Source organism: Psychrobacter sp. UBA3480 (assembly GCF_002377945.1).
Classification (GTDB): Bacteria; Pseudomonadota; Gammaproteobacteria; order Pseudomonadales; family Moraxellaceae; genus Psychrobacter.
This window is the reverse complement of record NZ_DFQV01000021.1, coordinates 96047-144792: the sequence shown is the minus strand read 5'-3', so window position 1 is coordinate 144792 and position 48746 is coordinate 96047. Positions and strand designations below refer to the sequence as shown.

At 42.5% G+C, this 48746-nt stretch carries 36 protein-coding genes and 1 other RNA gene (1 of these 37 cut by a window edge); 20 read left to right on the top strand and 17 right to left on the bottom strand.

Going from position 1 to position 48746, the window contains the following annotated elements; translation table 11 throughout:
- From B2863_RS10230 to B2863_RS10190, 9 genes are all read right to left on the bottom strand, one after another.
- The coding region (locus B2863_RS10230) for a BLUF domain-containing protein (protein ID WP_296210075.1) at positions 1-441 on the bottom strand (441 nt) is incomplete at its 3' end.
- A gap of 148 nt (positions 442-589) precedes the next feature.
- Complete coding sequence (locus B2863_RS10225) at positions 590-949, bottom strand: hypothetical protein (RefSeq protein WP_201607260.1); 360 nt, start codon at positions 947-949, stop codon at positions 590-592.
- Between the two features lie 1090 nt (positions 950-2039).
- Positions 2040-3824 carry an acyl-CoA dehydrogenase C-terminal domain-containing protein gene (locus B2863_RS10220; RefSeq protein ID WP_296210037.1) on the bottom strand — a complete coding sequence of 595 codons (1785 nt, stop codon included), beginning with the start codon at positions 3822-3824 and terminating at the stop codon, positions 2040-2042.
- Positions 3825-4172: 348 nt separating this feature from the next.
- The gene (locus tag B2863_RS10215) at positions 4173-5966 is read right to left on the bottom strand and encodes an acyl-CoA dehydrogenase C-terminal domain-containing protein (protein ID WP_201571754.1); all 1794 of its coding nucleotides are present in this window, start codon (positions 5964-5966) and stop codon (positions 4173-4175) included.
- Between the two features lie 590 nt (positions 5967-6556).
- Positions 6557-8269 (bottom strand): putative bifunctional diguanylate cyclase/phosphodiesterase, encoded by a 1713-nt coding sequence (locus tag B2863_RS10210; protein ID WP_296210033.1) that lies wholly within the window; start codon positions 8267-8269, stop codon positions 6557-6559.
- A gap of 162 nt (positions 8270-8431) precedes the next feature.
- On the bottom strand, positions 8432-9337 hold the full coding sequence (locus B2863_RS10205) for a 16S rRNA (uracil(1498)-N(3))-methyltransferase (protein WP_296210030.1): 906 nt from the start codon (positions 9335-9337) through the stop codon (positions 8432-8434).
- 300 nt (positions 9338-9637) lie between these two features.
- Positions 9638-10516: a methylenetetrahydrofolate reductase [NAD(P)H] gene (metF, locus tag B2863_RS10200; RefSeq protein WP_166739256.1), complete on the bottom strand. Its 879-nt coding sequence runs from the start codon at positions 10514-10516 to the stop codon at positions 9638-9640.
- Positions 10500-11924 (bottom strand): adenosylhomocysteinase, encoded by a 1425-nt coding sequence (gene ahcY / locus B2863_RS10195; RefSeq protein WP_191113667.1) that lies wholly within the window; start codon positions 11922-11924, stop codon positions 10500-10502. Before ahcY ends, metF begins: the two co-directional genes overlap by 17 nt.
- A gap of 354 nt (positions 11925-12278) precedes the next feature.
- A complete protein-coding gene (locus B2863_RS10190; protein ID WP_296210025.1) occupies positions 12279-14198 on the bottom strand; it encodes a TonB-dependent receptor plug domain-containing protein in 1920 nt (639 codons plus the stop codon).
- A 505-nt stretch (positions 14199-14703) separates the two neighbouring features.
- On the opposite strand from B2863_RS10190, the gene B2863_RS10185 reads away from it, so the two are divergent.
- Positions 14704-16629, top strand: a complete 1926-nt coding sequence (locus B2863_RS10185) for a mechanosensitive ion channel family protein (RefSeq protein WP_414706935.1) — start codon at positions 14704-14706, stop codon at positions 16627-16629.
- A gap of 60 nt (positions 16630-16689) precedes the next feature.
- Here B2863_RS10185 and B2863_RS10180 read toward each other — a convergent pair whose 3' ends face one another.
- The 5 genes from B2863_RS10180 to B2863_RS10160 form a co-directional block, all read right to left on the bottom strand.
- Positions 16690-17322, bottom strand: a complete 633-nt coding sequence (locus tag B2863_RS10180; protein ID WP_296210019.1) for a DNA-3-methyladenine glycosylase family protein — start codon at positions 17320-17322, stop codon at positions 16690-16692.
- A gap of 207 nt (positions 17323-17529) precedes the next feature.
- Entirely contained in the window at positions 17530-18261 is a 732-nt protein-coding gene (locus tag B2863_RS10175; protein ID WP_296210016.1) for a Smr/MutS family protein, read from the bottom strand.
- A gap of 107 nt (positions 18262-18368) precedes the next feature.
- On the bottom strand, positions 18369-19238 hold the full coding sequence (gene trpC, locus B2863_RS10170) for an indole-3-glycerol phosphate synthase TrpC (protein ID WP_296210013.1): 870 nt from the start codon (positions 19236-19238) through the stop codon (positions 18369-18371).
- Between the two features lie 170 nt (positions 19239-19408).
- Positions 19409-20530, bottom strand: a complete 1122-nt coding sequence (trpD, locus tag B2863_RS10165) for an anthranilate phosphoribosyltransferase (protein WP_296210009.1) — start codon at positions 20528-20530, stop codon at positions 19409-19411.
- Between the two features lie 98 nt (positions 20531-20628).
- Entirely contained in the window at positions 20629-21252 is a 624-nt protein-coding gene (locus tag B2863_RS10160; protein ID WP_296210006.1) for an anthranilate synthase component II, read from the bottom strand.
- 828 nt (positions 21253-22080) lie between these two features.
- Between B2863_RS10160 and glnA the strand changes: the two genes are divergently transcribed.
- Entirely contained in the window at positions 22081-23490 is a 1410-nt protein-coding gene (gene glnA / locus B2863_RS10155) for a type I glutamate--ammonia ligase (protein ID WP_057760355.1), read from the top strand.
- Between the two features lie 201 nt (positions 23491-23691).
- The gene (locus B2863_RS10150; protein ID WP_296210004.1) at positions 23692-24435 is read left to right on the top strand and encodes a DUF4124 domain-containing protein; all 744 of its coding nucleotides are present in this window, start codon (positions 23692-23694) and stop codon (positions 24433-24435) included.
- A 122-nt stretch (positions 24436-24557) separates the two neighbouring features.
- Here the strand turns inward: B2863_RS10150 and B2863_RS10145 are convergent, their stop codons facing one another.
- The gene (locus B2863_RS10145) at positions 24558-25274 is read right to left on the bottom strand and encodes an SIMPL domain-containing protein (RefSeq protein ID WP_296210002.1); all 717 of its coding nucleotides are present in this window, start codon (positions 25272-25274) and stop codon (positions 24558-24560) included.
- Between the two features lie 308 nt (positions 25275-25582).
- On the opposite strand from B2863_RS10145, the gene ffs reads away from it, so the two are divergent.
- From ffs to msrB, 12 genes are all read left to right on the top strand, one after another.
- Positions 25583-25679: signal recognition particle sRNA small type (gene ffs, locus B2863_RS10140), an RNA gene on the top strand.
- Between the two features lie 268 nt (positions 25680-25947).
- Positions 25948-26544: a LemA family protein gene (locus tag B2863_RS10135; protein WP_238068067.1), complete on the top strand. Its 597-nt coding sequence runs from the start codon at positions 25948-25950 to the stop codon at positions 26542-26544.
- 13 nt (positions 26545-26557) lie between these two features.
- Positions 26558-29506, top strand: coding sequence for a M48 family metalloprotease (locus B2863_RS10130; protein WP_296209998.1), 2949 nt, complete (start codon positions 26558-26560; stop codon positions 29504-29506).
- 114 nt (positions 29507-29620) lie between these two features.
- Positions 29621-30520, top strand: a complete 900-nt coding sequence (locus B2863_RS10125) for a DNA polymerase III subunit psi (protein WP_296209995.1) — start codon at positions 29621-29623, stop codon at positions 30518-30520.
- Between the two features lie 92 nt (positions 30521-30612).
- Positions 30613-31740 (top strand): 3-phosphoserine/phosphohydroxythreonine transaminase, encoded by a 1128-nt coding sequence (gene serC, locus B2863_RS10120; protein ID WP_296209992.1) that lies wholly within the window; start codon positions 30613-30615, stop codon positions 31738-31740.
- Positions 31741-32047: 307 nt separating this feature from the next.
- A complete protein-coding gene (locus B2863_RS10115; RefSeq protein WP_296210085.1) occupies positions 32048-33880 on the top strand; it encodes an extracellular solute-binding protein in 1833 nt (610 codons plus the stop codon).
- Positions 33881-34203: 323 nt separating this feature from the next.
- On the top strand, positions 34204-34983 hold the full coding sequence (gene gloB / locus B2863_RS10110; protein WP_057760343.1) for a hydroxyacylglutathione hydrolase: 780 nt from the start codon (positions 34204-34206) through the stop codon (positions 34981-34983).
- 103 nt (positions 34984-35086) lie between these two features.
- Positions 35087-36157 (top strand): microcin C ABC transporter permease YejB, encoded by a 1071-nt coding sequence (gene yejB / locus B2863_RS10105; RefSeq protein WP_296209990.1) that lies wholly within the window; start codon positions 35087-35089, stop codon positions 36155-36157.
- 62 nt (positions 36158-36219) lie between these two features.
- Positions 36220-37269 (top strand): ABC transporter permease, encoded by a 1050-nt coding sequence (locus B2863_RS10100; protein ID WP_414706934.1) that lies wholly within the window; start codon positions 36220-36222, stop codon positions 37267-37269.
- A 1-nt stretch (position 37270) separates the two neighbouring features.
- Positions 37271-38950, top strand: a complete 1680-nt coding sequence (locus B2863_RS10095; protein WP_296209987.1) for an ABC transporter ATP-binding protein — start codon at positions 37271-37273, stop codon at positions 38948-38950.
- Between the two features lie 283 nt (positions 38951-39233).
- Positions 39234-40538 (top strand): iron-containing alcohol dehydrogenase, encoded by a 1305-nt coding sequence (locus B2863_RS10090; protein ID WP_296209985.1) that lies wholly within the window; start codon positions 39234-39236, stop codon positions 40536-40538.
- Between the two features lie 225 nt (positions 40539-40763).
- On the top strand, positions 40764-41978 hold the full coding sequence (gene msrB / locus B2863_RS10085; RefSeq protein WP_296209982.1) for a peptide-methionine (R)-S-oxide reductase MsrB: 1215 nt from the start codon (positions 40764-40766) through the stop codon (positions 41976-41978).
- A 98-nt stretch (positions 41979-42076) separates the two neighbouring features.
- Here msrB and folE read toward each other — a convergent pair whose 3' ends face one another.
- Positions 42077-42673: a GTP cyclohydrolase I FolE gene (folE, locus tag B2863_RS10080; protein ID WP_185156591.1), complete on the bottom strand. Its 597-nt coding sequence runs from the start codon at positions 42671-42673 to the stop codon at positions 42077-42079.
- A 542-nt stretch (positions 42674-43215) separates the two neighbouring features.
- On the opposite strand from folE, the gene B2863_RS10075 reads away from it, so the two are divergent.
- Both B2863_RS10075 and B2863_RS10070 read left to right on the top strand, forming a co-directional pair.
- On the top strand, positions 43216-44025 hold the full coding sequence (locus B2863_RS10075) for an enoyl-ACP reductase FabI (protein WP_114700054.1): 810 nt from the start codon (positions 43216-43218) through the stop codon (positions 44023-44025).
- 134 nt (positions 44026-44159) lie between these two features.
- Positions 44160-44855: a YoaK family protein gene (locus B2863_RS10070; RefSeq protein WP_057760330.1), complete on the top strand. Its 696-nt coding sequence runs from the start codon at positions 44160-44162 to the stop codon at positions 44853-44855.
- Positions 44856-44949: 94 nt separating this feature from the next.
- Here the strand turns inward: B2863_RS10070 and B2863_RS10065 are convergent, their stop codons facing one another.
- Positions 44950-45102, bottom strand: a complete 153-nt coding sequence (locus B2863_RS10065; protein WP_166739249.1) for a hypothetical protein — start codon at positions 45100-45102, stop codon at positions 44950-44952.
- A 408-nt stretch (positions 45103-45510) separates the two neighbouring features.
- On the opposite strand from B2863_RS10065, the gene B2863_RS10060 reads away from it, so the two are divergent.
- The 3 genes from B2863_RS10060 to B2863_RS10050 form a co-directional block, all read left to right on the top strand.
- Positions 45511-46932: an SLC13 family permease gene (locus B2863_RS10060; protein ID WP_201607218.1), complete on the top strand. Its 1422-nt coding sequence runs from the start codon at positions 45511-45513 to the stop codon at positions 46930-46932.
- Between the two features lie 158 nt (positions 46933-47090).
- Entirely contained in the window at positions 47091-48089 is a 999-nt protein-coding gene (locus B2863_RS10055) for an alpha/beta fold hydrolase (protein WP_296209975.1), read from the top strand.
- Positions 48082-48746: the 5' portion of a metallophosphoesterase family protein gene (locus B2863_RS10050; RefSeq protein WP_296209973.1), read on the top strand. The gene runs 130 nt beyond the window's last position; the window shows 665 of its 795 coding nt (coding positions 1-665); its start codon is at positions 48082-48084; its stop codon lies beyond the right edge, outside the window. Before B2863_RS10055 ends, B2863_RS10050 begins: the two co-directional genes overlap by 8 nt.

The window sequence follows — 48746 nt, the reverse complement described above, 5'->3', positions numbered from 1 at the left end:
ATCGTAATAATGAGTCGCTATGGCATTGTTATTGCCTAAATTGATAAAATCTTGCAGACGTGCTTTTTGCTCAAACGTAAAAGCATCTAATGTCTGTTGATGGTCTTCAATAAATGTCTTAAAAATAGGGCCTTGATCGATAAAATCAAAGATACTGACCCTCCACTTATCGAAGCTACGCTTCGTCACTTTTTCGTCGACAAACACCCATATATCGTTATGCCTAGGATCAGCCAATACCTTTTTCATCAAGTCATCGATCTCGATAGCCGGCCCTTCTAGCACTTGCACGTACTGGCCTCGGCGATAGGATAGAACACCTGTGATTTGCGCGGCTGTATTGCGTTTGCGAGATATCTGTACGATGTTTGACAAACCGGCAGGCAGATTGATACCGCGCTCATTGGCTGTGGTTCTACTGACATACGCAATACATTTCATGTTGCCCTCACTTAAATAAGGCATATAAAGTAGCTTGTTCAATGATGACGATAGCTACTGATAATTAAGGGGTGAGTATTGAGTCATCGCTCTTTAAAGTGGCAGCAATAGCAATGACTCAATAATAAGAAGCGTGATTTTAGCTTATTTATACTTCAAGCTTAGCTTCGATGCCTTGTACTTTACGGCGCGCCAAAGCTAGGTTTGATTTGGCTTTATCGAGTACCAAGTACAAAAACAAACCTTCGTTATGCGCTGATGGGCGAATGATATGAATCTGTGATTCTAGAGTAATCAAGATATCATCGATATCACCTTTGATACCTAATGATTCCATCGTCGCCATTTTGGCTTTGACCACTTGCGAGTTACCCGCACCAGCAAGCTCTAAATCGACGCCGCCACCAGCCATGCCTAGTACCATGCCTGACATATAGTCGACAATACAGGTACCCATAGCGCCATCAACTTGCATTAACTCTTGTAAAGACTGATCGATATTTGACATTTTCTTTCCTCAATTATTTTAAATGGTGAAGCACTTATACTTTATTTTAAAAATAAAGTGATTGTTTGTGCCGTATTTTATCTAAAGCTATCACTGTATATTAATAATAAAACCACACTATGATTAGTGAATCTAAATTATTATATTTAACTAATTAGATAATTTACATAATAACTTCAGTGGCAGCTATTATAGTAAACAATTCGACTCTTAGCATCACTATAACCAACCAGTCATCGCTATATAGCTACCGCTTAAAGAAGCAATCAATAATTATTGAGCTTTTTGTTCTTTGTTAGCGTGGTAGGCTGGTCGTAATATTCGAGAAAAGCTGTTTGGCCTGCACTATTTTTAATCCAATATCATCTAATGGAATAACTCATAATGACTGACTTAATCATAAAAAACGCCCGATTAGCGACTCATAAAACCCTTGTAAATATCTTAATAACAGACCAGCATATTGCTCGTATTGAGGATATAGCTGACGATAATGCTAACAGCCAAGACAGTCAGTAAATCCATCAGCCGCGAGTTACGATGCTCAAGGTAACTTTGTCTGTGGCGGCTTTTATGACAGTCATACTCATCTGGATAAAGCCTGTATTTTAGATCGCTGTACTATAGAACAAGGAAACTTAGAAGAAGCGGTAGAGGAGACGGGAAAAGCGAAAGAGGCGTTCACGGAAGCAGATGTGTACGCGCGTGCCTCAAGAGTGATTGAGATGGCTATAAAAAAAGTACCGTCGGGCTGCGCACTTTCGTTGAGACCGATCAAAAAACAGACCTACGTAGCTTTGAGGCGATAAAACGCGCGCGTGATACCTATGTTTTTGCCATTAATATAGAGATTTGCGCCTTTGCGCAATCGGGTCTCACTAGGGCGTGTCCTTAATACAATCGACAGTCACCTAAATGGACTAAAATGGCTAAATACTATCAAACGGCGTCAAATTACTCACGAATATCTTGATATCCATAGATTTCCATAGCATAGACCTATAACACAGACCAAATGGTTTGGGCAAAAAAAGGGACAGTCACCTAGCTGTCCCTTTTTTATATATTTTAATGTGCCAATCGCGACCGATTAGCTAGCAGGTACATCAAAGTAATCAAGATCAAAGTTCATCATTGGATCACTACCGGCTTTGACCATTTTTGCATGAGCATCGATACGCGGTAGGACACGGCCAACGAAATAGTCAGCAAGCTTGGCTTTATTGGTATAAAACTCGCCTTCTTTTCCATTAGCGGCTTCTACCATCAACGCAAACATGTATGAGTAAGCAAGGTAGCCAAACGCATGCATGTAGTCAACCGCACAGCCATTGATTTCGTTTTTGCGTTCACCGATGTTGTTAAGCACAGTGGTGGTTAACTCTTCAATGGTATCTGCTGCATTTAACGTAGCTTGTTTGATAGCGTGATCTGCTTGCATGTTGCTAACAAAGTCACGAATCTCACCCAAGAAATGAGTGACGTACTTGCCGTTGTTACGAGCAACCTTACGACCTAGTAAGTCAAGCGCTTGAATACCGTTGGTACCTTCATAAATCTGCGCAATACGGGTATCACGAACGATCTGCTCCATACCCCATTCGCGGATATAGCCATGACCACCAAAGACTTGCTGACAATCAACAGTGGCTTCCAGTGCTTTATCAGTCAGGAACGCTTTAGCAACTGGTGTCAGTAGGGCAACACGAGCTGCAGCTGCTTTGGCTGACTCAGGATCGGTACTAAACTTCTCTTCATCAAGGTTTTTGGCAACGTACATCGCAAAACAGCGCGATGCTTCAGTGTTTACTTTGGCGTTCAATAGCATACGGCGGACATCAGCATGATGAATAATAGCATCAGCAGGTTTTTCTGGGCTTTGTAGCTGGGTATCGCTACGGCCTTGACCGCGGTCATTGGCATATAACGCTGCATTTTGATAGGCAAGCTCAGAACCACCAAGGCCTTGCAAGCCCATAGTGACACGCTCGTAGTTCATCATGATGAACATAGATGATAGACCAGTATTTTCCGCGCCAACCATCCAGCCTTTGGCGTTATCAAAGTTCATGACACAAGTCGCAGAGGCTTTGATACCCATTTTGTGTTCGATAGAGCCTACCGCTAACGTATTGCGCTCGCCTAAGCTACCATCTGCATTGACCAAGAATTTTGGTACGACAAATAGCGAGATACCTTTTGAGCCTTCTGGTGCATTTGGTGTTTTTGCCAATACCAAATGAATGATGTTGTCAGTAAGGTCATGCTCACCACCAGTGATAAAGATTTTGGTACCAGAGATATCATAGCTACCATCATCATTAGGCACAGCTTTGGTTTTGATAATACCCAAATCAGTACCAGCATGCGGCTCTGTCAAGCACATAGTACCCGCCCATTCGCCGTTGTACATTTTTTCTAGATAAGTTTGCTTTTGCTCTTCAGAGCCAGCTGCATTTAAACAAAGCGTCGCACCGACTGTTAGGTTTGGATATAGGGCAAATGATTGGTTGGCAGTGAAAACCATCTCTTCGGTGAGCATGGTAACCATTTTAGGGAAGCCCTGACCGCCGTATTCAGCATTACCGCTTAAGCCAACCCAGCCTGATTCAGCATATTGCTTGTAGGCTTCTTTGAATCCTGTTGGAGTCGTGACGATGCCATCACCTTCGAAAGTTGCGCCTTCTTCATCACCGCTACGGTTAATAGGAAGTAGAATGTTTTTTGACAGTTTTCCCATTTCTTCTAAAATCATATCGACAGTTTCCATGTCGACATGAGCCAAGTTTTCGTTGTTTTGCCAAAACTCTGGCGCTTTGAATACGTCATTTAAGATAAAGCGCATGTCATTAAGAGGGGCATTATAAACAGCCATAAACATTCCTTTGGTTCAAATAATTAAAATTGAAGTTGTTAAGATTATCAACTGTTCTCTTGGTATAACCTTAGCGATTAATAATCAAAGTTTAACAAATAAGCTTGTGAGCGAGTGTATTTCTTCGTGAATTGTGCGTACACCAAAAGTTAGCAGCGGCTATTGAAGTGCTTATAGACACCTCACTGACAACTATAATGTGAGAAGGTAGATAGGTCGGTGCTTATAGATAGTTGCTACTGTTAAAACTATGTCGATAGTCGTCATAAGCATACGCAAAACAAAGCGGCAACACACCGAAGTATGTTGCCGCTCAGGATTACACGATTGCAAAGTTTAGCGCTTTAATTAAAAGGCAAACTGATCAACGTCCATGCTCATGTATGGCTCTACACCAGTGCTGATACGCTGTACGTGCGTAGTAGTACGTGGCAATAGCTTAGCAAAGTAGAACTGAGCCGTTTTAACTTTAGCGTCATAGAATGCTTTTTCGCCAGTACCGTTTGCGATAGCAGTCTGAGCAACCAGTGCCATACGTGCCCATAAGTAGGCTAGGGTGACATAACCACTGAAATACATATAGTCTACTGCAGCGCCGCCGACAGCGTCTGGCGTTTCAGTTGCTTGCATGCCGATGCGTGCAGTCAAATCGCCCCATTCTTTAAGATGCTTGGCAAGTGGGCGAATGAACTGACCCATCTCGTCATTTTCTTTGTTTTCTTCACAGAATTCTTGGATAACGTTTACAAAGTTCGCAAGTAGCTTACCTTGTGAACCTAGGACTTTACGGCCTAACAAGTCAAGTGCTTGAATCTCTGTGGTACCTTCGTATAAGCAAGAAATGCGCGTATCACGTACGTTCTGCTCCATACCCCATTCACTAACGAAACCATGACCACCATAAACCTGAATACCATGGTTGGCAGCTTCCAGACCTGTTTCAGTCAAGAACGCTTTAGCAATTGGTGTCAGTAGTGACAACATTTGGTCAGCAAACTTCAACTCTTTGCCTTCGCCTTTTGCGACGGTATCTGCAAAGTGTGAGAGATAATACACTAGCGCACGACCACCTTCAGCAAAGGCTTTTTCAGTCAATAGCATGTTACGAACCGCTGGATGTACGATGATAGGGTCAGCCGCTTTCTCTGGTGCTTTCGTACCTGATAGTGAACGCATCGCTAAGCGGTCTTTTGCATAAGTCAATGAACCTTGGAACGCATACTCTGCTGCAGTCAAACCTTGCACAGCAGTACCGATACGTGCCACGTTCATAAAGGTGAACATACACTGTAGGCCACGGTTTTCAGGTCCAATCAAGTAACCCGTTGCGCCATCGAAGTTCATGACACAAGTTGCAGAAGCTTTGATACCCATTTTGTGTTCGATAGAGCCACAAACGACATTGTTGCTTTCGCCAACGCTACCATCTGCGTTGACCGTCATTTTTGGGACAATAAACAATGAGATACCTTTGGTGCCAGCAGGTGCGCCTGGTAGACGAGCCAAAACAATGTGGATAATGTTATCAGTTAGGTCATGCTCACCTGCAGAGATAAAAATCTTTTGACCCGTGATGCTATAGCTACCATCTTCTTTAGGCTCAGCTTTGGTACGGATAATACCCAAGTCAGAACCCGCATGCGCTTCAGTAAGACACATGGTGCCTGACCATTCGCCAGTGACCATTTTTTCTAAATAGGTTTGTTTTTGCTCGTCAGTACCATGATGCTCGATGGTTTGAATAGCACCATGTGATAGGCCAGGGTACATAGAGAATGACCAGTTAGCCGTACCAACCATTTCATTGATGACAGTAGATAATGAGAACGGCATGTTTTGACCGCCAAAATCTTCTTCAGCAGATAAAGCAGGGAAGCCAAGCTCACAATACGCGTCATAAGCTTCTTTAAAGCCTTTTGGCGTGGTGACCTTACCATTATCAAACTTACAGCCTTCAGCATCACCGCTTTGGTTCAATGGTGACAGTTCGTTTTCAGCAAAGCTTGCAGCCATTTCAAATAGGCTGTCCATTAGCTCACGGTCAGCTTCTTGGAACGCAGGCAAAGTTTTGTAGTGGCTTTCACTATCGAGTAGTTCATGCATAACGAATTGGATATCACGTAAGGGCGCTTTGTATTGCATAACTTCCTGTCCTTTTTGGAATGTAACCGATCATAGCCAATAATGAGCATATGGTCGCACTATCCTCTAGTGCGTTATTCTTACCTAACCAATCTGAAAATCTAAATAAAGGATAAACAGTAAAGCAGGTCAACCATGCTATCGATTACATAAAATAGTGTTGAAAAGAGTGGTGATTGTCAGAGTCAATGAGAGATTAAATGTGCTCTAACAAATTCACTATAAAAGATAGGCTTTCATAGGTGATTATACAAGTTTGGTGACAGGACTGATAAGTCATGAACCTATCTTGCATCGGTTATGCAATCGACGTTAGGCGCTAGGAAACAGAAGTATTAAGCATATGAAAACTTTAATGTTACTAAGACAGATAGTCCTTTATATGATTAGTATGAACGTGAAAAAACGACAGCCAAAAAAATAGCGTTCGCCATAAAGACAAACGCATCGGTATAAATGACAACACTATTTGGTAGAACCGAGCCTGTAAGTTATTTCACAGGTATAAATGCGATAAACCGTGATAAACATTAAACATGCTCGTATGCTAGGAGTCTGAACATAGTAGCTTATAGTTAATAGCTTAGTATTTACTCGGAAGTGTTTTGCTTAATCAACATTGCAGTGGCGACATCAGCAGCCACGGGTTTGCTAAACCAATAGCCCTGACCAATTTTGCAACCCATATCTAATAACACATCGCGCTGCTGCTCAGTTTCGATACCTTCAGCAACGACCTGCATGTCTAAAGCGACTGCTAAGTCTAAAATGGCTTTTACAATTGCGTGCTGGGTACGATCGGTTTCAATATTGGAGATAAAGCTCTTATCAATCTTGATAAAATCAAATGGATATTCTTGCAAGTAGCTTAATGACGCATAACCAGTACCGAAATCATCTAGCGCTAGACGTACGCCAAGCTCTCTAAGCGAGTTAAGCTGTTTTTTTACATTGTCATGACGCTGAATCAAAGACGACTCGGTCACTTCGATATGCAACTGATGGGCAGCAACGTCATTTTCTTCCAGTAGTGTGCTCACCATATCAAAGAAGTCAGGGTGGCTGAACTCAGCAGCATCAGCGTTGATACAGACGTGTTGATGAAACCCTTGCTGTTGCCAAACAGAGAGTTGTTTGACAATTTTAATGGCCAGTTGCGAAAACAAATCAAAGGAGAGCTTGTGCGCGATAATGGCATTGATAAAATGAACGGGTTTGAGTAATCCGCGAGTAGGATGTTGCCAACGTACCAATGCTTCAAAACCTGTGATAGCCCCAGTTTCCAATGAGAACTTTGGCTGATAATAAGGAACGAACTGGCCTTCAAGGGTAGCAGTCCTAAGCTCAGACTCTAGCTCTAAGCTACCAGCGGTGGCGCTTTCAATTACCTCGTCGTACCAGCGAATATCATCGCCACCATGCTGCTTGACATAGTCCAATGCTTTTTCTGCTTTGGTCAATAAACCGGTTACTTCGTTATCGTCTTTTGGAAAACAGCTGACACCCACAGAAATATGGTAATAGATATTTGCATCTGTTGCATGGCTCTTATCAGTAGAAAAGGGACGCTCACACATTTGCATGAGTGTATCTAATTGATGACGTACCATATTGGCATCTTTAACCTCAAACAGTAGCGCAAAATCATCACCACCAAAGTGAGAAAAGGAGCGTAAATTATGTAGTTTGAGCTTCTCGACTTCTTCTGCAAAGTTTTTTATCAAGTCATTGGCACCATCAGGCCCTAGTAAGCTGGCAAGATTACGATAACGATCAATATTTAAACGTACAAGGACAACCTCTTGGTAACTATCCAATAGCATGTCACTTGTCTGACTCAAAAATACCTTACGGTTAGGGAGGCCTGTGAGCTGATCATAGTTGAGTAAATGGGCGACCTGTTTTTGATCTTTAATAACTGCAGACATATCACGCAGCATACCAATATGATAAGCCATTTGATCTATATAAATTCTGCGATAAGTAATATGACAGTCAATATTCTGTCCATAACGGTTGGCCATCGAAAAATCAAGTTCATAAAAACCATGTTCGTTTAAGTTTTTCTTGATATCTTTTAGAATTACTTGCTCTGCTTCTGATAAAAATTCAGCAGCATATATACCAAGTGGACGACCGATTAAAAACTCTTCTTTGTAGCCAATCAAAAGCTCATAGCTAGGATTGACAGATAAATAACGTAGATTTTCGTCTAGTATAAATATGGCATCTTCAATTCTCTCACACAGTTCGGTCATTAACCGTTGCTTAATCGATGCTGGGATAGTGTCAAAATCGCTCATAATAATGGCTCACAAAATAATGGCTTATAAAATAATGGCTTATAAAAATAAATATGGTGATTCAACTTCTCAACATTGAGCTAAGATCACTTTTAAGTCTACAAAATATAAAACAAAAGTTCTACTTTTAAATTTATTAATGATAATGACTATTATTATTGGTTATAGTTTCCAGCTATACAAGGCGGATATAGTAGACAAAGCAACCACTGGTGCGGTCTCAGTGCGTAACACTCTTGTACCAATTTGCCAAGGCTTAAAGCCAGCACTCTCCGCTTGCTGACATTCATCTTGACTCAGACCACCTTCAGGTCCAATCAGTAGTTTAATATAAGGAGTTTGTTTTTTAAGCACATCAGGTAGAGCACTAGGCATGGCAGGTTGTCCTGCTGCTGGTACGCTCATTTGCATACATAAATCTGAAAGACCGTCTAATATCTGGTAATAAGGATCTTGACTAAGCACAGAAACGATAGAACTGACGGCCATTTGCGTCTTTGTAACGTCAGTAGCCATAGCCTCAGTAGTCTTAGCATCAGAATTGGTATTGCTTAGCCATTCATTGATAGATTGTGGCGCAAGAATGAGGGGCGGACGATTAAGACCGCATTGTTCACAAGCGGCAATCGCTACTTGTTGCCAATGTGCCAGTTTCTTTTCAACTTGAGCAGGTTTCAATGTGACTTCACCATGATGGCTGCTGAGCAACTGAATAGCAGTCACGCCAAGTTCGGTCGCCTTTTGTATCGCATAGTCCATACGTTCGCCTCGGCTCATTACTAAGCCGATTTGAGTGATAGTAGGTGCCGTACGATCGTCGTCTATATGTGTAAGCAAAGTAGCAGTGGCATTTTTTTTACTGATTGCCTGTAGCTCTACTGTATATTCGCCGCCAAATCCATCGAACAAAATCCCTTGATCACCAATATTGGCTCGTAGTACACGGCACCAGTGATGGACAACGCTATCTGGTAATTCGACATTGCTACCTAGCGGTAACTCATCCAATTTAGGTAGTGATGAGGCATCAGCATTGTCGTTGTTAATGGCATAAAAAAAACGTCGCACGTGGTCTTATTCCTATTATTTGATTGAGTATAGTTATTATTAGATCTATAGAATATCACTTGAGACAATTAATGACATTTGTTTTATGAGAATTTTTCTTAATAAAGAAAATTATTTTTAGAGCAGCATTATTACACAGTGAAGAAATTTTTAAAAATCAAATAAGATAAAGTGTATGAATAAAATGGTAAAGGGCTATTGGTCAAAATTTTGACAATAAAAAACTGACGCTCCTAGAAGCGCCAGTCATTAATAATGTATTCAGGAATGATTAAAGGATATTCTAGAACGCTTAAGTATTTAAGCAGTCAATCCCAAAGCTTCTACTAAGCGTTTGTTTGGCTCAACTTTGTTCATGCTATAAAAGTGCATAGCAGGGACGCCCTCGGCAATCAAACGTTCACACAAGCGATAAACCACATCAAAGCCAAACTCACGAATAGCCTTACGGTCATCACCAAAATCCGTCAGCTGTTTACGTACATAGCGCGGAATATCAGCGCCACAGCTATCAGCAAAACGCAAGAGATTGCTCGAATTGGTAATTGGCATGATACCAGCGACCAAAGGCTGAGCTACTGTATCAATACCGCGTTTCTCTAACTTATCACGCAAGTACAGATAGCTGTCAGCGTTGTAGAAAAACTGGGTAATCGACGCATTGGCACCAGCTTGGTATTTATTTACCAGATTATCGATATCAAACTCAAAGCTACGCGCTTGTGGGTGCATCTCAGGGTAGGAAGCCACTTCGATATGGAAGTGATCACCTGAATGCTCACGAATGTACTTTACCAAATCTACCGCAAATGGTAGCTCACCCATGCCCACCTGACCTGATGGCAAGTCGCCGCGTAGCGCTACTAAGCGTCTAATACCTAAAGTCTTATAATACTCGAGCAATTCAGCGATTTCACTTTTGTCATCGCCAATACAAGACATGTGCGGCGCGATTTCAGTGGTACCACGCGCACTTAGTGCCTGTACGATATCTAAGGTGCGGCTACGGGTTGAACCGCCCGCACCATAAGTTACCGAAAAATAAGCTGGCGACAACTTATTAAGCTCATCATAAGTGCTGAGAAGCTTTTCGTGACCTTGCTCGGTCTTTGCAGGAAAGAACTCAAAGGAGAAAGCAGGCTTACTCACAGTCAGGCTCCTTTTAGTATTTATAAGCATCAGGCTTGAATGGACCTTCAACTGGCACACCCAAATACTCAGCTTGCTTTTGGGTCAGCTTGGTTAGCGTACCGTTAAAGCCTGCAACCATCGCAGCGGCTACTTCTTCGTCTAACTTTTTAGGCAATACTTTTACGTATAGGTTGTCAGTACGTTGGTCAGCTGGCAAGTCAGCGAATTTTTCTTCGAACAGATACATTTGAGCCAATACTTGGTTGGCAAATGAGCCGTCCATCACGCGTGATGGGTGACCAGTTGCGTTACCTAGGTTTACTAGGCGACCTTCAGCAAGCAAGATTAGATAATCGTTTTCATCGTCTGAGCGGAAGATTTGATGCACTTGTGGCTTGATCTCAACCCAGCGCCAGTTATCACGCATAAACTGAGTGTCGATTTCGGTGTCAAAGTGACCGATGTTACATACCACAGCACCAGGCTTAAGGGCTGCTAGCATATGTCTATCACAAACATGGTAATTACCAGTAGTCGTGACGATCATGTCAGTGTCTTCAAGCAAGCGCTTGTTGATACTGGCTGCGCCGCCCGTGTTGTCACCGTCGATGTATGGTGATAATACTTCAAAGCCGTCCATACATGCCTGCATCGCACAGATAGGGTCAACTTCTGAAACACGTACGATCATGCCTTCTTGGCGTAAGCTTTGTGTAGAGCCTTTGCCTACATCACCATAACCGATAACCAAAGCGCGGCGACCAGCAAGGAACATATCGGTAGCGCGTTTGATAGCATCGTTTAAGCTATGACGGCAGCCGTATTTATTATCATTTTTAGACTTGGTAACTGCGTCGTTGACGTTGATAGCTGGCACTTTAAGCGTACCTTTACCAAGCATCTCAACCAAGCGATGAACGCCAGTAGTGGTTTCTTCTGAGATACCATGGATGTTATCAAGCAGCTCTGCATAATCGCTGTGAATTAAAGCAGTCAAATCACCGCCATCATCCAAGATTAAGTTAGCATCCCAAAGTTGGCCTGACGCTTCGCCGCCAACATGTACTTGCTGACGTAGGCACCATTCATACTCTTCTTCTGTTTCGCCTTTCCAAGCATAGACAGAGATACCAGCAGCAGCAATCGCAGCAGCAGCATGGTCTTGGGTTGAGAAGATGTTACATGAAGTCCAGCGTACTTCAGCACCTAGCGCGACGAGTGTCTCGATAAGGACCGCAGTTTGGATGGTCATGTGGATACAGCCAGCGATTTTCGCGCCTTTAAGCGGCTGGTCGGCTTCGTAGCGACGACGCAAGCCCATTAGGGCAGGCATTTCAGCTTCAGCAAGGGTGATTTCACGACGGCCGTAATCAGCAAGGCTGATGTCAGCAACTTTATAGTCAGTAAAAGAGGGATCGATCGTATGGGCAGATGGTGTAGTAGACACTGCGTCCATAATATGCTCCTATCAGTGGTTAACGAATGATAAAAAGAATAAAAACGCAGGTGCCGTTGTTTGCGCTGTGAGCGACCAAAAATATGGTCTCTCGACAGTTAACCGAGCCTAACATAACCTGTGATTGCATAACTATAGAATGTTAATGCAGTAAATCACTGTTATGGCGCAACACCTCTCGGAGGTCGTTATTGTAATTGATGAGTCATGAATTGTCACCTCTTGGATAACATAAATAGCTGACGGTATAGGCACGTAAGATGGGAAGCGGTAATATGTAGCAATAAAAAAGGCCATCGATGGATGACCTTTTTTATTCTCATTTCAGACAGTCCAAATAGTACTAAGAGAAAATTAGTACCAGTTGTAGGTTAGAGAGGTAAAGTAGTTAATACCGTCAGTATTATAGCCAATATCTGTTATATACTCTTCGTTAGTGATGTTATTTAGACGTGCAGTCATAGATAAATTATCAGTAAGTTTGTAGTTACCACTGATGTTCAGCAATCCATAGTTGTCTACAAATTGAGAGTCAGTATTGGTAATTCTGCTGTAATAGTCCCCTACATACTGATATTCAGCGCGTATATCTAAACTTGGCAGACGGTATCCGACATATACCAAGCCCTTGTGTTCAGGACGGTAGGGAAGAGAGTTGCCATCATCACTTCCACCACTACTGTCTTCTGCCTTCTGGTAATCATAGCTGCCGCCAAACAGATAGTCGTTCATTTCCCAGTCAGAAGTTAATGAGATACCTTTGATTTTAGCTTCATTGATATTTTGACTAGCTCCTGCATAAGGATTGCTAGGCGTAGGGCTTGCGACGTAACTGATTAAATTTTCAACATCATTATAATAGCCAGTGAGACGTGTAGACTGTAGCAGAGTGTTGTATTCAGCAAAAGCTTCGTAGTTGTCGCTAGTTTCAGGCTTTAGATCGGGGTTACCACTATATACAGGGCTTAAATCATTAAAAACAGGTGCGCGGAAGCCTTTAGCATAGCTCGCACCAACGCGGAAATCAGGACTAAGATGCATTGCACCGCCCAAATTATAGGTGGTTTCATCACCATAGCGTGAGTCATCATCGTAGCGTAGGTTGGCTTGTGCATCAAAGCGGTCATTGGCGATGACATAGCCAGCAAAGGCACTTTTGACATTACGGTCATCAATACTGTAAGCCGTGCTGTCTAAGTCTTGAGTGAGGTATTCGAGACCATAAACACCTTCACCAGCTAGCAGCTTGTTTTTACCAACTAAGCTAATCTGGTCTTGAGTACCATCGAATACATTTGGATACTTAGCATAAGACTCGCTTTTATCAATAGAGTGACCATATTGGAGCTTAACAGAGGCATCAGGCATATATTGCCAGTCGACATAAGCTTGTGCTGCGCCGTTTTCTTGATCAGCATGAGCGTCTTCAAAAGTACCATCGTCATATTCAGTAGTGGATTTACTATACAAGATGCTAGCACCTGTCAGTAACGTGTCGCTAAAACGCTGATTGACTGCTAAGCTTACACTGTCGCTCTCAAAACCATCAGCGTCTTTGTTATAAGGGTCGTTTTGATTACTGGGATCTGGTCGGGTCGCATTGATACCATCTGTTTCGTTGTGACTGGCCGAAAGGCTTAATGTAGTACCATTAGTATTGGCAAGTTGTGCGCTCGCACCATATACGTAATGATCGTTTGAGCCGATACCTGCGGTAACTGACATGCTACTTCGATCTATATTGCTGCCTTTAGTGAATACTTGAATCACACCACCCATCGCATCCGCACCATAGATGCTAGAACCTGATGCACCATAGAGAACTTCAATTCGATCAATTTGATCAGCAGGTAGCAAGTTTAACGCGGCGCCTCCAGCACTGACTGAGCTATAACGTATACCATCAATCAATACGAGGACTTGTTTGCTATCGTAGCCGCGCATATAAAAGTTTGAAGAAGCGCCAAGACCACCGTTTTGTTTAAAAGCAATGCCTGGCTGACGTTTGAGTACGTCCAAAACGGTTTGACCTTGATAACGTTGTAACTCTTCTTTATCGATTACTCGTGTTTGCGCAATTACATTACTTGTCTTAGCAGGTGTGCGAGTGGCTGTCACGACAATTTCATCAAGCTCAACCTGTGGTAAGTCACTACTACTGATAGCCGTATCTTGAGCGGTAGCTGCCATTGCAGTATTTACTGCAAGTAAGCTAAGAACGCTCAAAATACTTAAACGAAGATAGGTACGTGAAGATGCACGTGATACAGACATAGTCGATTCCAAAGTAATCAAGTTAAAAATGCAGAAATGCAGAAATGAGAAGTAACTATTATGACGTAAAAGGGGTCAAAAGTTACAAAAAACAGTATATAAGCAAAACTGTGCTCATTATCTACAAATTAACCTGCTTTATAAACTACTTTAACCTAATCTTTATTCAGGATAGGCTGAATGTCATTCATGTTAGCTTACTAAATAGTCTATTAAAAATTAATTTACCTAAATATTTTATGAGCATCTTCTTAGTTTTATAAGAGAAAGCTGTCTTAATAAATACTTATTATTAGAAATGCACATAGAGTAAAAAATCAAATACCAATACAGTTAGCTACAAAATTGCGTAATCAAAAGTACTGCTGTTATAAATAATTGTTACTATAGTATGGACATCACCTGTCATTTATCATGCCATTTTTAAACTAAGAGGTTTGTTTTGTCTATCAAGCATAATCTGACTCCCAGTCCTTTGCCTAATTTATTCTCTGCTATTACTAAAATGCCAATTATAGTCGCAATGTTATTATTGACTATGCTGTTGAGCATTGCCTTGCCAAATAATGCTTATGCTGTCGAGGCTGGTGCGCTTGGAGTGGGTAATGACAGTAGTGGAGAGACAGTAAGTACGCCATTGCCTGATTCGTTTGGCCGAGATACGCCGCGTCATACGGTACAAGGGTTTATCAGTGCGCTGGGTGAAAATGATTATTTGCTGGCAAGTAATTATCTCAACTTATCAAAGTCCGATAACCCAACGACCGTTGTGCGACAGTTTAAACAGGCACTAGATGCAGGTGGGCGTTTTCAGCCGGATCTACAGATTAGTAACTCACCTGAGGGTAATCTAACTGACCAGCTGCCACCTAGCCAAGAAAATGTCGGTGTGATTAATATCGGAGAGCGAAGTGTTCCGTTACTACTCGAAAGGGTGGTCTCAAAACAGAATGAGCAATATTGGCAGTTCTCTAGCGATACGTTGACCTCAGTACCAGAAGTGATAGAAAATACTGAGCCGACCTTAGTATCGCGCTACACGGTTGATTCTTTAGATGGTAAAAAGCTTTTCGGCTATCAGCTAGCTGATTTGGTTGCCGCGCTCACCATGATTGTGACTAGCTTTGTACTTACTTATGTCGCGGTATGGTTGCTATACCACTTATTAAGGATTGTTTATCCGTATTTGCGTGGTACGCCATTGCCGTTACCTAACAAAGTAATATTGCCACTCTCTGTGGTCATTATGGCATTGATACTATCAGAAGTGATGGTTTATGCAGGCGTATCGGTGACACTACGTGAGCCAGTCAATCGCTTTACGGATATAGCCTCTTGGTTGGCGCTGACTTGGCTACTATTACGAGTGATCGATGCGATATTTACCCGAGCGGTAAATCTGAGCTACAAGAAAAACTATACTGAGCGTGTCTCAATTTTGGGACTGCTGCGTAAGGTCGTCAAAGCGCTATTACTGATATTTGCAGTGATTGTTATTTTTGGCAATTTGGGTTTTGATTTGACCACTGGTATTGCCGCACTGGGTGTGGGTGGTTTGGCGTTGGCCCTTGGTGCGCAAAAGACAATTGAAAACTTAGTTGGTAGTGTCGTCGTCGTCGCAGATTCACCTGTGCGTATCGGTGACTATTGTAAGTTTGGTACTTACGAAGGCACAGTTATCGACATTGGTATTCGCTCATCGCGTGTACGGACCTTGTCGCGGACGATTGTTACGGTACCAAATGGTGACTTTTCATCGATGCAGATCGAAAACTTTACCTCTCGCGATATGTTTCGTTTTTTCCACTACTTATATATTAAGCGTACCGCTGATCTTGACGTAATATTCAAAATGGTTAATGACTTGGATGAATTTATAAAAGAGCATGATTTGACCAATCAAGAATGGAATCAGGTCAATATTTTGGAGCTGCGCCAAGATTGCTATGTTATTCAGTTGCAAGCTTATGTGAATGCTATTGGTATCATTGAGTTCTATGACAAACAAAACGCTTTGTTTGTCGATATATTAAAGAAAGTCGCGAAATATAAAGTAGAACATGCATTGCCGACTCAGCAGTTGATTGTTAATCAAACGGAGCTTGAACATCATGTGGGAAGTAGTACTGATGAATCAGCAGAAGGAAATGAATCAGATAACAGTAGTAACTCTGCTAATAATGAAGTGTCTGATAACAAGGAAGTAAACACAAGCGTATACAGGAAAGATTACAACGACGATGGCGTTGATATTCGTAAAGATAGCGACAAGGCTAAAAATGATGTTGCAAGTCACCACAAATTCTCTATGGCGACCGTCAGCAGAAGTGGTGCGCTTAAGGCACTAAAGCATAAAAGTCATATGCTAAGAAAAAGTAAGTTTAAGCACACTAAAAACAAGTCTGGCTTCTCTATATGGAACCAGCCTTAAAAGAGACTCTTTGCTCACGAATGGTAATGAATAACACTAGCTCAGTTTTTGCCCAATTAGTTATAAAGGTACTGCGGTTTTATCACGTAATGAGCCGTAGTACGACCAAAGCAATAGACTGGCAGCACTGCGACAAGGTGACCAGTGCTGAGTTAGGTCTTTAAGCTGCTTGGGTGTTGGGCGCTCTGCTAAGCCTAACAACTCCATGGCTGCAACTTTAATGGCCAAATCATCAACAGCGAGTATGTCTGCACGTTTTAATGAAAATAATAAATACATCTCAGCTGTCCAGCGCCCAATGCCTGTCACAGCTGTTAGAGTTGTTATGACCTCTTCATTTGGTAAAGTTTCTAAGGCTGCAAAGTCTATATCATGATCCACTAAAGAGCGTACATAACGAGTTTTTTGCTTAGAAAATCCTTGCGTCTTCAAACTATCGTCTGTCGCTTCACGTATTGCTTGCGGGGTAATCAATTCTGCATCAACCAACCGTTTCCAAATACTGGCAGCGGCGGCAACTGATAGCTGCTGACCGACCATCGCTCTCATCAACTGCTCAAACCCACCTGCGTTATGCCTAAGATTAGGTGTCCCGACCTGCTTATGCACAGAAGCAAACCTTGGTTCAAGTACGATCAACGCAGCAATCTGCCGTTCTAGTTCGTTGGTGTTTTCAATAGTCTGTATGCTCATAGTGATTTCGCTTTGCTAATTAGAAGGAGCTCAAGTAAAGATATTAATGCAGAATGAGAAGCTAACATTAAATGGAATGTACATTAAAGAGAGCATTCATTAAAGGAAACATCGTTGCAGTCTACGTCTAAACCATAAGTGATTGATATAAAAAGGACTGCAAATAAGCAGTCCTTTTTATATAGTACCGTATCACTAACAATAGACCTATTCGCCATCTGCTTTAGGTTTTTTAAGTAGTACTAGTACAGCACCGTTACCACCATCTTTTGGTGGCGCAGAGCAAAAAGCTAATACTTCTGGCAATTGACGTAACCAGCCGTTAATACAGGTTTTTAGAATCGCTTCGCTACCTTTACCATGGACGATTTTTACCATGGTTTCGTTGTTTTGCTTGGCTTGGCTCAATAGTTGAGTCATCGCTTCGCGAGCTTCTTCTATTGTACAGCCATGGATATCTACCGCATCATACCAACGCAGCTTGCCTTTTTTGAGCTGATCAAAGATTTTATTTTGCAGTGTAGGCTGCTTATAAGACAAATAAGCTTCAGCAGCAACAGGGTTCAGTAGTGCTTGCATATCTGACAAGCCTGCGCCTAAATCACTGGCTTCACTACCTTGAGCCGCCGCACGTTTTGATAGTGTCGCTGCATCAGGCTTACCTGCTTTAGTTGCGCTGGCAGGTGAGCGGACATTTTTGTCTTCTAGCTGATTGACACCATGCATGGCTTGCATAAACAGAACTTTATCGTCATCGATGTGTTCACTATCTAGCTGCTTGACTGTCTTTTTTACTTGCTTTTGAGTCGGTAGCGACACTGGCTCAGTCGGCTTTTGATTCTCACCTTCAGGTGAATTGGTATCACGGCCCTTGCTCAGCTGGCCTTTAAGTTCTTTGAGCTGGTCTTGCATTTCTTTTGAAAACAGAGAGTTTGACATAAAAGTTAACGTATCGTTGATTGATGAATGGTTGATTGAACTATGTATATAGCGCAGACATTGTTCAAGCTATTAGCATATATTTAAGCATAAATTATTGAGTTACTTTACCCGTCCGCTGCGACGCCCGCAAGTAAGGATTGTAACGCTTGCCCTGGATGATCAGTTTTCATAAATTGCTCACCGATTAGAAAGTGCTGAATCTCATTACTTAGCATGAGACGAATATCATCACTGCTATGAATGCCACTCTCGGTCACGATAAGTGGTTTTTGTTTAGCGCTATCAGCAGCGAGTGCGTCGTTTAAAATATTCTTAAGATCAAGCGTGGTTTGCAAGTCAACATCGAAGGTATTTAAATCACGGTTATTGATACCATAAATATTGTGTACTGAGCGTGGCAATTGTAGCGCACGCTCAAGCTCAGATTGGGTATGCACTTCTATCAATACGTCCATACCAAGCTCAATACTCAATGCATGTAGCTCTTGCACTTGCGCATCATCTAGGCATGCCATAATGAGTAGGATGCAGTCAGCGCCCATTAGGTAAGATTGATAGATTTGATAGACATCAATCATGAAGTCTTTACGTAATATCGGTAGACTTGAGGTATTAGCCGCCTGAATAAGGTAGTTGTCATCGCCCTGAAAGTAATCACGATCGGTCAATACAGACAGACAACTAGCGCCTGCTTGCTCATACTGCTGCGCAAATAGAGCAGGGGTAAAGTTATGATTGATAATACCTTTAGACGGTGAGGCTTTTTTAATCTCAGCAATGATACCGATACCATTTTCTTTAGTGCCAGCAGCACGTAATGTCGCGGCAAAACCTCGACGCGGTTTATCATCAGCTGCGACCTGTGCTTTCAAGTCCTCTAAAGACAATGCTTCGCGAGCGGCTTTTACTTCTTTTACTTTGGTGGCGACAATGCGCTGTAGCACTGACGGTATGTCTGAATGGATTGTGGTCATACTGGTATCCGAATATCGTTAAATGTAAATATAGTCAGAGAGCTATTAATAACTACTAAATGGCTACGGCGTTGCCCGTCCTAGATGTACGATTTGTACAATCTGTGGTCGGCTGCCTTGTATCCGTTTTAGATTTCTTTGACTATAGACAGTAGATGAGTGCTTATAAGTTAACCTTGAGCGACTAGCTGTTGGGTATAGTTGGCTAAAGATTCAAGTTTGAGTAAAGCATCGCCATTTTGAATGATTTTCTGTGCTCGGCTAACACCGTTAGGGTAGTTACTAGCAAGTCCTGCGATGTATATCGCGGCACCTGCATTTAGCGCAATCATATCACGTGCTTTAAGTACGGCATGGTCATGAGTGTCGGCTCCAGATAGCGCAGCACGAATCAGCTCTAAACTTTGTGCTGGAGAGTCGACATCTAGGCCGATAAGAGTTTGGGACTCGATACCCGCATCTTCTGGCATCATGTCATAGACTGATATCTCGCCATCTTTTAGCTCAGCGACTGTGGTCGAGGTTGCAAGACTGATTTCATCAAGACCATCTTTTGCGCCTACTACCATGACATGACGTGCGCCTAAGTTTCTCATCACCTTAGCAATCGGCTCACATAACTGCGCGGTAAACACACCGATGACTAAATTTGGCGTGCCAGCAGGGTTGGTCAATGGGCCTAAAATATTAAAGATAGTACGTGCCTTTAGCTCACGGCGTACAGGGTTGGCGTAACGCATGGCGCTGTGATGATTAGGTGCAAATAAAAACCCGATACCTTGATTTTCGATACAGTCTTTTGCTTGAGCTGGCGTAAGCGCAAGACTGATACCTGCTTGCTCAAGCAAATCTGAGCTACCAGATTTGGTCGAGACGCCGCGATTGCCGTGCTTAGCAACTTGTGCACCAGCTGCCGCAACAACTAATGCCGATGCAGTTGAGACATTGAACAAGTTAGCACCATCACCGCCAGTACCAACGATATCTACCAAGTAATCGCAGTTCTTTGGTTCAATGTTGGCGGCTAGTGCACGCATGGCGCTGGCTGAAGCAGTAATCTCGTCAATGGATTCGCCTTTCATGCGTAATCCCGTCAAGATAGCGCCCATCATAGCGTCGCTGCATCTACCTTGCATGATAATCAGCATCACTTGATACATCTCATCAAAAGTTAAATCGATGTGTTGAAATATTCTACCCAAAGCTGTGGTTAGCAATTGATGCGTTTGCTCGTCAGACAATTTTGTAATACTCTCTGGCGTGTGCGTTTCTTCTATTTTTGTCGTACTCATTGTGGTCTCGCTTACTATTATTTTTTATATGAATCTGTGTGAAATTTGGCATAGGCTCATGAAAGCAGCATTTTTTACCAAAGTGCTTTTAGGCAAATCTAGCCAACTTGTGGTAGCTCATCGGATGTCAGAGTAGCCAAGCCATGAGTCTGTAAAAAGTTATTGAGCAATTGATAACCTGCTTCGCTCAATATCGACTCAGGATGAAACTGAACACCTTCTACAGCCAGCTCCTTATGGCGGATACCCATGATTTCCTCAATACTACCATCGGCATTTTGTGTCCATGCGGTAAGTTCAAAGCAGTCTGGTAGGCTTGTCTTGTCAATGACGAGCGAATGATAACGCGTAACCTGTGACGGGTTAGGTAATCCATCAAACACACCTTGCTCGTTGTGATAGATAGCTGATAAACGGCCATGCATGACTTCGCCGGCTTTGACTACTTGACCGCCAAAGGCTTGACCGATAGCTTGATGACCCAAGCAAATACCCAGTATAGGAATAATTCCTTTAAATGTCTCAATGGCTTGCAGCGAAATACCTGCACGGTCAGGATCGCACGGACCTGGGCCAATCACAATAACATCAGGTGCAAGGGTTTTAATCTGCTCAATGCTGACCTGATCATTACGCCAGACAGTGATGTCCTGCTTTAGCTCACCGAAGTACTGTACGATATTGTACGTAAAGCTATCGTAATTATCGATCATCAAAATCATTAAGGCTTCAACTTATCAGTTTTATTATATTTTTAACATGAAATTTGTTCTCACTGTTATCGAATCACTTGATTGCCGAACACAAGCAGCTATGACTATAACAGAGGAGGTTATTGCGCGCGGTTATCTTACCACTATTTTGTTTTCTATCAAATGTAGGGTACGGGCTATCTAAGTAAGCACCAAGTAAAAACATATTTTTTATTATTTTGTCGACAAATAAAATAACGTAGTCGGAACCAATGTTATAAGTTCAGCTATTAACATTGCACCAGAAAGTAGCATTTCAATAATTTACATACTTGTATTTGCACCAATTAAGTGCCTTTGGTTCTCAGCTGGTGCTCTAATTAAGTGCTATTCTAAAACTGAATTTGATGGGAATTAATGAATATATAACGATATTAATCGTATAAATCACTGTAAATATTGATAATTATATCTGCCTACAACTATATCTGTGGTTGGAGTGCCAATACATTGGCATAGCCTTTGCATTATTGCTGTTATGATTATTTTTAAAGCCAAGAAATTGGTCTAAAAATAATTATTAACAAGAGCCCGAAGAGTTCAGCATTATGAGTTATATATTGCTAGAATGTCGTTAGGATTGAATTGGCGTATGTTGGACCATGTGCACAAATATTGGTCTGATTGAGTAAACGCTTTAGATGAGCATCTTGACTAATACGTAAAATAGTGCTGATAATAAGCATAATATCGAATGCGCTGTTTTAGTATTGAGAGCACATCTGACATTCTTGGACAAGAACATCATATTAATAATTTTAAATCGCAATTACGTGATCAACACAACGGAGACTATTCATGTCGAATAAACTATTAGATCTTATCCAATCCTCTAATGCTAAATGGGTTGATTTTCGCTTTACTGATACACGCGGCAAAGAGCAGCACATCAGCTTCCCAGCGCATACCGTTGATGAAGATGTCATGGAAGATGGCAAAATGTTTGATGGCTCATCAATCGCCGGTTGGAAAGGTATCGAAGCGTCAGATATGATCTTGCGTCCTGATCCAGAAACTGCTTTTGTTGACCCGTTCTTTGACGCGGTGACTGTGGTAGTGACTTGCGATATCATCGAGCCATCAACGCTACAAGGTTATGACCGTGACCCACGTTCTATCGCACGTCGCGCTGAAGAGTATTTAAAGTCTACTGGTATCGGTGATACTGCTTATTTCGGTCCAGAGCCTGAATTCTTTGTATTTGACGATGTTAAATGGTCAGTCGATATGTCTGGCGTTAGTCATAAGATCACGGCTGAAGAAGCAGCATGGTCGACTAACGAGACTTACGAGTGGGGCAACATGGCGCATCGCCCACGTGTGAAAGGCGGCTATTTCCCAGTACCACCGATCGATAGCTCACATGACATGCGTGCTGTTATGTGTGAACGCATCGAAGAAATCGTTGGTGAAGGTTCGGTTGAAGTTCATCACCATGAAGTGGCTTCTTGCCAGTCTGAAATCGGTGTTGCATTCAACACGATGGTACGTAAAGCGGATGAAGTTCAGCAATTGAAATATGTTGTTCATAACGTTGCGCATCAGTTTGGCAAAACAGCGACCTTTATGCCTAAGCCAATCGTTGGTGATAACGGTTCAGGTATGCACGTACATATGTCAATCTCAAAAGACGGTGTAAACACATTCTCTGGTGATGAGTATGCTGGTCTGTCTGAAACAGCATTGTATTTCATTGGCGGTATTATCAAGCATGCTCGTGCGTTGAACGCGATTACTAACCCATCAACGAACAGCTATAAGCGCCTAGTACCACATTATGAAGCGCCTATCAAACTTGCTTATTCAGCATCTAACCGTTCAGCATCTATCCGTATTCCACACGTAAGCAGTCCGAAAGCGGTACGTGTAGAAGCACGTTTCCCTGATCCAACGGCTAACCCATACCTAGCGTTTGCTGCATTGTTGATGGCCGGCCTTGACGGTATCCAAAACAAAATGCATCCAGGCGAAGCTGCGGACAAAAACTTGTATGACTTGCCACCAGAAGAAGAAGCACAAATCCCAACGGTTGCAGAGAGCTTAGACGTTGCACTACAAGCATTGCGTGACGATCATGACTTCTTATTAAAAGGTGATGTCTTCACTGAAGACATGCTAGAAGCGTTTATTGCTTTGAAAGAAGAAGAAGTACAACGTTTGAACGTAACTGTACACCCTGTCGAATTTGACATGTACTACAGCTGCTAATTAGTCGCTAAAACACTCATTTATTTTGAGTCACAAAACCAGCTAAGGTTAACTTGGCTGGTTTTTTTATGCGTATTAATAAAGTGTATCAGTCCAATTGCTGAATTTTCTTTGAAATCGCTACTGATTTCATGTCAAAACTCACGCATAATAGTTTTATAAAATTATATTAATAGTAGACACTATCTAGGTTGATGGATTATGACTTTATTAGCAAAACCGAGTTTCTTGAAGAGTAGGATTAGAGTTGGGTTATGGACTACGGTTGCTCTCGCTAGTCTTTGTACATCTCTCACGAATGCTGCACCTATTTACAAAGTGGTCGATGAGCAAACCGGTCAAGTCACCTTTACCGACCGTCCACAGGATTATGAGCAGCAAGTTGGCAAACAAGTCAGTCAAATGGCTATTACGACGGGTAATGAGACGAGCAGATCAACTAGTCTGAATACGACAACCAATCCTAATACAAGTCGCCAATCATCAAATGCGTCGCAGACAGTGACTGCTACTGAGTCGCCTGCGATAAATACTAAGGTTACCACGCCAGTAAACTATCAGTTAGCCATTACTGAACCTAGCGAAGAGAGAGCCTATCGTCGTCCCGTACAGAATATCGATGTCAATGTGCAGATTAAGCCTGCGTTACAGGTAGGGGATAGTGCCCGTATTTATTTTGATGACAAAGAGGTTGCACAAGGTTTGAGCGCGTCTATTGCTACTGTTGATGTTTTGCCAGGTACTCATACAATTAAGGCCATTATACAAAGCGAAACTGGCCAAACACTTGAGCAAATTACACGTACTGTATATGTGATTCAAAACACGACCACATTGCAAGACAACAAAAGAAAGGCAGCGCAGCTGCTGGCTTATCAAAAGCTCGCTTGGTATCAAAAATTGATGCTAAAACTGCGTCAACAGGAAGTTGCTAAGTCACAATAATGGTCTCAATAACGATTGAATATCATGAATAGATATCGCTAGCAAAATAAAAAGGCAAGCACCGTTAACGATGCTTGCCTTTTTTAATGTAAATCACTTATTTTATTGAACTATAAGCTGTCTTATTTAGTTAACTCGATAGTACCGTTAGCAGTCACCGAAATAGTACTGTTGCCAGACTCAAAGCTTTGACTTGGTACTGACTCGTCTGCCATTCCTGATTTCATGCTCATAGCGCTATACATCGGACGTGGATAGTTGCTACCTGTGTTTAGGTTAACATTGACGACGCGGTAGCCACGAGCATCCCACGCGCGGGTAAGGCTCTTAGCTTGCTGCTGAAAAGCACGAGAGGCTTCGGTCATTAATTTTTGCTCTAGCGCATCCTTTTTGGTGTCTGATACACCAAAGTTAAGATTGTCCATCACTAAGGTTTCTTGCAAATCAGCAATAAGCTGGCTAGTCGCTGAAAAGTCTGTACTTTTTAAGTCTATGTTTGCTTGACCTGTCCAGCCAATGATTTTATCGTTTTTGTCGTAGCGTGGATAGGTGCGCTGTTGCCCTGTGCTCACGGTCACGCTAGGGTAGTGCTTGGCGATTTTCATAGCATTGTTGATTGAGGTGTTAAGCATTGTAGCTAAAGTTTTAGAGTCAGTGGCCTGTGCTTTCTTGTACAAGCTGGCGCGTACTTCGTCGTTCTGAATCTCTTCTTTTATTTCTGTCTGAAATGTCAGTTGATCATAGCCTGTTGGCTCTGCATGGGCGCTACCCATCATCGCTGTCATGAGACAAACCGTACCAGAAGCTAGTGCTGCTTTATTCAATAAAGTATTTTTCATTATTATCTCCTAAATTGATTCTAATAATATATAAATGACAATTATCAACGCTCATTCATACATGAAAAGTTGTCCCTATTGTTCTCTAGAAATCGACATGGGTGCAACTTCATTCACTAAAATAGCAAAATTCATATAAGTTGCTGTGAGAATTTTGTGACCTAAGTTACTGATATAATTTGTGCTCATACATTGCGGACCTGAGCTAATGAACTAAATGACAGTGCTATTTAGGGCCTAAAGCAAACAGTTTTAAGATAGGGGTTGTAAAATTAAAAATTTCTTGTATAATTTGCGACTGGTGGCTCCATTGGTAGCCTCGCAACATTGTTCTATGAATCCCGCCAGGACCGGAAGGTAGCAACGGTAATAGTTATAGTGTGTGCCGAGGATGTGCTGATGGAGTCGCTTTTTTTTGCCTAAAATTTGCTAATTATATTTATAAAGTATCAAAGACATATTTGTAATGTATTAAGCCCTTCATTGTAAAGGGCTTTTTTTGGGTCAAATTTTTGTCTGATGGTTAGCTAATTGCTTATGTAGTTTTCAATTTAATTTCCTGTTCGATTTCCTTTATAGTTCCGATCTAGTTCTAAGGTTTTATTGATTAATATGAGTTAAAATACAATGTATTAACTTTTTATTAACATTCTAGACACCTTGGAGTTTGATTATGAAGATGTTTGTTTGGCTATTCATTGCATTTTTGGTGTTGGTGGTTGTGTTTGGGGTATCCATTTTCAATAGATTGGTACGCGCACGGAACCAAGCAAAGAATGGCTTTGCTCAAATAGATGTGCAATTAAAGCGTCGTCATGATCTGATTCCAAATTTGGTCGAAACTGCCAAGCGTTATTTGAGTCATGAAGAAGAAACACTCACTCGCGTCATTAGCGCGCGCAATCATGCCCAAGATCTACAAGACTCTAATAAGCATCAGCCAGACTCGCTAGAGCATATGGCACTGTTTGCAAAAGCAGAAGGTATGCTGTCTAAAGCGTTGGGTCAATTTTCCGCTGTCGTCGAAGCCTACCCAGAGCTCAAAGCCGATAGTATGATCAAGGAACTCATGGACGAACTAACCAATACGGAAAATCGCATCGGATTTGCCCGTCAGCATTATAATGACAGCGTAATGTTTTATAATAATGATCGCGAAGTCTTTCCTAATAACCTCGTTAGTACGACGTTTGGCTTTCGTCCACTCAGTCCGTTGGTATTTGAAGATAGAGAAGCGATTGCTCAGGCACCGATTGTCAATATGGGCTAAGGTTTAGATAATTTTGGCGAACTCTAGGCAGCCTAATCTGATGGATTTTTTTGGTGAACAGCGGATACGTACGCGGCGCAGTCTATTACTTTATGGACTGTTTTTCCTGATTGTACTTGCTCATATGGCTGTAGGACTGGCTGTCATGTCTATACTGCTGACAGTATTTACAGGCGGCATATATCATTGGGTATTGGTTCTGGTCATTGTCTTGACGTTAGGTAGTTTCGTTGGTGGTAGTTTTTTAGAATATCGACGCCTGCGAGCAGGTGGTCGCGCTATTGCTCAGCGAGTAGGGGCGGTTAGGCTATTCATTGATAACAGCCAAGAAGCATGGGAGCACAGTCAAGGAGTCGCTCATCAACACGAAGCTGAAGAAAAGGTTCGCTATAGTTCACGTCATATAGCAGTACGTGACGAGCGCGATTTTCCGCCCGTTTATCGTCGCTACTATGAAATCGCTCAACAACTGGCCATTGCGGCAGGTTTGCAAACCCCTATTTTGTACGTGCTACCTGACGAGCAGGGTATCAACGGTTTCGTCGCTGGTCGCCATAGCTCAGATATGGTACTCGTCGTTACTCAAGGTGCGTTAGATAAACTGTCTGATGAGGCGCTATACGGACTCATTGGTCATGAATATGGTCATATATTGCACGGTGATGCTACGTTCAATTTACAGCTGATGGTGGTATTGGCAGGCTTGCAGATACTATACGACTGGAGTGACCCAATATCTAATTACCGTTATTTTGATAGCGATAGTATTTCCCAAAAGTTTCTATCACAGAGACAGGTTGATACGCTTGCACGCAATACAGAAGCGCAAACCGCTAATTTCACCACGCATAGTGAATGGGTCGCTTATTGGCAGCAGCAATCACAACAACAGCAGTCCTCAGCCAAGCGTCAGTCTAAATGGGTGCAAACGCCACCTATAATAGATCGTCAAGCCCCGCGTAGTGTCTGGACATTGCTACTGCATGGTTTGAGCTTCTCTAGTATGGCAAGCGCGCAGTTGATTAAGCACAGTTTTAATCGTGAGCGCGAGCTACTTGCTGATGCCACCAGCGTTCAGTTAACACGTATGCCTGCGATTATCGAAACCTTAAAAGCTATTCATCAAGACTCGCTCGGCTCGCGTTTGTCTGGCATCGCCGATATCAATGGACTCAGTCATTTTTTCTTTGCTAGTAGTGGGGCAGACTTGGGTGATGTGTCATGGTTTGCCACACATCCAAGCTTGACTGAGCGTATGAGCGCTATTAATGCGGATGCTTATCATGAGTTTGCGGTACAAGTCGCCAAAGAAAAGCGAATAAATCAGCAAAAGGTCAAAGAAATATATAGGCAACGACGCTTAGGTGATTGGGGGGCAACAAAAGAAAATAGCCTAAGTGAATATTTGCCAGAAAGAAACGTGCAGCATTCGTCAGTATTTGAGACTCAAACAGCTGCAACGATTAATATAAGAGACAATAAACAGATAAGTGACGCAAAAGTTCTTGCTGAATCTATAAGCGAAAATCGTAATAAAGATAATGGCGAATTAGAGATTGATGACGGTTTAGAGTTTGCCGTAGAAGCTGATGTGGTGGTCGATGGGCGGCTTCAAGTACAGGCCGAAGACGTTGGCGTTCATCAGCTATTAAAACCGTGGCAGTCCAAACCTGACGCTGACCTACCAGAAAACACATTAATTGGGTTTAATGATATTAAAAAGGTATCACTACCTCAGTACATACTCAACCATAGTCATCATCCTTTAGGTGCGCTAGCATTAGTCGAAGCTGTCTTGCTTTGTCATCAGTATCAACCCTTATCAACAACTGCCATGTATAGTTTGAATGATATTTGGAATGACGGGCTCTTTGTTGCTACTGACTCGACTTCCCATGAGCAAGTATTGCCGCATAGGATAGATACTAAGCTGATGACAGTAGTAGCCAGTTTGGATAGGCGTTTAGACAGCGCTTTGATTGAACTCGCCTTAAACCAATTGCGTCAAAAGAATTTATCTGAACTATGTATCGAAAATCTAAAGCTCAAAAGTAAACACGATCATAGTCACGACAGTCATCAGTACTATAAAAAACAAGAGAAATGCCGTACGATGTTGTTGCGATATCAGCAGGGCATATTTGAGTTATTTAACCAACAGCTGACATTTGACTTAACCAAAAGCTTAGCTTCTGATTCGTCAGATAAAAATATAGCTAGTGATAGCTCTCATGCAATTGTTCTGAATAACCCATTAGCTTTAGCACAAAAAAAATCGCCAATATTATCACTATGGCAAGCGCTACATTTGCAGCAGTTGCTACCGATATTGTCTAAAGTTTTACAAGATACAGACGCGCAGTCTCTATGGCCGCAAATACTGAAGACTGGTATGGAAGACGTAAGGGCGCAACTAGATCCTTCAAGTCAGGCGTTTACAGGACTTAGTAAATCAGAAGTATCAGTTGTTGTCTTATTGGCTTATCGACTATCAAAAGATGCCAAAGGCCAGATGATCTCACTGCATGACCAATCGCTATTGAGTGAGGGTACTGACAGTGTGGCGCATTATATTGTAGATTTGAGACGGCATGCGCGCTTGATTGATATTGATCTTATGACAGTAAGCGATGTTAATTTACAGTGGCTATTATTGACCGCACAGCACTTGAATAGCATTCAGTTATTGGCGATTATTTCTGCGGTTCCTGTCTCTGCCAATCACTTTATCAAGCGCTTGGTAGGTGATCCGAATGCTGATAATTATCGAGAGAAGCAACAGGATGGTAGTCAAATAGATTATAATGAAAGTGAAATGAGCCAGCCTACTCATAATGAGTATCGCCAATGGCTAAGTACGTTGCATACGGTGATGTTACACGATACGATAATCAGCCAAGATGAATACGATTGTTTGTTGGCAATATCAGAGCGTTGGCTCGGTATTCGACAGCTGTTTTGATGGGCATGTATTTATTACTTAATTGATAGTATAGCGCATGCTTAATGAGAGCTGCCAAAACCATAAAAACATCTATAAATGATATAAACAAAATGAGTAGGATAGTAGAGTCGAATGAGTGATACCCAAGACCCGCTAACTGTATTACAGCGCCGTGTGCAGCAACGCCAAATTCTAGCGATGATAGGTATCAATCAGTGGGTACAACCTGAGTCAGAAACCATCAATATGGCTGACATTGCGACAGCTTCGGTTGAGCAGTCAAATATTGTTTCCACTGATATTGAGTCTAGTAACAATGAAGTAGTGAGCGTTGGAATTTTAGGCACAGTTGATCGATCGACTGATGGTTATGATTACAATGCTAAGGGCTATGTTGCCGATGAGTATGATCCTGATTTGCAAGCTACCGCTGAGCAGACGGCTAGCGAGCAAAGCCCTGTTATTTATAGTTTTGATTCCGTTGATTCAACTACTGTTAGTTCAAGTACTGGGTCTATCTATCATGACATCCCAAGTACTACATCGAACCAAACTGCTGTAACCTCTACGAATGCACCTATTGAGCAACCTCAATTTGCGCAGAATAATTTTCCGCAAAGTAGTTTTCCACAGAGTGCTAGTGATGACAGCATAAATGATGATAGCTTAAAAAAAGTAGCACCATTTGACTTGCAAGGTGGCCGCTATGGTGACTGGGTAATAGTGGTTGATATCAAAGCGCTAAATAGTGACAGTCAGAAACTATGGCAAAACATCATTCAAGCGCTATCAATCACTTGCGAGACAACATCATTCCCGATTTGCGACGGTATGGATACTGCTGAGCTTGCCAATGCCAGTCTTGCAGGATATATCTTTCGAATTGGCCGGAGTGAAGAGATACAAGTTGCTGCACTGACAGCGCTGCCTAACGGCCTCCAACATCCCAATCTGACCACTGTACCGACATTAGAAGAAATGCTCGCAGACAGTGATGCTAAACGTCAACTGTGGGAGCAGATATCTCATTGAGTTGTATGAAAACTAACATCGATACCAATGCCTTTATCAACAAACTGAAATAAAAAGCATCCTTTTATTTCATCATACCTAGGACTGTGATTATGCCTACAACCCCAACGTCTACAGCAACTACTACACCGCATCGCCTGCCAAATTTTTGTGCTGGACCTGCTACCATGCCAACAGCCGTATTAGAGCGCGCACAGAGCGAACTGCTTGATTGGCAAGGTCGCGGCCTGTCGGTCATGGAAGTTAGCCATCGTAGCAAAGAGTATATGGCCATTACTGACAAGGCGGAAGCTAAGCTACGCACGCTTATGGAAATACCAGATAACTATAAAGTGCTGTTTTTGCAAGGTGGCGCTAGTTTACAGTTTTCTGCGATTCCATTGAATCTGTTAAATGGCGGACGCGGTGACTATTTGACGACAGGTGCATGGTCAGGTAAAGCAATCAAGGAAGCCAAGCGATATGAAGCGTTGGGTTTGGGCGAGATTAACCTAGTTGCGACTGGTAAAGAGAATAACTTTACTGACGTACCAGCGCAAAGCGATTGGAATATCAGTGAAGACGCCGCTTATTTTCATTATTGTGCCAATGAAACGATTCATGGCCTACAGATATTTGAGCCGCCACAAGTCGATGCGCCAATTATTGCTGATATGTCATCTTGTATCTTGTCACAGCCGATAGATGTGTCTAAGTTTGGTATGATCTACGCGGGTGCACAGAAAAACATTGGTCCTGCAGGTTTGGTTATTGTCATTATCCGTGAAGATTTGATGGGGCAAGCAAGTGAATGGTGTCCTATGCTGTTGAACTATGAGCATCAAGCTGATAAAGAGTCTATGTCTAACACGCCAGCGACGTATTCTTGGTACTTAGCTGGGTTAGTGTTTGATTGGTTGGAAGAGCAGGGCGGTGTGGCTGCTATCGGTAAAATCAATCAGCAAAAAGCCGATTTACTTTATAAGACAATCGATGAGAGCAGTTTCTATAATAATCCAATAGATTCTAAGTATCGCTCTATCATGAACGTGCCGTTTACTTTAGCAGACAGCAGCCTTGATAAAGTATTCTTAGAAGAGTCAGAAAAAGCTGGCTTGTTAAATCTAAAAGGTCATCGTGACGTAGGCGGTATGCGAGCCAGTATTTACAATGCCGTACCACTTGAGTGGGTACAGCAGTTGGTTGACTTTATGATTGCCTTTGAAAAAAAGCACGCCTAAGCAAAATAATAACTGTTAGCGTATAAAGTTTTCATATATAAACTCATATCGAAAAAGGCGCAACTGACCATGGTTGCGCCTTTTTTATATGTATAAACAGACAGTTTGGTCATGCTAGCGCGTAGTAATAATGGTTTGCCGTGGATATGACTTAATGCTATCACCATGAAGCGATATCCACGGCAAACCATTAGGTTAAAAAACCTAAGTTTGTTATGATAAAATTTTGCTATAACGCTGTTTTGCTGTCAGGCTTTACGTTTTGATATTTATATTGGTTAGCATAGAGGTTTGTTATAACGTCATGATAATAAAAAATGCCCTGTTAAAAGCTGTTTTGCTAACCGTTACCGTCAGCTGGATATCGAGCAGTATCGCTGCACCCATCACGACGACAGCGCTTGGTCACAATAGCTCTACTGAGTATATCAGCGCGCCATACATGCCCTATGCCAATCCAAAAGCGCCATCAGGGGGCACGCTTTCTCTAGATGCTCGCGGTACGTTTAATAGCGCCAATAAATGGATGACTACGGGTGTGGCGATGATTGGCACAGACTATCTGTATGATACTTTGATGACTGGCTCATTGAATGAAGCTTTTACCATGTATCCGCAGCTGGCAAGTAAAGTGACATATGATCCAGATGATACGAGCTGGATTATCTATCATCTCAATCCTGATGCTCTTTTTTGGGATGGGTCTGCTGTGACCAGTCGCGATGTAAAAGCGACTTTTGAGGCGATATTGAATAAAGGCCCCATGTATATTCGCAGTTATCTAAGTGATATCAAAGACATTCAAATCATCAATGATCAACAAGTAAAGTTTGTCTTTGCGTCTACTGAAAACAAAGAGATTTTATTAACCGTTGGACAGTTTCCTATATTTGCCAAATCTTCCATTGATACCGATTTTGAGAAAATCAGCCTATCACCATTGATGGGTAGTGGTCCTTATAAATTAGGTCGAGTCGATGCGGGACGTTCGGTAAGTTATATACGTGATCCCAATTATTGGGGTCGTGATTTGATGGTCAATCGTGGCCGCTACAATTTTGATATGATTAAGTTTGTTTATTATCAAAGCGATGAAATTGCCTTTGAAGGTTTTAAATCTGGTCAATACCGTTTTCGTCCCGAAAACAAAGCATCTAACTGGGTAACTGGGTATAATTTTCCGGCGGTAAAAGCAGGGCTTATCCAAAAAGAGACGATAACCAGTCAAAATCCAGTACCGATGCAAGCATTGGTGATGAATTTGCGCCGTCCAATCTTTCAAGATATCAAAGTTCGCCAAGCACTGACAGCTGCTTATGATTTTGAATGGATGAATAAAACCCTATTTCATGGGCAATATGAACGCTTGCAGAGCTTCTTTCATGGTTCAGAGCTCGCTGCAACGGGTACGCCATCTGATGCAGAGATACAGGTATTGACGCCTTTATTGTCTGAGCTTGAACTGACTCAGCGTGAAGCCACATTAGCAGAATGGCAGCTATCCACCAGTGATGGTAATGGTTTTAATCGTCAAGGATTATTAGAAGCGCGCCAGCTTCTATTAGAGGCTGGGTTTTATTATGAGGATATGAAACTATATCAACTTGATGGATCGCTTGCTCAGATTGAGATTTTGATGACAGGCGAGACCATGGGCCGTGTCTTGTTGCCTTATATTCGCAATCTAAAACGCTTGGGATTTGATGCAACATTGCGCCAAGTCGATGGGCCACAATATTATGAGCGTATGCGCCGTTTTGATTATGATATGGTCGTGGACGTGTTTGCTCAAAGTCTATCTCCTGGTGCTGAGCAAGCGGCATTTTGGGGTAGCGCTGCTGCTGACGAGCCGGGTAATCATAATAGTGCTGGTATCAAGAATGCAGCCGTCGATAAGGTCGTTGCTGCCCTTGGTAATGCTAAAAATCGTGACGAGATCGTACTGTATACGCAGGTGCTAGATCGGTTGTTACGCGCAGGGCATTATGTCGTACCGCTATACGGCAAATCTGGCACCAATGTCGCCTATTGGGATCAGTATCGCCATACTGAAAAACTACCAACCAATGCTGTTGGTATCGATTACTGGTGGGTGGATAAAGAGGCAGAAGGGCGTATCAATAAATATTTAAAACAATAAACAGTATTTACTATAAAGCTTGACCCGATAACAACGGACAGCTGAGCCTATATGTTGTTTTATTAAATATATGCTATTGCTATCAAATAACAGTTAGATTAGGGCGTGTCCTCATTTTAAAAATGGTGATAAAAATGAGATAAATTGCCGTCAAACGAGGAAAATAGTGCAGATAATATCGAGATATTGACCAACTATTTGACGATGTTTGGCAAAATTTAGCTGTTTTTAGCCCATTTAGAGGACACTCGTTTGAATTGAGGACACGCCCTAGATAACTCAAAATAACACGTAACAAAAATAACTACCGGTAAGGACTTAACATGAGTATCCGTATTCACCCAATTAAAGCATTTAGCGATAACTATATCTGGACATTGATTAATGAAAATAATAAGCAGGCGATTGTCATCGATCCAGGCCAAGCCCAGCCGGTCATTGATTATCTAGAGACGCATGAACTGGAGCTAACCTCGATTTGGACGACTCACCATCATCATGATCATATCGGCGGTGTCGCAGAGTTACAGGAATCGTATCCGATGACTCACCTGGTTGCGCATAGTGAGCATGGCGTCGATGAAGATCAAACTATCAAAGATGGTAGCACGGTGAGCGCATGGGGCTGCTCTGCGCAAGTCTGGGATGTGTCAGGGCACACCGCTAGCCATATGGCATATATCTTAGATATCGATGGGCAAAAGCATTGTTTCTGCGGTGATACGTTGTTTAGTGCAGGTTGTGGACGTGTGTTTACTGGTACGATTGAGCAACTGCATGAGAGCTTTAAGCGTTTGAACGGCTTGCCTCATGAGGCGCTACTGTATCCGGCGCATGAATATACGGCCAGTAACCTACGTTTTGGTCTATCTATTGAACCTGACAATGAATCGATGCAGCAAGCCTTAGCACGAGCAGAGGTACAAACTGAACAAGGCATGGCAACGCTACCAGTGACACTAGAGCATGAGCGCACGGTAAATGTGTTTTTACGTACACAAGAGCCGAGTGTAATCGCAGGAGTTAAATCCAAAATGCCTATCGATGATGAGAAGTCGTTAACGGTATTTGCAGCGTTACGTGAGCTGAAAAACAACTTTTAAAGTAAGTTTTTAACAAATAGTTTGCTTTTAAGCACCTATTTAATACACCACAATTCGCTGCTGAACGTCATTGCTATCTCTCTTTATTTAGGAAGTCGCCATTATGGGTCGTTATATCTTAAAAAGACTACTACTGATATTGCCGACACTATTTTTGATATTGCTTGCCAATTTTGTGATCGTACAGGCGGCACCGGGCGGGCCTGTTGAGCAGCAGCTGGCACTTATTGAGCAGGGCGCAAAAGATAATGCGCTTGGCGGTAATATTGGTGCGGGCAGTGCAGGTGGCAACGACAGTACTTATCAAGGCACGCGTGGTCTCTCTGAGGAGATGGTCGCTGCGATCAATTCTCAATATGGCTTTGATAAATCCGCTCCAGAGCGATTTTGGCTCATGCTAAAGAACTACGCTCAGCTAGATTTTGGTGAGTCGTTTTTTAAAGGGCAGTCGGTGACCGATCTTATCATAGAGAAGCTGCCAGTCTCGATATCGCTTGGGCTGTGGAGTACGTTGCTCATCTATATGATCGCTATTCCGCTAGGCGTCTATAAAGCGATGCATCATGGCTCAGGCATTGATAAAGCCACTGCTATGCTGCTAGCGATCGGACATGCAATACCTGTGTTTGTCTTCGCAGTGATTTTACTGGTTTTCTTTGCAGGTGGCAGCTATTGGAATATCTTTCCATTACAGGGACTGACGTCCGAAAATTTTGATCAGCTAAGCGCGCTTGGTAAAGTAAAAGATTATTTTTGGCATTTGGCGTTACCGCTGCTGGCAAGTACTGTAGGCGGTTTTGCAGGTTTGACCTATCTGACCAAATTCAGCTTTTTAGAGGAGCTGGGCAAACAGTATGTACTCACTGCTCGTGCTAAAGGCTTAGGTGAGCGTCAAGTACTATACGGACATGTTTTTCGCAATGCGATGTTGATTATTATCGCAGGTATTCCGGCCGCTATCGTTGGTATCTTCTTTGCCGGTAACTTTTTGATTGAAATTATCTTTAAACTTGATGGCCTCGGTTTACTAGGTTTTGAAGCCATTCAACAACGCGATTATCCAGTGATATTTGGCACACTATTTATCTTTACCTTAGTGGGGCTGCTACTGCAGTTAATCAGTGATTTGAGCTATCACTTAATCGATCCTCGTATTGACTTTGAGGGGCGCTAATGTCAAATAATCAACCTTCACCAAATCGCAGTACTATTAATAGCGAACCAGATAAAGCGCCAATGCCTGAGCAGCTATCTACCACAAAAAAGCAACGCTTGAACCCTATCTGGCAAGCACGACTCAATCGCTTTCGTCAAAATAGACTTGGGATGATATCGCTGTTTGTTTTCGCAGTGATATTTGTTATTTGTATGGCAGCTAACGTCATTGCCAATGACAAACCTTTACTGGTTCAATATCAAGGCGATTATTACTTTCCGGTATTAAAAGCCTATCCTGAAACGACGTTTGGCGGTGTATTTGAGACCGAAACCAATTATAAAGACCCTGCAGTGCAGTCGCTGATTGATGAGCAAGGGTTTTATATAATGCCGCCTATTCCGTTTGCCGACCAGACGCCCAACGTCGAGCTTGGTCTGCCTTATCCAGCAGCACCCAATGCTCAGAACTGGCTTGGTACTGATGATATGGGACGTGATGTGCTGGCACGGATACTTTATGGTATGCGAGTGTCGTTACTGTTTGGTCTGGCCTTGACGCTTGCGGGTGCACTGATTGGGATTATCGTCGGTGCGGTACAAGGTTATTATGGCGGCTGGGTAGATCTGGCAGGGCAGCGATTTATGGAAGTATGGGGCGGTATGCCTCAGCTGTTTATGATTATTATTTTGGTCAGTCTGTTTAGTCCCAGCATTATTATGCTGTTCGCCATGATGCTACTGTTCGGTTGGATGGGTTTGGTCGGTTTGGTACGGGCAGAGTTCTTACGAGCCCGCAACTTTGACTATGTGCGAGCTGCACGCAATTTAGGTGTTTCGGACAGCCAAATCATGCTTAGACATATCTTACCCAATGCGTTAGCTTCTAGTTTGTCGCAGTTGCCATTTATTCTAACGGCCAATATTATCGCTTTGACTGCGCTGGATTTCTTGGGATATGGATTGCCACCTGGCTCGCCGTCTCTTGGTGAGCTAATGGTACAAGGGAAGAACAACCTTGATGCACCTTGGCTTGCCTTGTCAGGATTCTTTAGTTTGACCTTTATTTTGTCATTGCTCATCTTCGTCGGCGAAGCGCTGCGTGATGCATTTGATCCGAGGCGTTCTTAATATGACTAAAAATATTGTCGCCACTAAGCACAGCAATGCGCCAAATGAAAGTCTTCATCGTGCACAAGATAAGCTCATGCTAACTGTAGATAGATTAACTATCACGACGACTACAGGCATCCAGTTGGTCGATGCGCTGTCTTATGAGTTAAGACAAGGGCAAACCTTGGCCATCGTTGGTGAGTCAGGCTCTGGCAAGTCAATTGCCAGTCTTGCGCTACTAGGGCTGTTACCAGATAGCCTCACCGTTACTGGTGAGGTGCGGCTTGCAAGTACAACAGGCATGTCGACCTTGTCCATAGCGAATGATAAGGCGCGTAATGCCGCATTACGTGCTATTCGTGGACAGCGTATCGGTATGGTATTTCAAGAACCAATGACCGCACTAAATCCGTTGCATACGGTCGCCAAACAAATCGCTGAATCGTTGCGTCTAGTTGGCGTGCCTAAGAAGCAATGGCAAGAAACCATCATTGCTTTGCTAAATGATGTCAATATTACAGATCCTGCTGACAAGTTGAACCGTTACCCACATGAGTTATCAGGCGGTCAGCGTCAGCGAGTAATGATTGCGATGGCATTGGCTCAGCAGCCTGATATTTTAATTGCTGATGAGCCAACGACTGCGCTCGATGTTACCTTGCAACATGAGATTTTAGCGCTACTAGATGATCTCAAAAGCAAGCACAATATGGCGATGATATTAATCAGTCATGATCTCAATTTGGTCAGGCGCTATAGTGATGAGGTCATCGTTATGCGCCAAGGTCAAACCATCGAACAGGGTCAAACGTCAGCGGTATTTGATCAGCCTAAAGCTGATTATACCCGCACACTTATCAAGCAAGACTTTGGGCAAGCATTAACCATAGAAGACGATAACGCAGATAAACAATCAATCGTATTAGAAGTGACGCGTCTTAACGTACAGTTCCCAATTGAAAAAGGTCTGCTTGGAGGTACCAAGCGCTGGTTCGATGCGGTCAAAGATGTCGATATGACGCTACAAAAAGGCCAAGCATTGGGTATCGTCGGTGAGTCTGGCTCTGGAAAAACCACCATTGCGCTGGGGCTTAGCCAACTACTGAGCAACCAAGCACGTGTGAATGGGCAGATAGTGGTCAATGGTCAAGATATCTCAGTATTGTCCAAAAAAGCACTACGTAATTTCCGCTCGCAAATTCAGATGGTATTTCAAGATCCATTTGCCAGTATTAATCCGCGTATGACAGTCATGCAAATCGTTGAAGAGGGATTGCTAGTACAAGGCGTGGATAAAGTCGCCCGTCAGCAAGCGGTGCTAGATAGTCTTGCTACGGTACATTTGCCTTTAGCATTTGCGCAGCGTTATCCTCATGAGCTGTCAGGTGGTCAGCGTCAACGCGTGGCGCTGGCGCGTGCCCTCATTATGAAACCAAGCTTACTTATATTGGATGAGCCGACCTCTGCGCTCGACAGTACCACACAGGTCACAGTAGTTAGTTTATTACGTGAAATACAAGAAAGACTAGAAATCAGTTATGTCTTTATTAGTCATGATCTCAAGGTAGTACGTGCACTGTGTCAGCATATCATGGTGTTAAAACAAGGCACTTGCGTAGAATCTGGACGTACCGAAGATCTTTTCAATCATCCACAACATACTTACACTCAGCAATTATTAAGGGCAAGTACTGACTAGTTTAAACGACTTACTGTAGCCACTTAGATTGATCAATCAAACTAAGCGACTAAAATAAGCGGCTTGGTATAAAATTGACACATCACAGTTCATAATAATAGCGACATAACGAAAAAAGCAGTGGTACAATAATTTTAGAGAGCTGCCCATTTTATAATGCTGTGATGCGTATCTTTATACATTCTGGCGCTCGTAAATTAGTAATATTTAACTGGCTGGCAAAAACGGTCTTTAACGGTCTTTATTGTAGTTAAAACCATCATTAAAAAGGATTTTTGTGCTCATGAAAACACAAAACAGTATTACTAAATTGGTAAAGAACAACAGTTTGCAGCATGCTGGTTATTTGGCTGTGGCTAAGACTCGGGCAAAGGTATTAAAAGCAGTATCTTATGTGATACCTATCAGAAGACCGATGTTATTCGTTGGCGAGACTGCCTGTGACGAGCTATGCGATATGCTTATCAATGAAGGCAATACCAATGTGTTTATTGTCACGGATGCAGTGCTCAACAAACTGGGTATACCTGCGAAAGTCACTGATTATCTAGATGCGAAAAATATCAGTTATCACATCTATGATGGTATTACGCCAGATCCTACTTTTAAAGTAGTTGAAGAAGGGCTCCGTCAATCTATAGAGGCCAATTGTGACTCTATCGTAGCCATTGGCGGCGGCTCAGTGATCGATGCGGCCAAAATGATAGCTATGTCTCAAGGCAACAAGTGCAAGCCAAAGCAGCTAATCGGTATTCTTAAAGCAAGAAAGCCCGCGACGCCGTTATACTGCGTACCAACGACAGCTGGCACGGGTTCAGAGGCGACACTTGGTGCAGTAGTATCGGATGATAAAACGCATCAAAAAGCATTGTCTATTGATCCAAGAATGGTACCACTAGCCGCTGCGATTGACCCAGTTATCATGAAAGGCATGCCAGCCCATATTACAGCAGATACTGGTATTGATGTATTGACCCATGCCTTAGAAGCATGGATGAGTGCCAATGCCAGCGTAGAGACAGATTACTATGCAGCCTCTGCCGTAAAATCTGTTATGCATTATCTACCACTAGCTTATAAAGATGGTGGTAACCTAAAAGCAAGAGAAGAGATGGGTATCGCTGCTCATTATGGCGGGATCGCCTTTAACAAAGCAGGTCTGGGCTATGTGCATGCTATCGCGCATCAGTTAGGCGCTTACTATAGTATTCCTCATGGCCGTGCTAACGCCATCGTGTTGCCTTATGTGCTCGACGTCAATCGCAAAGCGAGCAAAAAAAGACTGGCTGCATTGGCGAAAAGAACCGGTATGGTACAGGATGGTCAAGCAGGCAATGGCGATAGTGAGATAGCAGATCACCTTATCACCCAAGTTAGAAACTTGATTGTAGATCTAAATATTGATCCGACTGTCAATGGTATGCAAACCAGCGACTTTAATGATATTGCAAAGGCAGCTGCAAAAGAAGTCAGTGATACTTATGCCGTGCCAACCTATCTGTCAGCAACTGAAATGAAAGAAATTCTAATGAAGATTAAGCAGGCAAGTGACGAACGTGCTGATAAAGATAGCCAAAAATCTTCATAATTCTATGTTTACATTGATAACCTTACGATAAATAAAAGCCCATTACTTTTTTGAGAATGGGCTTTTTTAACCCATTTAGATGACTATCGATTGAATTGAGGACACGCTCTAAACCCAGTTGCTAAAAAATATCTTAATAAACTGTAAATATATAACAGTATAGGAATGTTTCAGTGATACAAAAGCGTTAGGATGTTTAAAGGATATTACGCTTAGGAGATTTTTATGAACCGCATATTACCATCTAAAATCATAGGGTTAGTTATCATAGCGAGTAGTGCGATTTACGCAGGCTGCGCATCAACTGAAAACAGCTCTACTGTAAAGAACACAACTGCCGCTAACCCATATGCACCGACTACACCAGGATTGGCAGTAGCCACAGTAGCGGGTGGGTGTTTTTGGTGTGTTGAAGCAGGTTATGAAAAAATCCCTGGCGTGGTAGAAGTCGTGTCTGGCTATACGGGTGGCACCGCTGAAAACCCAACCTACAAGCAGGTGTCAGCAGGTGGTACTGGGCATACAGAAGCGGCGCAGGTGTATTATGATCCTAAGAAGATTACTTACAATGGCATAGTACAGGCGCTATGGAGAATCGCTGATCCTACTGATGATAAAGGGCAGTATGTTGATCGCGGCACACAGTACCGTCCCGCTATTTTTTATAACAATGCGCAAGAAAAGCAAATCGCAGAAGCAGCCAAGCAATCCCTGCAAGCATCTGGTGTGTATGACAAGCCAGTAGTGATTGAGATTGTACCTGCTAGCACTTTTTATCCTGCTGAAGAGTATCATCAGGATTATTATAAAAAGAACCCGATACGCTATAAAGCTTATACCTTTAATTCTGGTCGCTATCAATTTATCGAGAGTGTCTATGGTAAAAACTATGAGCTTGATTTTAGTAAGTTTACGCCCGAAGCAGATAGCACACAGCAAGTGACGCCAAATAACACATCAGATAGCAAAGTAAGCAAAGGTTTTAACCCAGATACATTTGTAAAACCTTCACAAGATGCGCTAAAGAAGTCCCTTAGTGATATTCAGTACAAAGTCACTCAAAAAGAAGGTACCGAGCGCGCCTTTGATAATGAGTACTGGGATAATAAAGAGCCTGGATTGTACGTGGACGTCGTATCTGGTGAGCCACTGTATTCTTCGCGTGATAAATATAAGTCTGGTACAGGTTGGCCGAGCTTTACTCGCCCATTGGATACGAGCTTAGTGGTTGAAAAGCCAGATAGAGGAATATTTGGAACCCGTACTGAAATTCGTAGCCGTTACGCGGACTCACACGTGGGCCATGTATTTGATGACGGTCCAGCACCGACAGGTAAGCGCTATTGCATGAACTCAGCAGCGCTCCGCTTTATTCCGCTTGCAGATATGGAAGCTGCTGGTTATGGCGATTGGATAGATGATGTAAAACCAATTGGTTAGTACTATTTTTCCATCACTCAGTCAAATAAAAAGGACGCATCATATGCGTCCTTTTTGTTTAGTTATTATTCGCAACAGCCTAAGCAATTAACAGCCAATTAAAACGCTGGCTGACGCTTAGGTACAGCGCCCAAAAATTCATTACGTGCTTGATTATTGTGTTGATACTCGCCAAGCATCGCGGTGCTACGCGTGGTTGAATGTTGTTTGCTAACGCCGCGCATCATCATACACATGTGCGATGCATCCATAACGACTGCGACGCCGCGGCAGCCAGTAACATCCATAATGGTCTGTGCAATCTGCTCACTTAGGTTTTCTTGTATTTGCAAACGGCGGGCAAACATATCGACGATACGGGCAAATTTTGACAGTCCCAAGACTTGGCCGTCAGGTAAGTAGCCGATATGAGCGACACCATGGAACGGTAGCATATGATGCTCACATAGTGAATAAAACTCAATGTTCTGTACCAGTACCAGCTCGCGATTGGCTGATGGAAACACAGCATCATTGACCACTTCATCTATACTTTGATGATAGCCTTGGGTCAGATGGGCAAAGGCCTTTGCAGCACGTACAGGCGTATCTAGCAAACCCGGACGATCTAAGTCTTCGCCAGTTGAAGCAATCAGTTGGCGATAGGATTCGGTACTTTCTTTATAATCTGGGGTTATGATGGGGGTGTTACTCATAAGTTTGGCAGCCATCCAAAATGTGGGTGTAGCTTAACGTTGAATCCTATCGTGTGAGGACTCTTATAAAAATTGTGCAAGCTGGGAAGGGCTGTGATTATACTCGAAATCTGCTGAACTTCATACTGCTGTGGCTAGCAGTTGAGTCTTTAATCAATAAAGGGGTGCTTGGTACTTAATCGAAACGGTTGTAGTGTTAATATTCGAAGTGCAATTTTTCTCATAAAATAAGCAAACTACTATAGTCTGAGTATTTTATCGTGAAGCGTTGATGCTAAAATGGAATCTAATAACTCGCGAAAAACTCTCACTGTCGATACTACTTCAAGTGATAAACTGCTATTGGTCATTTTGACATTATCGGTTGTTTGTATTAGTCAATCCGATAACAAGAACCAAATACAGTTTACGACTGTTTACTTAAATTAATTCGTGTATAATAACTCATCTTTTCATTTGTACTATTTAGTAGTCTCAATCTTCTAATTACTCTAAATAAATTCTTATTCTAAATCATCTCGATTGATTCAAAAGGAAATCTTATGCTATTGCAAGGACAACGATTTGTCGTAACTGGCATCGCAAGTAAACTCTCTATCGCTTGGGCTATCGCAGAAGCGCTGCACCGCGAAGGGGCTTCACTAATCCTGACTTACCCGAATGACAAAATCAAAAAACGCGTCGATATGGCCGCTGAAAAATTTGAAGCAGATTTGGTTCTAGAATGTGACGTAGCTTCTGATGAGTCGATAGCTGCATGCTTTGAGCAAGTGACTGCTCACTGGGGCGACGGTATTGATGGTGTGGTACATGCCATTGGTTTTGCACCGATGGATCAGTTGGATGGGGATTTTGTTAGCGCAACGACTCGTGAAGGCAGTCACATCGCGCATGATATCTCTAGCTACAGCTTTGTTGCACTGGCAAAAGCAGCTCGTGAGTTACTAGCGATGCGCCATGGTTCTATGTTGACATTGACCTACGAAGGCAGCATTTCAGTATTGCCAAACTACAATGTCATGGGTATGGCAAAAGCTAGTTTAGAAGCCAGTGTTCGTTATTTAGCAACGTCTATGGGCGGTGAAGGTATCCGGGTTAATGCGATATCTGCAGGTCCTATCCGCACGCTAGCGGCTAGTGGTATTAAGTCTTTCCGTAAAATGCTTGATATCAGCGAAAAAATTGCGCCACTACAACGCAACATCACACAGACAGAAGTAGGTAACGCCGCATTGTTCCTATTGTCGCCTTGGGCATCTGGTATTACAGGTGAGATTATGTTCGTTGATGCAGGTTTCAATACAGTAGCTATCAGCGAGCAGTTGATGATGCTTGATGAACCAGCACAGTAATTGTTATAGATGATTCGTTTGATAATAGAAAAGACAGCCAATTGGCTGTCTTTTCTAGTTATACTATGAGTCTTTTTGGCTACGTGCTTTTTTAGCAGTGTACACTTTTAGTTAAGTGCCTTTGAGCGAGGGATATGATAACCAAGTTACCAAAGTGGATACTATGGGGCGGGGCGGTATTGGCCTTTAGTGCTGGTTGCGTGAATACGACGGCGTTAATGGGGTTTGCCAATTTATCAGTGTCGCACGTCACGGGCAATGTGAGCTTGTTTGCAGCGGCAATCGCTCATTCAGACGCGCGTAGTATTTTATATATTGGTACCTTGTTGCTGTCCTTTTTGGCAGGGGCTATACTAAGCGGCTTTGTCATTGGACAGACATCATTGAAACTCGGTCGTCGTTATGGACGAGCGCTATATCTAGAAGCAGCACTACTGTTGGTTAGCTATTGGTTGTATCAGCAGCATGATTACTTAGGGCAATTAGCAGCAGCAATGGCATGTGGACTGCAAAATGCGATGGTCGCAACTTATAGTGGGGCGGTCATTCGGACCACCCACTTGACAGGGCTGACCTCAGACATGGGGGCGGCAATTGGTAATTGGCTTGCTGGTCGTTCTATTAGTAAGCCAACCTTAGGGTTTCAAGCCATTATCTGGTATTGTTTCTGCGGTGGTAGCGCAGTAGGCGCTTTCTTGTTTGCAAAAGTCAGCTATGATGCTTTGTTTGTTCCCATCGCCATTGTATCGACAGCAGCATTTGTATACAACTATGTCTCAGATCATCTGCCAGAGGTGAGAGAACCAAAAAAAGATAGGCGCTTATCATAGTGATAAACGCCTATCGTGCCTATTATTAACTGTATTGGTTTTTTGCATGTTTATTTAGGTGTAGAATAGCGAGCTATCAAAACATGCTTTGGTCTTATTCTTTATGATCTTCGTGCTCATGCATCCCTTGCATCATATCGAGCATAGAGTCGTCAGTACGTTGTTGATCTTCTTTGGCTAGGCCATCTTGATTGATGTCTTTTGGTGCCATTTTGGTCGTTGAGTCCGTTTTATTTGAGTCTGTCATAAAGTACTCCAGTGTTTTTATTTACTTCTTAATAGAGATGTTTTAATTAAATCTTTATTTGTTGACGCTCGTATTTAGTAGCGCTTGGCTTTTATTTAACTTATCTAGTATGCAATGTGGTCATAGTCTTGTACATATACAGAGTACACTTGTTTAGTGACTATGTGTAACTGATGCTGCACTTAACGCTGCAACTAATAATGAAGCCAGTTACATGGCTAATGATGAAGTTTACGAATTACCAGCATAAGTTGTAGAAAGACGAGTTTTGACGTATATATCTCAAGTGATGTCTACATATAATTAGATTCACCTCAATGGTAATGTATTTATCAAAATACATTAACCGATAATTTATGTTTTATTTTTAGGTTTCTTACACCGTCTTTGATTCAATAAGGACATTCTATGTCAGAGCAAAAGCTAGATAGCCATCTTCCTAATGATGGCAATGAATATTTATTTACTGATACTTTCCCAAAAGGTACAGGCAAAGGGCTGATCGTTGTCGCGATTGCCGCGATTATTGCGTTGATTATTTACAATGTGTTGCCGTTCGACATCAATGCGAATAAAGGTCTCGCAGTCCTGTTTTTTATTGGGGTACTTTGGCTTACAGAAGCTGTGCACGTCACCATAACAGCGCTACTTGTCGTAGTAATCGGTGCCTTGGTTGGCATACCAGACTTCGATGCTGAAATCGGTCTGCAAAGCTTTGCCAATCCTACTATTTATCTGTTCTTTGGTGGTTTTGCTTTGGCAGCAGCATTGCATGTGCAGCAGCTAGATAAAAAGATCGCACTAAAGATTCTATCGATGTCTGGTGGCAAACTGAGTACAGCTGTATTTTTGATATTTGGTGTGACGGCATTTTTGTCGATGTGGATATCGAATACTGCTACAGCTGCGATGATGCTCCCATTGGCACTCGGTATCTTGACGCAAGTTGATCGTGAAAAAGACCGCGGTACGTTTGTTTTTGTACTATTAGGTATTGCTTATTCAGCCAGCCTTGGTGGTCTAGGTACGATTGTTGGTTCGCCGCCCAATGCTATTGCCGCAAAGGCGCTCGATATTGCCTTTGTAGACTGGATGAAGTTTGGTATTCCGATGATGTTGGTACTGTTACCATTATTGTTGGGTGCGATGTATGTGTTCCTAAAGCCGAACCTAAATCGTACCATTGTCCTAGTTGATGATGCACCGATTGCTTGGAACAAGCCACGTATCGTCACTATCATCGTCTTTATCGTTACGGCATTGAGCTGGATATTTTCCAAAAAGATTGGTGCAGCTTTAGATATTACGGACACTGATGCTATCGTTGCACTATCAGCAGCAGCAGCGGTAGTAAGCTTAGGATTGGTATCTTGGAAGCAAGTATCAGACAATACGGATTGGGGTGTGCTCATGTTGTTTGGTGGTGGTATTGCGCTATCGACAATTTTGAAAGTATCTGGGGCGTCTTTGGTACTAGGGGAAACCGTAGCAACTGCGCTGTCTTCTGCACCACTTATCATTGTGATGATGGCAGTCTCAGCATTTATTATTTTCTTGACAGAATTTGCTTCCAATACTGCCTCGGCAGCATTGTTAGTGCCTGTATTTGCCGCTATTGCAGAGCAGATGGGTTTGCCACATGAGGTGCTCGTATTGGTCATCGGTATTGGTGCATCGTGTGCTTTTATGTTGCCAGTTGCCACACCGCCAAATGCTATTGTGTTTGGTACAGGTTTGATCAAGCAAACAGAAATGATTCGTACAGGTATCATATTAAATATCATTGCTACTATCGTTATCGGGCTATGGGCGTACTTTTTCTTGATATAATCAAGTAGTCATTACAATCCTAGTCATATCTGCTTAGTATAAGTGAAACCCCGATGTTCAAGACAAATTGAACGTTGGGGTTTTTTATGGCTTATCATATAAGCTAACGGTATAGAATGTTTATTATTAACGTCATCTTATTAAATGGATTTGATCACATGACACAGTACTTATTAAAAGCAACTGTTCTGATATTACTAGGCGCAATTGCCGTGTTAATGGTATTTATAGCAAAATATTGGGCACCTGATCGTACCATCGCTGAGCTAAAACAATGGCAACTACCTAACAGCGAATTTATAGACATACAAGGTATGCAAGCGCATGTAGCGCAGTCAGCTAATTGTTATACACACCGTGGCAATACAGCCGAAAAAAACCGACCCGAAACAATCGTTTTATTGCATGGTACATCGGCAAGTTTGCATACATGGGAGGGCTGGACCAAGGCGCTGTCTGATCAATACTGTGTCGTGAGCATGGATTTGCCAGGGTTCGGTTTGACCGGTCCTTACGTGGACGAAAGCACACAATATAGTAGCGAAAATTATGCGGCATTTGTCATTGAAGTACTCAATCATTTGAAGCTGGACCGTGTCACGCTAGCCGGTAATTCATTAGGAGGTAAGGTAGCGTGGCGCACCGCCGCTTTGTATCCTGAGCGTGTCAGTCGATTGATATTGGTAGACTCAGTTGGTTATCCAGCAACGCCAAAACATGTCCCCGTTGGTTTTAAACTTGCTAAATATCCAATGATGTCACCAATTTTAAATCGTATCCTACCCAGAAGTGTTGTTGAGAAAAGCGTTTTAAGCGTGTATGCAGACAATAGCAAAGTCGATGAGAAGTTGATTAACAGATACTATGAATTGACCTTGCGCCAAGGTAATCAGCAGGCTTTGAGTCGTCGCCTAAATGAGACTGATGATGACAGTGATCAAGCTCAAATAAAGCAGCTGGACATACCGACTTTGATCTTATGGGGTGCAAAAGATGATCTTATTCCTGTAGAAAACGCCGCATTATTTCATAGAGATATACGTAATAGTCAGCTTAAGATATTTGATAACTTAGGTCATGTACCGCACGAAGAAGATCCGTTAGCAACCGTTGACGTTGTAAAGCAGTTTTTGATTAGTGAGTCAGGAAATGGATAACTTAGAAAAGAAACAGATAACAACCATCGCTGCAATTTCAGATGTTCATAGTAATGTCTACGCCTTTGAAGCTGTGCTTGCGGATATAAGATATCGAGATGTTGATCAGATTGTCAATCTTGGTGATATTTTATATGGGCCAATAGCGCCTCATGCTACTTATGAGCTATTAATGGCAAATCGAGATGATATTATTACCATTAGAGGTAATCAGGATAGACAGATTTATGAAGCCACTACGGCAGAAATTGCTAATAATCCAACCATGGGTTTTATTATCAAAGATCTCTCTAAAAAAGCGATTGAATGGATGCGGTCTTTGCCATTTGATTTTCATGTAAGTGAGGATGTATACCTCTGCCACGGTTCGCCGACCGATGACATGATATATTTACTAGAGGATATCGAAACGGGTCAACCAATAGTGCGTAATGATGCGACTATATTGGCATTACTTGATGGTATTGATAATGATGTTATCTTATGTGGTCATACACACATCCCGCGAACAGTAGTACTGTCGTCAGGACAAACTATTGTGAATAGTGGTAGCGTTGGCTATCCAGCTTACGAAGATGATTTGCCTATTATTCATAAGATGCAAACTTATTCGCCTCATGCTAATTATGCTCTTATCAAGTGTATTGAGACTCAACA

Excerpts from the sequence above, each read along its gene's own strand:
- B2863_RS10225 (WP_201607260.1), bottom strand. The coding sequence starts at position 949 with ATGTCAAATATCGATCAGTCTTTACAAGAGTTAATGCAAGTTGATGGC.
- B2863_RS10220 (WP_296210037.1), bottom strand. The coding sequence starts at position 3,824 with ATGGCTGTTTATAATGCCCCTCTTAATGACATGCGCTTTATCTTAAAT.
- B2863_RS10215 (WP_201571754.1), bottom strand. The coding sequence starts at position 5,966 with ATGCAATACAAAGCGCCCTTACGTGATATCCAATTCGTTATGCATGAA.
- B2863_RS10210 (WP_296210033.1), bottom strand. The coding sequence starts at position 8,269 with ATGAGCGATTTTGACACTATCCCAGCATCGATTAAGCAACGGTTAATG.
- metF (WP_166739256.1), bottom strand. The coding sequence starts at position 10,516 with ATGCTTATAAATACTAAAAGGAGCCTGACTGTGAGTAAGCCTGCTTTC.
- ahcY (WP_191113667.1), bottom strand. The coding sequence starts at position 11,924 with ATGGACGCAGTGTCTACTACACCATCTGCCCATACGATCGATCCCTCT.
- B2863_RS10190 (WP_296210025.1), bottom strand. The coding sequence starts at position 14,198 with ATGTCTGTATCACGTGCATCTTCACGTACCTATCTTCGTTTAAGTATT.
- B2863_RS10185 (WP_414706935.1), top strand. The coding sequence starts at position 14,704 with ATGCCAATTATAGTCGCAATGTTATTATTGACTATGCTGTTGAGCATT.
- B2863_RS10180 (WP_296210019.1), bottom strand. The coding sequence starts at position 17,322 with ATGAGCATACAGACTATTGAAAACACCAACGAACTAGAACGGCAGATT.
- B2863_RS10175 (WP_296210016.1), bottom strand. The coding sequence starts at position 18,261 with ATGTCAAACTCTCTGTTTTCAAAAGAAATGCAAGACCAGCTCAAAGAA.
- trpC (WP_296210013.1), bottom strand. The coding sequence starts at position 19,238 with ATGACCACAATCCATTCAGACATACCGTCAGTGCTACAGCGCATTGTC.
- trpD (WP_296210009.1), bottom strand. The coding sequence starts at position 20,530 with ATGAGTACGACAAAAATAGAAGAAACGCACACGCCAGAGAGTATTACA.
- B2863_RS10160 (WP_296210006.1), bottom strand. The coding sequence starts at position 21,252 with ATGATTTTGATGATCGATAATTACGATAGCTTTACGTACAATATCGTA.
- glnA (WP_057760355.1), top strand. The coding sequence starts at position 22,081 with ATGTCGAATAAACTATTAGATCTTATCCAATCCTCTAATGCTAAATGG.
- B2863_RS10150 (WP_296210004.1), top strand. The coding sequence starts at position 23,692 with ATGACTTTATTAGCAAAACCGAGTTTCTTGAAGAGTAGGATTAGAGTT.
- B2863_RS10145 (WP_296210002.1), bottom strand. The coding sequence starts at position 25,274 with ATGAAAAATACTTTATTGAATAAAGCAGCACTAGCTTCTGGTACGGTT.
- B2863_RS10135 (WP_238068067.1), top strand. The coding sequence starts at position 25,948 with ATGAAGATGTTTGTTTGGCTATTCATTGCATTTTTGGTGTTGGTGGTT.
- B2863_RS10125 (WP_296209995.1), top strand. The coding sequence starts at position 29,621 with ATGAGTGATACCCAAGACCCGCTAACTGTATTACAGCGCCGTGTGCAG.
- serC (WP_296209992.1), top strand. The coding sequence starts at position 30,613 with ATGCCTACAACCCCAACGTCTACAGCAACTACTACACCGCATCGCCTG.
- gloB (WP_057760343.1), top strand. The coding sequence starts at position 34,204 with ATGAGTATCCGTATTCACCCAATTAAAGCATTTAGCGATAACTATATC.
- yejB (WP_296209990.1), top strand. The coding sequence starts at position 35,087 with ATGGGTCGTTATATCTTAAAAAGACTACTACTGATATTGCCGACACTA.
- B2863_RS10100 (WP_414706934.1), top strand. The coding sequence starts at position 36,220 with ATGCCTGAGCAGCTATCTACCACAAAAAAGCAACGCTTGAACCCTATC.
- B2863_RS10095 (WP_296209987.1), top strand. The coding sequence starts at position 37,271 with ATGACTAAAAATATTGTCGCCACTAAGCACAGCAATGCGCCAAATGAA.
- B2863_RS10090 (WP_296209985.1), top strand. The coding sequence starts at position 39,234 with ATGAAAACACAAAACAGTATTACTAAATTGGTAAAGAACAACAGTTTG.
- msrB (WP_296209982.1), top strand. The coding sequence starts at position 40,764 with ATGAACCGCATATTACCATCTAAAATCATAGGGTTAGTTATCATAGCG.
- folE (WP_185156591.1), bottom strand. The coding sequence starts at position 42,673 with ATGAGTAACACCCCCATCATAACCCCAGATTATAAAGAAAGTACCGAA.
- B2863_RS10075 (WP_114700054.1), top strand. The coding sequence starts at position 43,216 with ATGCTATTGCAAGGACAACGATTTGTCGTAACTGGCATCGCAAGTAAA.
- B2863_RS10070 (WP_057760330.1), top strand. The coding sequence starts at position 44,160 with ATGATAACCAAGTTACCAAAGTGGATACTATGGGGCGGGGCGGTATTG.
- B2863_RS10065 (WP_166739249.1), bottom strand. The coding sequence starts at position 45,102 with ATGACAGACTCAAATAAAACGGACTCAACGACCAAAATGGCACCAAAA.
- B2863_RS10060 (WP_201607218.1), top strand. The coding sequence starts at position 45,511 with ATGTCAGAGCAAAAGCTAGATAGCCATCTTCCTAATGATGGCAATGAA.
- B2863_RS10055 (WP_296209975.1), top strand. The coding sequence starts at position 47,091 with ATGACACAGTACTTATTAAAAGCAACTGTTCTGATATTACTAGGCGCA.